This is a genomic window from Sphingomonas natans, assembly GCF_030546695.1.
Taxonomy (GTDB): Bacteria; Pseudomonadota; Alphaproteobacteria; order Sphingomonadales; family Sphingomonadaceae; genus Sphingomonas_I; species Sphingomonas_I natans.
Genome location: NZ_JAUOTP010000001.1, coordinates 453576 through 510259, shown reverse-complemented (window position 1 = coordinate 510259; position 56684 = coordinate 453576). Strand labels below are relative to the sequence as shown.

The window sequence follows — 56684 nt, the reverse complement described above, 5'->3', positions numbered from 1 at the left end:
TGTTGAGGCCGATATCCATCCGCTCCTCGTCATTCTCGACGACGAAGATCAGATTGACGGGCAGCTTGCCCGTCACCGCCTTGATCGACATCAGGGCGTTCAGGAAGGTCATCTCCGGACCCTTGGAGTTGGTCGCGCCGCGCCCGATCAGCACCTTTTTGAAAGGCGCCTGCTCGACGAGCCGGCCCTCGAACGGCGGTGCCTTCCACAGATCCGGCTGCGTCACCGGCATCGTATCGCCTTGCCAGTAAACGATCAGCGTCTTCTTCGCACCCTCGTCGCACTTGCCGTAGATGACCGGATTGCCCTGCGTGCCGTACTTGGTCTTGCCGACGTCGAAGACCTGCGTCTTCTGGCAACCGAGCTGATCGAGGAAGCCCTTCACCATCTCGGCATTTTCCTGAATACCTTCGCCGGTATTCGAGATGCTGGGCTGCTGGATCCACTTCTGCAGATTGACGACATGTTCGTCGATATTCTTGTCGATATAGTCGAAGACCTTGGGAAGATCGGGATTCTTGATCTTCGCCATGTCGGGACCGATCGTCTCGTCACCGCTGGGGCGGATGCCGAGCTTGGGTCCGGCGGTCTCGGCGCTCGCGGTCGTCGTATTGGCGCCGCCGCCGCTCTTGCCGCAGGCGGCGAGCGCGAGGGCGAGCGTGATCGCCGAGACGAGGGGGACGAATTTCTTCATAATCAGGACCCTCCGTCCGCGCCGTTGGCTTTTTCGGTCTTGACCGGGATCGGGCCGTTCAGCCCAGCATAGACATAGAGCGCGGTCGCGACCATTTTCTCGGCGGTCGCCATGCCGAACTGCTTGCCGGCGCCTTCGATGACATACCATTCGTTGGCCGCATGCGCGTTGCCGCCGGTGCCGCCGCGGACCGCCGCGATCGGCAGATCGATGTTCGTCTCCTTGCCGGAGAAGAGGTAAGCCGGCCAATAGGCGCCGCTTCCGCCGGGCGTCAGCGGCTTGGTGAAGATGTCCTGCGCATAGGTCATCGCCCGCGCCTGATCGTTGTTCCGATCGCGGATCGCCCAAGGCACATCGCCGATGAGATTGATCTCGACATCCTTGTAGCCGAGCTGATCGAGATATTTGCGGACCTTCGCGACGAGATCGGGCCCGTCCATGTTCGGCACGTAGCGGAAAGCGTGCTTGGAGATGATCTGGTTGGGCAGGATCGCGCCGGAGCCGCCGGCGAACATGTTGCCGCCCCAGATGCCGTCGAGGTTCATCGACGTACCCGTCCGCTGCATCTTCAGCTGCGTATAGGGATCGTCCGAGATGAAGCGGGCGACGCCCAGATTCTTGGCCGCGCGCTTCAGGTCATAGGTCTCGGCGGTCTTGCGCAGCGCCGCTTCGGTCTCCGGGCTGTTGGGCACGATATTGTCGTAGAAGCCCGGGATCAGGACGGTGTTGCCATCCTCGGATACCAGCTTCGAGAGCATCTGGATGTGGCGCCAGGCCGGCGAATCCACCGAGCGCTTGTTGCCGCCATGGATGTCCGAATAGACCGGGCCGCGACCCCAGCTCTTGCCGCTCGTCTTAAGCTCGAAGAACACGCAGCCCTCCGAACCGCCGCCGCCCCAGACGCCGTCGGCGCCCTTGAACATGTCCATGTGCGTGGTCATGAACTTGTTAAGGCCGATATCCATCCGCTCCTCGTCATGCTCGACGACGAAGATCAGATTTACGGGCAGCTTCCCCGTCACTGCCTTGATCGACATGAGCGCGTTGAGGAAGGTCATCTCCGGGCCCTTGGAGTTGATCGCGCCTCGGCCGATCAGCACCTTCTTGAACGGGGCCTGCTCGACGAGGCGACCCTCGAACGGCGGCGCCTTCCACAGATCCGGCTGCGTCACCGGCATCGTATCGCCTTGCCAATAGACGATCAGCGTCTTCTTCGCCCCCTCGTCGCACTTGCCGTAGACGACCGGATTGCCCTGCGTGCCATATTTGGTCTTGCCGACATCGAAGACCTGCGTCTTCTGGCAGCCGAGCTGATCAAGGAAACCCTTCACCATTTCGGCCGATTCCTGAATACCTTCGCCGGTATTCGAAATCGACGGCTGCTGGATCCACTTCTGCAAGTTCACGACATGCTCGTCGATATGCTTGTCGATATAGTCGAACACCTTGGGGAGGTCGGCATTTTTGATCTTCGACATGTCGGGGCCGACCGTCTCGTCACCGCTCGGGCGGATGCCGAGTTTCGGTCCGGCGCTCTCGGCGCTCGCGGTCGTCGTGTTGGCGCCGTCGCCGCTCTTGCCGCAGGCGGCGAGCGCGAGGGCCAGGGCCGCCGTGCCGGCGATCCTCGAGATCGTCTTCATGCGTGGAGTCGTGGTCATGACAGTCATTCTCCGCTGCCGACACCCGGCTGGGTTGGATTGAATTCGATCGAGCCGCTGGGGGCCGAAGAGCTGCGCGACACCGCCCCGTTGGCGGCGCTGGCCGCGCGGAGGCCCGAGCGCGAGGACCGGAAACGAGCCGCCACCCGGCGATGCGAAAGCAAAGGGGCGGTGCGGCGATTCACGATCAGGCGCGCCGCGATCCGAACGCGGAGCCGGACATCCGGCCACGGAGCGCCGCGAGGCGATATGGTGTTGGCAGCGCGCGCGACATCAGACCCCCCTCGTCAGAGCTTCACGCCTTTCGATATCCCCGTCGCCCTCGAAGGGCGCTTCCCCACGCCGATGGCCATCGCGAACGCGGCCAGGCTTTTTTCCCGTAACCCGATGGTAACGGGAATCAGCTTGCGGTTCCCGGCTTATTTGATCGGCCAGACGTTAACGGGATGGAACTTTCCAACATTGGAGGCATCCCCGCGTCGATTCCCGTCACAAACCTTTTCGATCGTTTCGTAAGGTGAATCGTTGCGGCCGTTTGGCGAAGCTTATCGGCGCGAATGGCCGCAAAACGGCCGCTTAGGGCCTATCGCGGCAGATGCCGCTCGCGCGGCTGCACGATCTCCGTCACGAAATCGATCGCCGCCGCCCAGCTGCGCGTGCCGGGTGCGATTTCCTCGACATGCGCTTCGTCCTCGATAGCGATACGGCGGATCCCGGCGTTGTGGACGCGCGTGACATAGGCCTCCGCCGCGGCCGGCGGTGCGATGCCGTCCAGTTCGCCGTTGATCAGCCGGATCGGGATGGCGGGCTGGGCAAGCCGCGCCGGCGACGTGTCCGTGAACAGATCGCGCCGCCCCGTTCCGCCATCGATGAGGCGGGCGACGGCGTTCGGGCCGCACGTGTCGCCCGGCGGTGCCGATGCGACTTCCAGATCGGGCAGCCCGCCGAGGCTGACCGCGCCTGCGATCCGCAGCGGGGCCGGCGCGCGCAGCGCGCTTCGCGCGGGGATGCCGCGCCGCGCCGCCAGTCAGAGCGCGAGATGCCCGCCCGCCGAATGGCCGAGCACGACGACGCGGTCCGTCCTCAGGCCATAGCGCGCGCCGATGCGGCCCAGCAGATCGGACCCGGCGGCGATATCGAGAAAGGTGCCGGGATAGCCGCCGCCCGGCCGATCGACACCCCGATATTCGACGTTCCACACCGCGATGCCACGCCGGCGCAGATCGTCCGCCGCCCAGTCCATGATATCCGCGGTCGCGACATCGGTCCGCCAGCAGCCGCCATGGATCATCACGACGACGGGGAAGGGGCCTCGCCCGCGCGGCCGCCACAGATCGACATGTTGCAGCCGATCGCGGCCATAAGCGATCGACGCGTCGGCCTTCGGGCGCGGCCGGCCGAGCAGATCGTCCCAGTCCATGATCCGCGCGGCGGCGGCGCTGCCCGCCGCGAGGCCGAGCGCAACGGACAGCATGGCAAATGCGCGGCGGATCATTTCATGATCTTGGCGAGGCCGCGCGACAGCTGCAATGCGCCATTGAGCCGGTTCTCTGCGTTGGGCCAATCGCGCTGGATGACGAGCTTGCTGTCGGGACGCAGCCGCGCCGTGCCCTTCAGCTTGCCGACATAGGCGATCAGCCCCTCCAGATCGGGGAAATGATCCTCGAAGAAGGTGACGAGCGCGCCCTTCGGGCCGACATCGAGCTTGGCGATGCAGGCCTTGCGGCAGTTGAGCTTGGTTTCCATCACCGTCAGCAGATTCTGCGTCGCGTCGGGCAGCGGCCCGAAGCGATCGATCATCTCGGCGGCGAACGCCTCGATCCCACCCTTGTCGTCGAGCTCGTTGAGGCGACGATAGAGCCCCATCCGCAGATCCAGATCGGGGACATATTCGTCGGGGATCATCAGCGGCGCGTCGACGCTGATCTGCGGCGAGAATTCCTTCGAGCGTAGCGCCTCGGCGAGGCCGCCGGCCTTTGCGTCCATGATCGCCTCTTCCAGCATCGACTGGTAGAGTTCGAAGCCGACCTCCTTGATATGCCCCGATTGCTCGTCGCCGAGCAGATTGCCCGCGCCGCGAATGTCGAGATCGTGGCTGGCGAGCTGGAAGCCTGCGCCGAGCGTGTCGAGGTTCGACAGGATGTGGAGCCGCTTGGCGGCGGTCTCGGTGATCTGGCGGTTGGGTGGCGTCGTCAGATAGGCATAAGCGCGCGTCTTCGCCCGACCCACGCGACCGCGGATCTGATAGAGCTGCGCCAGCCCGAAGCGATCCGCGCGGTGGACGATCATCGTGTTGGCGGACGGGATGTCCAGCCCGCTCTCGATGATCGTCGTCGAGACGAGCACCTCGAACTTCTTGTCGTAGAAAGCGGACATCCGCTCCTCGACCTCGCCCGCCGCCATCTGCCCGTGCGCGACGACGTAGCGGACTTCGGGGACTTCCTTGCGCAGGAACTCCTCGATGTCGGGCAGGTCGGCGACGCGCGGGGCGATGAAGAAGCTCTGCCCCCCGCGATAATGTTCGCGCAGCAAAGCCTCGCGGATCACGACCGGATCCCACGGCGCCACATAGGTGCGCACGGCAAGGCGATCGACCGGCGGGGTCTGCAGCACCGACAGTTCGCGCAGGCCCGACATCGCCATCTGCAATGTTCGCGGAATCGGCGTCGCGGTGAGCGTCAGCTGGTGGACGTCGGTCTTGAGCGCCTTCAACCGCTCCTTGTGGACGACGCCGAAGCGCTGCTCCTCATCGACGACGACGAGACCCAGGCGCTTGAATTCGATCCCCTTGGCGAGGACGGCGTGCGTGCCGATGACGATGTCGATCGTGCCGTCGGCGAGCCCCTCTTTCGTGCGCTTCGCCTCAGCGGCGGGAACGAGGCGGGAGAGGCGACCGATGTTGATCGGGAAGCCGCGGAAGCGCTCTTGGAACGAGCTGTAATGCTGGCGGGCGAGCAGGGTCGTCGGGCAGACGATCGTCACCTGGAAGCCGGCCATCGCCGCGACGAAGGCGGCGCGCAGCGCGATCTCTGTCTTGCCGAAGCCGACATCGCCGCAGACGAGCCGGTCCATCGGCTTGCCCGCAGCGAGATCGTCGAGCACATCGCCGATCGCGCGATCCTGATCGTCGGTCTCCTGATACGGAAAGCGATCGACGAAGGCGTTGTAGGCGGCGTCGGGTTGCGCGATGTCGGCGGCGCGCAACGCGCGCAGCGCGGCGGTGGCGATGAGCTCGCCCGCAATCTCGCGGATCCGCTCCTTCATCTTCGATTTGCGGCGCTGCCACGCCTCGCCGCCAAGCCGATCGAGCGACGCGCCTTCCTCGGAGCCGTAGCGCGACAGGACTTCGAGATTCTCGACGGGGACGTAGAGCTTGTCGCCGCCGGCATAGGAAAGCGCGACGCAATCGTGCGGCACCTTCGAAACCGGGATCTGCGTCAGCCCCTCATATTTGCCGATGCCGTGATCGGCATGGACGACGAGGTCGCCGGGCGAAAGCGTCGCCAGTTCGGCGAGAAACGCGTCGGTCGACTTGCGCCTTTTCTGGCGGCGGACGAGCCGGTCGCCCAGCATGTCCTGTTCGGTCAGCAGCGCGACATCGGGCGTCGTGAAACCGTGATCGAGCGGCAGCACCGCGAGCGCGGTCGTGCCGGGCTTGAAGGCGCGGCCGAGCGCATCCTGCCAGTCATCCGCGAACATCGCGGAGTCGAGGCCGTGATCGGCGAGCAGGCCCTTCAGCCGCTCGCGCGCGCCGGCCGAATAGCTGGCAAGCACGACCTTGCGCTTGGTCATGGCGAGCTTGCCGAGATGCTCGACCACCGCATCGTAGACGTTGGCGTTCTGCGCGCGCTCGGGTGCGAAATCGCGCGCGGGATCGACGCCGAAATCGATCACGCGATCGCTCTCGGGCTCATGGAACGGCGTGACGAGGTGGATCGGGCGGTCTGCGACCGTCTCGGTCCATTCGCGCTGCATCAGGTACAGATCGGACGGCGCGAGCGGGCGATAGCTGCCCGGATCCGACTTGAGCGCGCGAACGCGATTCTCGTGATAGTCGAGCACCGCGGCGAACCGCGCCTCGGCCGCGCCGTCCGCGCCATGATCGCGGACGATCAGGTCATCGGGCGAGAGATGGTCGAAGAGGCTGGACAGCTTCTCCTCGAACATCGGCAGCCAATGCTCCATGCCCGAGAGGCGGCGTCCTTCGGAGACGGCCTGGTACAGCGGGTCGCCGGTGGCGTTGGCGCCGAACTTCTCGCGATAGCGCGTGCGGAAGCGCTTGATGCTCTCGGCGTCGAGCAGAGCTTCGGAGGCGGGGAGCAGGGTGAAGCCCTCGATCCGCGCTGTCGTCCTTTGGTCGTCCGCCGAGAACTGGCGCAGGCTCTCGATCTCGTCGCCGAAGAAGTCGAGGCGGAGCGCGCGACTTTCGCCCGACGGAAACAGATCGACGAGCCCGCCGCGCACCGCATATTCGCCGGCTTCGTGCACCGTATCGGTGCGGACATAGCCGTTCGCCTGCAGCAATTCGGCGAGCGCATCGCGATCGATCCGCTCGCCCGGCGCGAGCGTCGCCGCGAGCTGGCGGATGCGGAACGGCGTCAGCGTCCGCTGCGTGATTGCGTTCACTGTGGTGACAAGCAGCTGCGGCGCCGTCACCTTGTGCTGGAGCATGTGGAGCGCGGCCAGCCGCTCCGACGTCGCGCGCAGCGAGGGCGAGGCGCGGTCATAGGCCAGACAGTCCCAGGCCGGGAAGGTGATCGTCTCGACCTCGGGCGCGAAGAAGCGCGCGGCCTCCGCCACCGCGCGCATCCCGATCTCGTCGGGAGCGACGAAGACGGCGCGGCCGCCCTTGCCGTTCTTGACCGCGGCGCGCGCGAGATCGGCCATCAGCCAGGGGAGGAAGCCCGTCGGCGCGCCCGCGAGCGTCAGCGCCTCGCCGGCTTTCAGGATGCGCGATACATCGGCCATGCGCCTACTTCTCGACCTTGACGAAATCGAGCACGCACAGCCGATCGATCATCGGCCCCTGCCAGCGTGTCGGGATCGGCTGCACGCGCATCGCCCAGGCCATGATGTCGACATCCTGTTCCTCGAGAAAATCCTCGAACCAGGCGATCTCGGCCTCGCTCCAATCCTGCCCGCAATGATCGAAGAAGCCGCCGATCATGAGATCGGCCTCCTTCGTGCCGCGATGCCAGGCGCGGAAGCGCAGGCGCTTGAGGCGGGTATCGCGGTCCATCTTGGGTCCAATGCGGTGCGGCCGGCAGCCGCTTTGCGGCGCCGGTTGAGGGGAGTGCGGCCGCGACATCTAAGGGGGTCGGCCCGGGGAAACAATGGTCGCCGGCGTCTCGTTTGTTGCGCTTCGATCGGGGCGCGGGTAGTTATCGCGACGGCTTTCCATCGCCGGGGCACGCTGAATGATACCGTTTCTCGCCGCCGCATTGTCGCTGGCCGCTCTGCCGTCCGTGACGGGCGATTTCGATCATGACGGCAAGCGCGACACGGCCGAGCTGGTGAAGGCGGCCGAAGGCTATCGCGTGATGATCCGGCGGGGCGCGGACGCGGGCAAGCCGCTCTTCCTGATGTCGCTCGCCGATCCGGCCAATTTCTATCTCGGCAAGGCGCAGGGCGGCGAGTTCGCGACCGCATGCGGCAAGGGGCTCGGCACGCGCGGCGTGCGTTGCGATCGGCCGCGCGTCCATCTCAAGGGCAACGAGCTTGCCTTCGGCTATCGCGAGGCATCGGACGGCGTCGCGATCTGGAAGGGCGGCCGTTTCGATCTCGTCTGGCTGACCGACTGACGATACGGGTTTGGGCAGCGCTTGCGGCCGGACATACTTCACCCGCTCTTCACCGAAATCGAGGCCCTGAAAGGCGTCGGACCGGCGCTCGCCAAGCCGCTCGCGCGGCTGGGTCTGGCGCGCGTGCGCGATCTGCTGTTTCACCTGCCGACGGGCTGGATCGATCGCAAGACGGTCGCGGAGTTCGACGAGGCGGATGTCGGCCAGATCGTCACCACCGTCGTCACCCCGACCGAATATCGGCTCGGCGGCTCGGCGCGGGCGCCGGCGCGCGTCGTCGCGACCGATGCGGCCGGCAACGTTGTCGCTTTGGTCTTCTTCCGGAGCGGGTCCGGCTACGCGAAGAAATTGCTGCCGCTCGGCGAGCCGCGTACGATCAGCGGCAAGCTGGAGCGCTACGACCAGTGGCTCCAGATCGTCCATCCCGAGGTGATGGCGCTCGAGGAGGCGAAGGCGCTGCCCGCGCGCGAGGCGGTCTATCCGCTGTCCGAGGGGCTATCGAACAAGCGGCTGGCGAGCCTGATCGAGGCGGCGGCCGAACGGATGCCCGATCTGCCCGAATGGATCGAGCCGAGCCTGCTCGCCACGCGCGGCTGGCCCGCCTGGCGCGAGGCGGTGACGCGGCTCCACGCGGATCCCAGCGACCGGATCGCGCAGGAGCGGCTCGCTTATGACGAGATTTTCGCCAATCAGCTCGCGTTGATGCTCGTGCGGGCAAGTTCGCGCCGCCGCCGGGGGCTGCCGCTCGCAGGAGATGGCCGGCTGCGCGACGCGCTGAAGCTGCTTTACTTGCCGACCGGCGCGCAGACGCGCTCGATCGGCGAGATCGAGGGGGATCTCGCGCAGGCGACGCCGATGCTGCGGCTGCTGCAGGGCGATGTCGGCGCGGGCAAGACGCTCGTCGCGCTGATGGCGATGCTGGTCGCGGTCGAGGCCGGCGCACAGGCGGCGATGCTCGCGCCGACCGAGATCCTTGCGCGCCAGCATTACGAGACGCTGTCGCGCCAGCTCGGCGGCCTGCCCGTCAACGTCGCGGTGCTGACCGGGCGCGACAAGGGCCGCGTCCGCGAGGCGACGATGATGGGGCTCGCCGACGGATCGATCGACATCCTCGTCGGCACGCACGCCATTTTCCAGGAGGCGGTGGCCTATCGGAAGCTCGGCCTCGTCGTGATCGACGAGCAGCATCGCTTCGGCGTCGCGCAGCGGATGCTGCTGACCCAGAAGGCCGAGCGTCCGCCGCATCTGCTGGCGATGACCGCGACGCCGATCCCGCGCACGCTGACGCTCAGCCAATATGGCGAGATGGACGTGAGCCGGCTCGACGAGCGCCCGCCCGGCCGCCAGCCGATCGAGACGCGCGTCATCTCGGAGGACAGGCTGAACGAGGTCGTCGACGGGCTCGGCCGGCATCTCGCCGCGGGCGGGCAGGCTTATTGGGTGTGCCCGCTCGTCGAGGAGAATGAGGCGAGCGACCTCGCCGCCGCCGAAAGTCGCGCGATCGCTTTGAAGGCGCGCTTCGGCGACAAGGTCGGGCTGATCCATGGGCGGATGAAGGGCCCGGAAAAGGATCAGGCGATGGAGGCCTTCGCTTCCGGCCGGATCGGCGTGCTGGTTGCGACGACGGTGATCGAGGTCGGCGTCGACGTGCCCAATTCGACATTGATGATCATCGAGCATGCCGACCGCTTCGGCCTCGCCCAGCTCCACCAGTTGCGCGGGCGGGTCGGGCGGGGCGAGGGGCGCTCGGTCTGCATCCTGCTTCGCGGCGGGATCCTAGGCGAGACGGCGCGCGCACGCCTCGCGCTGCTGCGCGAGAGCAATGACGGCTTCCGCATCGCCGAGGAGGATCTGCGCCTGCGCGGCGCGGGCGAGATCCTCGGCACGCGCCAGTCGGGCGAGGCGGCGTTCCGGCTCGCGAGCCCGGAGCAGGTGCAGGCGCTGATCGAGACCGCGACCGACGACGCCTGCCTGCTCGTCGATCGCGACGGCGGGCTGGAAGGGCCGCGCGGGCAGGCGGCGCGGATCGCGCTCTATCTGTTCGAGCGTGACGCCGCGGTGGGGCTGCTGCGCTCGGGCTGAGCCGGCGGGCGGACATGCTTCGTCACGTTGCGATGTCCGGACGTTGCTGCGGCGTGGCTCCGGAGCCCTTATCTTTCCGAGCGTGTCCGGCGCGGCAGGAATGCTTGCGCGCGTGCCGCTCGGCCTTGGCGCGGGCGACCGAACTGGCGATCTGGCCTCCCATGCCCGCCGTCACGAGCGGGATGCACCGGAGAGAGAGCCCGTCGTTTCGTTCGCGAGCGGCACCGATCCCGGCCGGAGTCCCGCATGATCCTCACTGCCGCCCGCCGCCTGCATTGGCGCCTGCTGCTCGTCGCGAGCGCCTTGTTCGTCGGCATCGCCTTGCTGTTTGCGACGCACCTTACCGAAACGCCGCAGACGATGATCGCCGCTTCGCGCGCGGCGCTGATGGTCGGGCTGCTCGGCCTGCGCATGGTCGCATCGGGCGTCTCGGACGAAGCGTCGACCGATGGGGATTGATGTTCCGCTGGAGCGCGCCCGCGCGCTGCCTTTCCACCGCCCTTCGCCACCGAGCTCGAAATCGATGATCGTCGAACGCATACCCCGGATCCGCCAGATCGTCGCCGATGTCTGGAAGGTGCTGAGCGTCCTGTTCCTGTGGGACGTCGCCGTCACCGCTTTCTATTTCATCATGCCGTTCCACGCGCCGGCGCTGCCGCTGACTCTGTTCGGGACGGTGCTGGCGCTGTTCCTCGGCTTCAAGAGCAACTCGGCCTATCAGCGCTGGTGGGAGGGGCGCATCCTGTGGGGGGCGATGGTCAACAGCTCGCGCAGCCTGGCGCGCGCGACGACTGCGTTCCTCGGCGTCGACGGACCCGCGACGCGCGATCTGCGGCGCACGATCGTGCTGCGTCAGATCGCCTATGTGAACGCCTTGCGCTGCCAGCTGCGCCGGCAGGATCCCGCGCCCGAAATCCTGCGGCGATTGAGCCCGGAGGAAGCGCAGGAAGGACTGGGGCGCACCAACGCCGCCAACGGCCTGCTCGACGGGACCGGACGGCGCATCGCCGAGGCGCAGCGGCAGGGGCACATCGATACCGTCCAGCAGTCGCGGATCGAGAGCGTGCTGATCGATATCGCCAATGCGCAGGGCGGCATGGAGCGGATCAAGAATACGCCGCTGCCCAACGGCTTCCGCTTCTTCCCCGAATTCTTCACCCGGCTCTTCTGCCTGCTGCTGCCGATCGGGCTGGTCGAGGCGTTGGGCATCGCCACGCCGATCGGATCGACCGTCGCGGGGCTGATGTTCCTCGCCGCGCTCAGGATCGGCGACGATCTCGTCGATCCCTTCGCGAATACGGTTCACGATATCCCGCTGGGCGCGATCTGCCGGACGATCGAGATCGATCTGCTGCAGGCGATCGGCGATCCCGCGCCGGAGCCGCTCGCGCCCGTCAACGGGGTGTTGCGCTAGCGTCCCGGTGGAACAGGTGCGTTGCCATCGTCGCGCCGAGCAGGGGGGCGATGAGGTTGACGATGGGGACGAGGAAGAGCGAGGTGATGATGATGCCGATCGCGGCGCGTTCGCCGCGCGTGGCGCGCAGCCATTCGCGGCGCAGCGGGCCGTCGCCATGGCGCGCGGCGACCATCTCGCCGAAATCGCGGCCGATCGCGACGCCGTTGACGAGCACGAACAGCACGATCGTGCCTACGCCCGTGACCAGCAGCAGTAGGTAGAAGGGCAGAGCGATCAGATTGTAGACGAGCAGCCGGCCCGCCGAGCGCAGCCCGAGGACCAGGCCGCCGCCCACGCCCGCGGGCCGTGCGGCCGCTGCAGCGTCGGGATAATGGAGCGCCTCGACGGTCGCGACGATGCGATCGGAATATGCCGCGATCACGCCCAGCGCGACGGCGGGAAAGAGCAGCCAGATGCCGAGCACGGTGATGACCAGCGCGCCGAGCCCGCTCGCCGACAGGCCGAACTCGCAGCTCTGGCCGCTCCACCACAGGCAGGGATCCGCGCCGTCGAGCGCCCAGACCGCGCCGATGCCGAGCCCCAGGAAGATCAGCAACGTCACGAACAGCGAGCGGAACAGGATCGCGAGGATCCGCGGCTGGGTGAGATCGATCAGCGACAGAGGCAGGACGCGGAGCACGATCCCTGGTCAATCGATCGGCCGCGCAGCGGTTCCATCGCGCCTGTTACCAGAGCACGCCATTGTCGGGCAGCAAAGGCGGGGGCGCTTCCTCGCCCAGCGATTGCAGCAGATTGGCCTCGACCGTCCGGGACATGGACGACAGCGGGAGATCGTGGACGCTGTTGCCGAACGGATCGGTCAGATCCTCGCCGATCGCGAAGACCGCGAGGAACATCAGGCTCGCGACCGTCGATCCGATCGGCGTGACGAGGCCCAGCGTTTCCACCAGACCGATCGGCAGCAGCAGGCAGAAGAGCCGCGTGAACAAGGCCGGCACGAAGCGATATTGATTGGGCAAAGGCGTGTTCTTGAGCCGCTCCATCCCGCCCTGCGCATTGGCGACATCGACGAGGATCGCATCAAGGTGGACCTGCTGGATCGTGTCGATCTGCCCTGCGCGGAGCGCATCGGCGACGCGCCGGCCCGTGCCTTCCAGCAGGCTGTTGGCCGGGTTCTGCGTCTGGAGCAGCGCCTCGGCCTCGTCCTTGGGCACGAACGCATAGACCTTCTCGTCGAGCGGCTGGCGGCGGAGCTGGCAGCGCAGCGCGTGAACATAGGCGATCTGCTGGAGGATGATCGCGCGGGCGCGCGGATCGTCGCGGCCGAGGAAGGCGATCGCGTTGCGCGCGAGGCTGCGCGAGGCGTTGATCAGCGCGCCCCACAGCACGCGGCCTTCCCACCAGCGCTGATAGGCCGAATTGCTGCGGAAGCCGAGGAACAAGGCCAGCGCCGAGCCGAAGAGGGTCAGCGGCAGGGACGGGGCCTTGAACGGCGAGATCACGTAGAAGACGGTCACCGCCACGTCCCAGACGATCAGCACGACCAGCGGCTTCCAGACCTCGCGCACGATGGTCTTCACATTGGGGACGCTGGCGACGATCATCGGGGGCGGCTCAGCGCGTCAGCAGCGCGTGGCGCTTCTTGCCGAGGCTGATCTTGACGCTGGCTTCCGCTTCGAGCTGGATCTCGAACTTCTCGTCCTTGATCGGCAGATCGTTGAGGCGGACCGCGCCCTCGGCGATCTTGCGGCGCGCCTCGCCGTTCGAGCCGGCAAGGCCGAGCACGGTCAGCGCCTGGATGAGCGGGATCGAGCCGGTCGGCACGGAGAGCTTGGGCAGATCCTCGCCCGCGCCGCCTTCCTCGAACGTGGCGCGTGCGGTGGCGGCGGCGACCGAGGCCGCGCCGCGCCCGCGGCACATCGCGGTCGCCTCGTCGGCGAGGATCTTCTTCGCCTCGTTGATCTCGGCACCCGGCAGCGCCTCCAGCCGCGCGATCTCGTCGAGCGGCAGATCGGTGAACAGGCGCAGGAAGCGGCCGACGTCGCGATCGTCGGTGTTGCGCCAGAATTGCCAATAATCGAAATGCGGCAGCTGATCCTCGTGCAGCCAGATCGCACCGGCCATCGTCTTGCCCATCTTGCCGCCGTCGGCGGTCGTGATGAGCGGCGTGGTGACGCCGAACACCTCCTGGCCGTCCATGCGCCGGGCCAGCTCGATCCCGTTGACGATATTGCCCCACTGATCCGATCCGCCCATCTGCAGGCGACAGCCCGCGCGGCGCGACAGCTCCAGGAAATCATAAGCCTGGAGGATCATGTAGTTGAACTCGAGGAACGAGAGCGACTGCTCGCGATCGAGGCGCAGCTTGACGCTGTCGAAGCTCAGCATCCGGTTGACCGAGAAATGCTGGCCGACATCGCGCAGGAACGGGATATATTCGAGCGCGTCGAGCCAATCGGCATTGTCGACCATGACCGCATCGGTCGGGCCGTCGCCGAACGTCAGAAAGCGCTCGAAGATGCGCTTGATCGAGGCGAGATTGGCCGCGATGCCGTCCGCGGCGAGCAATTTGCGCGCTTCGTCCTTGAAGCTCGGATCGCCGATCTTGCCGGTGCCGCCGCCCATCAGCACGATCGGCTTGTGGCCGGTCTGCTGCATGCGGCGCAGCAACATGATCTGGACGAGGCTGCCGACGTGCAGCGAGGGCGCGGTCGGATCGAAGCCGATATAGCCGGGCACGATCGCGCCAGACGCGAGCCGATCGAGCGCGGCAGCGTCGGTAACCTGGTGGATGTAGCCGCGCTCGTCGAGCAGGCGGAGCAGATCGGATGTGTATTCAGACATGGCGGCGCGCGCCTAGCATGGGCCGGTAAGGGAGGCCACCAGCGCGATCGCACGTCGCGGAAGTTGACAAAGTTGACACTACGTCACCCCCCAACTGCGTTCCCCGGACGCGATCGACCATTGCCGAGCATATTTCCGGCCACCGCCCCGAGCGGGCCAGTGAGGCAGCTCGGTCCGTGCGCCGGTGCGGCGCGGTGCATGGTCGATAGGGGACGCGGTGGTCATCATGTCCGGCTCCTCGGCGTGGGCGGACAGTCCAGATGTCACACGGAATCCTACATTGCAAATGGTCAGCAGATCGGTGTTTCCGGCTTCTGTTGGGTCAGCAATGGGGCACGGGCAGACCTATTTCGTCACGCTCTGCCACACTCCGCCCCAGCCGTCGGCCGGGGCGGCGCTGCGGAAGCTCGCGACCCGTCCCAGGAAGGTGGTCGCAGGTCCGTCGTCCGGCACGATCCGCAAACATTCGCCGAAGCGCGCCTCGGCCCCGTCCCAGTCGCCCGCGCGATAGGCGGCAAGACCCGCCTCGAACGCATCGCGCAGCTCGATCTGTTCGGGCGGCACCGCGCCGATCTCGCCGATCAGCTCGAACACGCGCATCGCCTCGGTCTTGCCCGCCGGCGCGAGCAGATCGATCTCGCGCACCTCGATCCGGTTGCGGACCTGGATCACCGTCGCCTCGTCGGCGAGGATCAGCGTCCCATAGGCCTTGTTCGCGCCCTCGAGCCGCGAGGCGATATTGACCGTGTCGCCCATGATCGTGAAATTCTTCGACGTCAGCGATCCGATCGACCCCAGCACGACATCGCCCGTCGCCAAGCCGATCCGCGCCGCGATCTTCGGCGCGCCGCGCCGGAGGCCGAGCAGCTCGGGCAGCTCCTTCTGCAGCATCGCGAGCTGCTGGCGCTGGCCGAGCGCGGCGCGGCAGGCGGAGAGCGCCGGCTCGTCGCTGCTGAACGGCGCGCCCCAATAGGCCATCACCGCGTCGCCGATATATTTGTCGATCACGCCCTGGTAGCGCGCGATCGGCTCGCCGGCATAAGCCAGATAGCGGTTGATCAGCCGGACGAGCGCGGTCGGCGTCAGCGTCTCGGCGATCGTGCTGAAATTCTGCAGGTCGGAGAAATAGACCGTCATCTCGCGCTTCTCGCCGGCCTCGAGCTCGGCACGCCCGGCGCCGAGCAGGCGATCGACGACGCGCGGATCCATGTAGCTGGAGAAGGTCGTGCGCATCGCCGCCTTCGTGCGCAGCTCCTCGACCATATCCAGAAAGGCATGCGAGAGCTGGCCGATCTCGTCCGTCTGGGTCGTGGGCAGCGTCACGTCGAGATTGCCGCGGCCGACCTCCTCCGCGCCGGCGATCAGGCTGCGCACGGGGGTCAGCATCCGCCGCGTCAGCAAGAGCGAGATCACCGATCCGGCGACGAATCCGAAGATGGCGAGCCCCAGATTCTCGACGGAGACGATGAAGCTGCGCCGTTCGAGCCCCGCGAGCCGCGCCTCGTCCTTCTTCGCCAGCGCCGCGGCCTCGCCGCTCATCCGTTCGAGAGCGGAGAGGACGCGCTTCTCGCTGTCGATCGCCTCACTCTCGCGTAGGCTGGTTCCGTCGATCGCGACGGGACCGGGCGCGAGGAAGGCGCGGACCGCCGCGCGATAGGTCGCATGTTCGCGCCGCACGGTCTCGCTCTCCAGCTGCAGCCGGCCCAGCGCCACCGCCGCCTCGGTCGAGATTTCGGCGTCTTCATAAGCGCGGATATGCCGGGTCAGCGCCGCGAGCCGCGCATCGATCTCGCGGTTATAGGTCTCGAACCGCGCGAGCTGCTCGCCGTGACGTGCCGTATCGCGCACCTGCGGGCCGCCATAACGGAGCGCGCGCTCGCTCGCGAGTTCCTCCTCGGCCGTCGCCTGCACGATCGAGGCGATCTCCTGCTTGAGCGGTTCGAGCGCCTCGACGAGGACCTTCGCCTCGCGATCGATGCTGGCCGCCTGGAAGAAGGCGTAGATCGCCGCGGCGAGCATCGTCGCGAGCAGGATCACGCTGAGCCCGACGAATTTGCGGGTGATCGTGAATCGGCCGAGCCGCCGCGGACCGCCTCGTGCTGCGAAAGCCTGCGCCACCCCTGTCTGCCCCCAGGGCCCCACACCCCGCCGCAAGGCTAGTGCGAACGGATCGGCTGCGCAACGACGCGGGTCGGTCCGCTCAGGAAAGTTTGCGGTTTCGCGGGAGCTTCTCAGGCCAAGCCGATCGGCCCGCCAAACAAAAAGGGCGGCCGAAGCCGCCCTTTCGGTGTTCGCGATTGTGGGAGCCTCATGCGCCCGCGGGCGTCGGCTCGCCCCAGCCGCCGGGGCGGCGGCTCTTGGGGATCGAGGAGCCGCCGATGGCGAGGCTGCGGGGCGCGCGATCCTTGGGATCCTCGCGGCCGATATCCTCGCCGACGATCGCCTTCTTCGATTCCTCGCCGTTGAGCGTCTCGAACTCGAGCAGGGCCGCGGCGAGGCGATGGAGCTGATCGAGATTGTCGGTCAGCACCTGGCGGGCCTTCATCTCGCCTTCCTCGACGAGGCGGCGGACTTCGCTGTCGATCAGGCGTGCCGTCTCTTCCGACATCGTCTGGTTGCGCGAGACCGAGTGGCCGAGGAACACCTCGTCCTGATTGTCGCGATAGCGCAGCCAGCCGAGCTTCTCGGACATGCCATATTCCATGACCATCGAGCGCGCCATTTCGGTGGCCTGCTGGATGTCGTTGGAGGCGCCGGTGTTGAGCTCGTCGCTGCCGTAGATGAGCTGCTCGGCGATGCGGCCGCCGAAGCAGAGCGCGAGACGCGCCTTCATCTGCTTCATCGTCATCGAATAACGATCACGCTCGGGCAGGTTCCACGTCACGCCCAGCGCGCGGCCGCGCGGGATGATCGTGACCTTGTGGAGCGGATCGCAGCCGGGGACGTGCAGCGAGACGAGCGCGTGGCCGGCCTCGTGATAGGCGGTGGCGCGCTTCTCGTCCTCGGTCATGATCATCGATTTGCGCTCGGCGCCCATCATGACCTTGTCCTTGGCCTCCTCGAACTCGCGCATCGCGACGAGACGCTTGCCCTTGCGCGCGGCGAGCAGAGCCGCTTCGTTGACGAGGTTGGCGAGATCGGCGCCCGAGAAGCCGGGCGTGCCGCGCGCGAGCGTGCGGGCGATGACGTCGGGCGCCAGCGGCACCTTGCTCATGTGCACGGCGAGGATCTTCTCGCGGCCCTCGATATCGGGCTTGGGCACGACGACCTGGCGATCGAAGCGGCCCGGACGCAGCAGCGCCGGATCGAGCACGTCGGGACGGTTCGTAGCGGCGATGATGATGATGCCTTCGTTCGCCTCGAAGCCGTCCATCTCGACGAGCAGCTGGTTGAGCGTCTGCTCGCGCTCGTCATTGCCGTTGCCGAGGCCCGCGCCGCGATGACGGCCGACCGCGTCGATCTCGTCGATGAAGACGATGCACGGCGCGTTCTTCTTCGCCTGCTCGAACATGTCGCGCACGCGGCTCGCGCCGACGCCGACGAACATCTCGACGAAATCGGAGCCCGAGATCGTGAAGAACGGCACCTTGGCTTCACCCGCAATCGCGCGGGCGAGCAGGGTCTTTCCGGTGCCGGGCGATCCGACGAGCAAGGCGCCCTTCGGGATCTTGCCGCCGAGGCGGGCGAATTTGGACGGGTCCTTCAGGAAATCGACGATCTCCTGCAGCTCCTCGCGCGCCTCGTCGATGCCGGCGACGTCGTCGAAGGTGACGCGGCCCTGCTTTTCGGTCAGCATCTTGGCGCGGCTCTTGCCGAAGCCCATCGCGCCCGATCCGGCATTCTTCTGCATCTGGCGCATCACGAAATAGCCGATGCCGAGCAGGATCAGGAACGGGAAGCTCTGATACAGCAGCAGCTGCCAGATCGAGGCCTGCTCTTCCGGATGCGCGCGGAACGTGACGTTCTTGGCGGACAGACGCTGGATCAGGCTCGGATCGTTGGGCGCATAGGTCTTGAAGGCGGCGCCGTTCGAATATTTGCCGGCGATCACGCCGTTGCCGATATCGGCTTCCTTGACCGAGCCGTCCTCGACGCGGGCGAGGAATTCCGAATAGGCGATGCTCTCGCCGGCCGGCTGGCGCGTGCCGCTCTCGAACATCGAGACGAAGAGGACGATCGCCAGCAGGATGCCGAGCCAGATGGCGAGGCTCTTCATCCAGGGGTTCGGTCCTTGCGGTGTCTTGTCTTCGCTCATGCGCGCTTACCAGCCTTTCGAGAACCGCCATTATGTAGGGCACGAGGGGTTAATGGCAATGGAACAAGCGCCGATCGGGCGGAAGTGCGGTGGAGAAGAACGGCGATCAGCCTGATCGATGCGGCGGGGCGGCGGCAAGGCGCCACGGTGGGCCGGGATCGATGCGAATGCCGGCGAGCGTCGAGACCCGTCCCGCGGCGAGCCGATCGAGCAGGCGATCCACCTCATCGCCGCGCAGGACGGCGTCTTTCGCAAGCTGGTTCAATGCCTTGACGAGCAGGCGCCGCCGCAGCTCGCGCGGCAGATCGGCCGCGGCGAGCGTACCGGCCGCGCCATCGAAGCGCTCGGCGAACAGGCGATCGGCGGCGAAGGACAGTGCGTCCTCGGCCTGCGCCATATGGCCCGCGACCGCGGCGAGCCGCTCGGGATCGGGCCATCCACCCGCGAGCCGCGCGCGGACGGCGGCGCGATCGAAGCGCGGATCGCGGTTGGACGGATCGTCGACGGCAGCGAGTCCCGCCGCGGTGACGATCGCGACGAGGTCCCGGCGCCGCCAGCCGAGCAGGGGCCGGATCAGGCGGACGCCGTGATCGAGCAGGCGGGTGGGCCGGATACCGGACAAGCCCGCGACGCCCGCGCCGCGCTCGAGCCGCATCAGCACGGTCTCGGCCTGATCGTCGAGATGATGGCCGGTGGCGAGCGCACCGATCCCTTGCTTGCGTGCCCATTCCGCCATCGCCGCATAGCGCGCGTTGCGGGCGGCGGCCTGGACGCCGGCCGGATCGTCGCGGACGGTGATGCGCAGCGTCTCGTGCGGGACGGTGAGCGAGGCGCAGACCTCGCCGACGAAGCGCGCCTCGGCCGCGGCTTCGGGGCGCAGGCCATGATCGACGGTGACGGCGGCAACCCGGCCGGGGCGGGCGGCCGCGGCGAGCAGGAGCAGAGCGAGGCTGTCCGGACCGCCGGAGACGGCGAAGGCGAGCAATTCCTCCCCGGTACGGGGAGGGGGACCAGCCGCAGGCTGGTGGAGGGGGCTCACCGGCAAGGTCGCGCATCGCCGCACGCCCCCTCCACCATGCTTCGCATGGTCCCCCTCCCCTTGCAGGGGAGGATTGAGGAGGCGCATCACATCACGCTCGAAGCGCGCGACCAGATCGGGTGCAGGCGGCGCGATCATCGCGCCCGGCGCGTCACTTGCAGGCGGCGGCCTTCTTCGCCGCCGGCAGCCTGCTCTTCAGCCCCGGCGCGAGCGTCGCGCCATAGACCTGCTCCAGCTCGCCATAGGCCTTGCACGCATCGGCGGGCTTCTTGAGCTGGGTCAGCGCCTGGCCGAGATAGAAGAGGCTGTCGGGCGCGCGGTCGCCGCGCGGATCCGTCTGGTAATTGGCGTAGAGCGTCTGCGCGGCGCTGGCGGGCGTGCCGCCGTCCAGCTGCGCGCGGCCGAGCAGGTTACGCGCATAGCTGGCGCGCTTGTGCTTGGGATATTTCTTGATCATCGCCTGCAAAGCGACCTGCGCCTCCGGGAATTTCTTCTGCTCCCACAGCTTGTAGCCGGCCATATAGGCGTCTTCGCCGGCATCGCCGCTGGCGGCCGGGGCGGAGGCGGGAGCCTCGGCCGAAGCGGGCTCGGGCGGGGGCGCGGCGACGGGATCGAGCTGGATCGGCGCGGGGCGCGCGCCGCCGCGCGGCGGGCGGGCCGGCGGGGTCTCCAGCGCGGGCGCGGCGCCGGGAACCGGCTCGATCGCCTTCAACCGCGCATCGAAATCGGCCTTGTCGCGGGCATTGGCCTGGCTGAGCACGTCCAGCCGGTGCTGGGTCTCCTCGATCTGCTGCGTGACGCGGGTCAGTTCGCGCTCGAGCCCGTCGACGCGCGCGGCCAGCTCGCGCACCGGCTGATCGGCGGGCGCGCGCGCCGGCGCTGCCACATCCTCCGACGGCGCCGCGATTTCGGGTTCGAAGAAGGCCGGGCTGCCGCCGGGAAAGACCTTGCGCTGGACGGCCTTCATCTCCTTTTCCAGCTTGTCGACGCGCGGCGCGATCTTGTCGGCGCTCTGCGCGATCGCCGGCACGGCGGTCGCGGCGAGCAGGCAGAAGATGGTCAGCGAACGCAGGGACATGAAGCGGGCTCTCTCGGCTCTACTGGTGAAGGCGCTTCACCATAAAGCGGATGAGCGTCAGGTGAAGCGGGAAGCGGTCAGTTCGGACCGGCCTGCGTCGTGACCGGCGTCGGGGCGCCGGCGGGCACGGGCGCCGCGTTTCCCGAAGCGGGTACGGGTGTCGGAATGGCGACGTCGCCGCCCGGTGCTGCGGCAGCCCGGCCGAGTAACGCGGCGGGCTTGAGGCTCACGTCGCGGATGCGCTGCTCGGGCGGGCCGAGCGGCGGGATGACGGTGCTGCCGACCGTCACCTTCAAGGCATTGGGCCGGCCGGTCAGCAGGCGCGGATCGACCGCCTCGGCCGGGACCGTATAGCTCTTGCCCGTATCAAGCAGCCCTTCGAACAATTTGCGGCCGTCAGGCTCGCTCACGCGCAGCCACACGCCCGATTCCGCCGTCAGCACGGTCGCGCCATCAGTGGCTGCCACGGGTGCGGGAGCGGTGGGGGCGGGGCGCGGCGCGACGGGCGCTGGCGCCGTATCGGTCGCCGACGCCGCGACGGCGACCGGATTCTCGGTCCGCATGCCGCGCCAATAGAGGAAGCCCAGGATCAGTACGGCCGCGACGAGCAGGCTCGCCCAGGCGATGCCGCGCGTCGGCGTGCGCGCCGGATCGGCGGCTTCATACACTTCCTGATAAGCGGTGCGCGGCGTGTGTTCGGAAAGTTCGGCGCGGAACTGCTGCGACATCGCCTGCCCGTCGAGCCCGAGCAGGCGCGCATAGGTCTTGACGAAGCCAGAGCTGTAGGTGGCGGCCGGAAGCCCGCTATGATCGTCGCTCTCGATCGCGTTCAGATGACGCGTAGGGATGCGCGTCCGCTCGGCGATCTCGCCGAGCGTCAGGCTTTGCGATTCGCGGGCGGCGCGCAGCTGGCTTCCGACCGTGGCCGATGCATTTTCCGCCAGACCATTGCGGACTTCGTTCATCCGGCTTCCCAGCAAGTTTGTGACGGATTAACGTCGATCACGGAAGAATGATAGCTAACGCTGTTATTGCGCGGTCTCAAGCGATCCTTACATCATGCGCCAGCGCCCATTCGGCGAGCGCGGTCCGCATATTGGCGGGCGGACGCGCGAGTAAAGCGCGCATCGTCTCGCGCAGTTCGGCGACATCGAGCGAGCGGATCATCGCCTTGACCGGGCCGATCGCGGCCGGCGTGATCGACAGCCGATCGAGCCCGACGCCGATCAGCGCCATCGCCTCGAGCGAGCGCCCGCCCATCTCGCCGCAGACGCCGACGGGCACGCCGGCGTCGTCGCAGGCGCGCACGACGCGCGCGATGAAGCGCAGGATCGCGGGCGAGAGCCAGTCGAAGCGCTCCGCCAGCTTGGGGTGCGCGCGATCGGCGGCAAACAGGAATTGCGTCAGATCGTTCGTGCCGATCGAGAGGAAATCGAGCTTGGGCAGCAGGATATCGAGCACCTCGGCAAGCGCCGGCACCTCGAGCATCGCGCCATATCTGATCGTCAGCGGCGGCTGCTTGCCGCGCGCGGCGGCGCGCGCGCGCTGTTTTTCGAACAATTCGCGCGCCTCGTCGAATTCCCATGGCTCGGAGATCATCGGGAACATGACCTGGAGGATGCGCCCCGAGGCGGCCTCGACGAGCGCGGAGGCCTGCGCCTTCATCAGCGCGTCGCGCTCCAGCGCTAGCCGGATCGCGCGCCAGCCCATCGCCGGATTCTCTTCCTCGATCGCGTCGTTCGACATGTAGGGCAGGGTCTTGTCGCCGCCGACATCGACCGTGCGGAAGATAACCGGCTTGTCGCCGGCGGTGTCGAGCACGTCGCGATAGACGCGCTGCTGGCGCTCGCGCTTGGGCAGTTCGGCCGAGACGAGGAACTCGAATTCGGTGCGGAACAGGCCGATGCCGTCGGCGCCCGTCGTGTCGAGCGCGGCGACATCGTCGCGCAGGCCCGCATTGACCATCAGCGTCAGGCGATGGCCGTCAGTGCTGATCGGCGGCAGATCGCGCATCGCCGCATATTCGGCGCGCAACTTCTGCGTCTGCGACAGGCGATTCTCGAACACCTCCTCGATCGCCGAGGTCGGCCGCGCGACGGCATGGCCTTCGCCCGCGTTGAGCAGCACGAAATCGCCCTCGCCGATCACGCGGCGCGCATCGCGCACGCGGCCGAGCACCGGGATCCCCATCGCCCGCGCGACGATCACGACATGCGCGGTCAGCGATCCTTCCTGGAGGATGACGCCCTTCAGCCGCCGCCGATCATATTCGAGCAGCTCGGCCGGCCCCAGGTTGCGCGCGATGAGGATCGAATCCTGCCGCAGTCCGAGCTGCGCCGCGGTGCCGAGCTGGCCCGAGACGATCCGCAGCAGGCGATTGGAGAGATCCTCCAGATCGTGCATCCGATCCGCGAGCAGGGGATCGTCGATCTCGCGCATCCGCATCCGCGTGCGCTGCTGGACGCGCTCGATCGCCGCCTCGGCGGTCAAACCACTGTCGATCGCGGCGTTGATCCGCGTCCGCCAGCCTTCGTCATAGGCGAACATCTTGTAGGTCGCGAGGATGTCCTGATGCTCGCCGGCGACGCCGAAATCGGCCTGGCTCATCATCTTGTCGATCTGGTCGCGCATCTTGTCGAAGGCGGAATAGACGCGGTGACGCTCGACCTCGGTATCCTCGGCGACCGTATGCTCGACGATGACGCGCGGCTGGTGGAAGACGGCGCGGCCCTGGCCCATGCCGTCGACGAGCTTGAGTCCGGTGAGCCGCACCGATGCGGTGTCGCGCGCGCCGCCTGAACCGGGGCCTTGCGTTTCGTCGATCAGCCCGGCGCCCGCGATGAGCTCCGCCAGCACCATCGCCACCGTCTGCAGCGCCTCGATCTCGACCTCGTCATAGCGCCGTTGGTCGACATGCTGGACGGTCAGCACACCCACCGCGCGCTCGGCGCGCACGATCGGCACGCCCGCGAAGCTGTGGAACAGTTCCTCGCCCGTCTCCGGATTGTGGACGAAATCGGGGTGGCTCGTCGCCTCGGCGAGATTGAGCGTCTCGTTCTTCTCGGCGATCGTGCCGGTCAGCCCTTCGCCGAGCTGGAGCTTGGTGACGTGGACCGCCTCCTGCTTGAGGCCGCGCGTCGCATAGAGTTCGAGCACGCCGTCGCGCAGCAGATAGATCGAGCAGACCTCGCTGTGCAGCGCCTCGCCGATGATCTGGGTGACTTGATTGAGCTTGGCCTGCGCGTTCGTACGCGATGCCATGACGTCGTGGAGACGCACCAGGATTTCGCGCGCGGCGGTGGTGGCGGAGACGGCGGGCATGCAGGTGCGGAGCTACCAGCAAAAAGCCCCGTACTTCAACTCACCGGTTGTTAAGCGCCAGCACGACGATCGAGAGGAACAACGCCGCCAGCCCCAGCAGGAAGATCCGATCCGCCCAGACCCCGGCGCGCGTCTCGCGCGGGGCGGCGCGCAGCGCGAGATAGGAGAGGATGCAGCTGAGTGCGAGCAGCACGGCCGACACCCACGCCACTTCGTCGGCGAGCGTCGTCCGGTTGGTGTGGGTGACGTTCAATCCGGCGATGACGATCAGCGAGATGCCGAGCAGGCTGGAGGCCGCGTTGAGGATCTGTCCCTGGAAGTCGCGGCGCGGCATCGCGCGGCCCTGACCTGCGCATCGACCGGGGTCAACCGCGCAAATGCAGCCGCGTGGCCGCCGATTTTTCTGGTTAACAAAAGCTTAATATAACTGACGCGCTGCGCGGTTACCTGCCCCGTTTCGTGCAACAGGGGAGGCGATCATGGCTTTGAAAAAGTGGGTGTTGGGCGTGACGGCTGCGATGGCGGCGTTCGCTCCGAGCGCGGCGAGCGCGGCGGTCCAGATCACCGAATTCATGTATCAGGGCACCTCTTCCGGCGCGCGCGAATATTTCGAGCTCACCAACATCGCCACGACCAGCGTCAGCGTCGCCGGCTGGAGCTATAATGACGACAATCCGAACGCGCCGGTCTCGTTCGGCAATTTCTTCGGAACGCTCGGCGCCAACGAATCGGTGATCCTGACCGAGCTGACCGCAGAAGCGTTCCGCAGCTACTGGTCGCTCGACAACAGCGTCCGCATCTTCTCGATCGGCGGCAGTTCCAACCTCGGCAATGCCGACACGATCAACATCTACAACAGCGCGACGCAGAACGTCTCGACGCTCGTCGACAGCGTCACCTATTCGGGGACGACCGCCGGCATCTCGCGCAACCGTCCCAACGCCACGGGCACGGTCGGCAACGCTTTGTTCGTCAACTCGTCGGTCGGCGACGTCTATGGCTCGGCCTATGCGGCCGGCGCGGGCACGTCCGATCTCGGCAATCCCGGCGAATATGCGTTCGGTGCGACCGCCGCCGCCGTGCCCGAGCCCGCGAGCTGGGCGATGATGATCGGCGGCTTCGGCGTCGTCGGTGCCGGCATGCGCCGCCGCCGCGCCGTCACCACCGCCGCGCGCGCCTGATCCTCCCGACATTATCGAGGTTTTCGACATGACCCGTTTTCGCAACCGCCTGATGCTCGCCGGCGCCGCTCTGGCCGCGCTCGCGACGGCCGCACCCGCCGCCGCCGCGCTCGATCTCTCGACCTATACGGTCAGCCTCCAGCGCGGGCTCGACATCGCCGAGGCGTCCGGCGTCGCCTACAATTATGATCGCAACAGCCTGCTCGTCGTCGGCGACGAGGGCGACGTCGCCAACGAGTTCGCGCTGGACGGCACGAAGCTGTCGACGGGCGCGTTCCAGTCGACCTTTCGCGATGCCGAAGGCATCACCTATATCGGCAACGGCCAATATGTCCTCGCCGACGAGCGCCGCGAGGCGATGGCCAAGATCCAGGCCGTCAGCACGACCACCACGAACGGCGCGACCTCGGTCGTCTATACCGGCACCAATCAGGCGCAGACCTATCTGGTCAATGGCGGCACCAACGTCGGCAATAACGGGCTCGAGGGCGTCGCTTTCGATCCGCTCACCGGCGGCTATTTCGGGGTGAAGCAGGGCGGGGCGCCGGGTGTCGCCGAGCGCGTCTATTTCACGACGATCGCGTTCGGATCGACGACGACGGGCACGACGAGCCTCGCCTTCGATCCGGCCCCGCTCGGCCTCGCGACTTTGTCCGATATCGCGGTGCTCGCCTCGAACCCGAATTTCGCGGGCACCGATTATTATGGCAACCTGCTTCTGCTCAGCGCGGACGCTTCGACCCGGCGCCTGATCGAGGTGACGCGCAGCGGCGCGCTCGTCAGCAGCTTCGATCTGTCGAGCCTGGCGATCCAGGTCATCGAGGGCGTGTCGCTCGATCATTCGGGCAACATCTATCTGGTCGGCGAACTGGGCGGCGTCTCGCCGAGCGGCACGACGTCGGGCCTCGTCGTCCTGTCGCGCGCCTCGAGCGCGGTGCCCGAGCCGGCGAGCTGGGCGATGATGATCGGCGGCTTCGGCCTCGTCGGCGCGGCGATGCGCCGCCGTCAGCCGGCGACGCTGCGCACGATCTGACACGAAGAGATCAGGCGGCGCGTCGCTCCAGCGCGGCGGTCGCCTGATCGATCAGTTCGGCGAGGATGTCGGCGACGGGCTCTTCCTTCGTCACCATGCCCACCGACTGGCCGGCCATCAGGCTGCCATGCTCGATATCGCCGTCGATCACCGCGCGGCGCAGCGCGCCCGCCCAATAATGTTCGATCTGAAGCTGTGCCTCGCCCATCGCGATCGCGCCCTCGTCCAGCGCCTGCGCGACTTCGCGCTGCTTGGCGGTGAACAATTCGCCGCCCGCATTCTTGAGCGCGCGCACCGGGATCACGGGCAGGCGCGGATCGATCTGCACGCTCGCGACCGCGTCACGCGCGGAGGCGCGGATGAACGCCTTCTTGAAGTTCGGATGCGCGATGCACTCGCTCGCGCAGACGAAGCGCGTGCCGAGCTGGACGCCGGCGGCGCCCATTTCGAGATAGCCGGCGATCGCCTCGCCGCGGCCGATCCCGCCGGCGACGAAGACGGGCACCTGCGCGGCGATTTCCGGCAGCATCTCCTGCGCGAGCACGCTGGTCGAGACGGGGCCGATATGCCCGCCCGCTTCCATGCCTTCGATGACGAGCGCGTCCACGCCCGAGCGGATCAGCTTCTTGGCGAAGGCGAGCGTCGGCGGGAAGCAGAGCAGTTTCGCGCCGGACGCCTTGATCCGGTCGATCGCGCCCGCGGGCGGCAGTCCGCCGGCGAGGACGACATGGCCGACATCATGGCTGGCGCAGACGTCGATCAGCGCCGACAGATCGGGGTGCATCGTGATCAGGTTCACGCCGAACGGCTTGGCCGTCAGCGCCTTGGTCGCGGCGATCTCGCGATCGAGCAGCTCCGGCGTCATCGCCCCGCACGCGATCACGCCGAAGCCGCCGGCATTGGACATGGCGGAGACGAGGTGGCGCTCGGACACCCACGACATGGCGCCCGCCATGATCGCATGTCGGGTGCCAAGGAAATCGGCCCCGCGCTGCATGAGCGCGGAGAGCAAATTCGTGTCTGTCATGATGCCCCACTAGCCGCGTCGAGTGCGCGACGCGAGGCCTCGATGCCGGGCGCTGGGGCCCGGCCGCAAATTACTTGGTGGCGATGTCCGTGGCTTCGGCGCGATATTGGGCACGCAGATAGGTGCGCGCGCGCGTGGCGGTCTCGAAGCCTTCGGACAGCATCTCGGACGAGACGAGCGGATAACCCTGCGAGTTGAAGCGCGTCGTCCGGACCGTGACGCGGAAAACGCCCTCTGCGTCTTTCGCAACGAGATAGGGGCGGACGGCAACTCGCGACATTAGGGTCTCCTGGAAAGTACGTGCCCGGTGAAACTGGCGGACCGGGTCTGGAGGAATGGGTCGGCGGGCACCCGAAGGCGCCCGCCGGGTCGATCAGGCAGCCTGGAGATTGACGGCCGAGGTCTTGCCACGGTTGTCCGTCTCGAGCTCGTAGCTCACGCGCTGGTCCTGCTGCAGCGTGCGCATGCCGGCACGCTCGACAGCCGAGATGTGCACGAATGCGTCGTTGCCGCCGGTCTCAGGCGCGATGAAGCCAAAACCCTTGTCGACGTTGAAAAACTTGACGGTGCCGGTGATCATGGAGAATTCCTTTGTCCATGTGACGGGCTCGCGCCGACATGGCGCGTCCCGGCTCGAAGAAGCTAGAAAGGGACAAAGGGGAGGCCGAAAAGCGGTCCGATATCCGTCGCAGGCGACGTAAGCCTCCCCGATATAGGGAGTTTGACGGAAATAGATAGAGTGGCCGGCCGTCAGCGGCGGTGGACGCGCACGGAAAGCCCGCCGTCGCCTTCGATCCGGACGTCCTGGCCGGGCTCGATCGCGAAGGATTCCGTAAGGCCCACGGTGCGCGTGCTCGCCTGATCCTCGCACCGTCCGACTGCGCCGGGGCGCATGACGGTGATGGTCAGCTGCGTGATCGAACGGTCGCCGATGCCCCGGCCGCTGAGGCGGATCAAGAGGGACGAGCGCTCCTGACCGCCGCCACGCCGATCCGCTGCGCAATCGGCCGCGGAACCGTCGGTCTTCTCCTGGCTGAAGCTTGCGCCATTATAGTCGGACACGCGCATCGGCCCGCTCCACAGCGGCGCGCTGCCCAGCCGGACATCGACATCGTAGGTCGCGGCGGAAAAGGCGCGCGGCGGAAGCGGGCGGATGATCGCGCCCGGTCCGCCCGGGAATGTGCGCGGCAGCGGCGAGACGATGACGGACTGCGCGGCAAGCAGGAACAGCAGGATCATGGGGGACCTCCCCAAGGGAATTCGCGCTTTACTGCCCCGGCGTCACCGATCCGTTGACGCGCGTGGTGAACGGCCGCACGCGGCGACCGCCCGCGCTCAGGCCGCCTCGTCCTCGGCGTCCAGCCCATAAGCCGTGTGCAGTACGCGCACCGCGAGTTCGACGAAATCCTCGTCGATGATCACCGAGACCTTGATCTCGCTGGTCGTGATCGCCTGGATATTGATGCCGCGATCGGCGAGCGCCTTGAACATCGCCGCCGCCACGCCCGCATGGCTGCGCATGCCGACGCCGACGACCGAGATCTTGGCGACCTTCGTGTCGTGCTTGACGCCGGCATGGCCGATCGTCGCCTGCTGCGTCTCCAGCACGTCGAGCGCGCGGGTGAGTTCGGCGCGCGGCACGGTGAAAGTCACGTCGGTCGATTTTCCGTCCGACGCGACGTTCTGGACGATCATATCGACGTTGATATTGCCTTCCGCCAGCGGCGTGAAGATCGTCGCCACCGCGCCGGGCCGGTCGGGCACGGAGAGCAAGGTGACCTTCGCCTCGTTCTTGTCGGCGGCGATGCCGGTGATCAGCTGGCGTTCCATCTTGTCCTCTTCGATCTCGTCGTCGCCCACGATCAGCGTGCCGCGATGACCGTCATCATCCTTGGAATCGTCGAACGAGGAAAGCACGCGCACGCGCACCTTCTCCTTCATCGCCAGTCCCACAGAGCGCGTCTGGAGGACCTTGGCGCCGACCGAGGCCAGCTCCAGCATCTCCTCATAGGTGACCTTGCCGAGCTTGCGCGCCTTGGGCACGATGCGCGGGTCGGTCGTATAGACGCCGTCGACGTCGGTGTAGATGTCGCAGCGCTCGGCCTTGATCGCCGCCGCCACCGCGACCGCCGACGTGTCCGATCCGCCCCGGCCCAGCGTGGTGATGCGCCCGTCCTCGCTCATGCCCTGGAAGCCGGGGATCACCGCGACCTCGCCCTTGGCCATCGCCGCGCCGATGATCTCGGCATCGATCGTGCCGATCCGCGCCGAGGCGTAAGCGTCGTTCGTGCGGATCGGCAATTGCCAGCCGAGCCAGGAGCGGGCGGGGACGCCCAAAGCCTGCAGCGCGATCGCGAGCAGGCCGCTCGTGATCTGCTCGCCCGCGGCGACGACGACGTCATATTCCTTGGCGTCGTAGAGCGGGCTGGCCTCGCGGCAGAAGTTGACGAGCCGATCGGTCTCGCCGGCCATCGCCGAGACGACGACCGCGACCTCATGCCCGCGATCGACCTCGCCTTTGACGCGGGCGGCGACGTTGCGAATGCGCTCGATGCCGGCCATCGACGTGCCGCCGAACTTCATCACGATACGTGCCATCAGTCGTCTTCGCCGCTTCAGGAAAGGATGGAAGGCACCGGAGCCGTTAGGGCTTGGGCCTGCGGGAGCGCCCTGATAGTTAGCGACCCCCATGAACGCAACCGACACGATCACCCCGTCCGAAGCCGCCTTTTTCGGCATGCTCGCCAAGGATTGGTGGGATCCCAAGGGCTCGTCGGCGATGCTCCACCGGCTCAATCCGGTGCGGCTCGGCTATGTCCGCCGGCAGATCGACGCTGTGTGGGACTGCGATCCGCGCGCGCGGCGGCCGCTCGAGGGGCGGCGCGTGCTCGATCTCGGCTGCGGCGCGGGGCTGCTGAGCGAACCGCTCGCGCGGCTCGGCGGCCATGTCACGGGGATCGACGCCGCGCCCGAGAATATCGGCGTCGCGCGCGCGCATGCCGAAGGGCAGGGGCTCGGCATCGACTATCGCGCCGGAGGGATCGAGAGCCTGGAGGGCGAGACGTTCGACCTGATCGTCTCGATGGAGGTGATCGAGCATGTCGCCGATCCGGCGGGGTTCGTCGCCGGTATCGCCCGTGCGCTGGCCCCGGGCGGGCTCGTCATCCTCTCGACCCCCAACCGTACGCCGCTGTCGCGGCTCGCGCTGATCACGGTCGGCGAGGGACTGGGGATGGTACCCAAGGGGACGCACGACTGGAACAAGTTCGTGACGCCTGATGAACTGGCCGCTCTGCTCGACGAAGTCCGGCTGGAGACGATCGACCGGACCGGACTCGGCTTCGATCCGATGCGCGGCTTCGCGCTGTCGGCGGAGATGGCGCTCGACTATTTTCTGACGGCGCGGCATGCCAGAGCGATAGAAGCTCCAAGGAATCAAGTGGATGCGTAAAGGACTTAAGATCGCGATGTTGGCCGGTTCGGCGTTTGCGAGCGTCGCCGCCGCGCCCGTTGCCAAGCCCGAGCTCGGCACGTGGGGCGTCGATCTCACCGCGCGCGACACGAATGTGAAGCCCGGCGACGATTTCGCCAGATTCGCCAATGGCGCGTGGCTCGCCAGGACCGAGATCGCGCCCGATCGCACGCGCGCGGGCGCGTTCATCACGCTCCAGGACCGTTCCGAAGCCGACGTCCGCGGACTCGTCGAGGCGATCCCGACGAATCCGGCGGCGACGCCAGCCGAACGCAAGATCGCCGATCTCTATGCAAGCTGGATGGACGAGGGCGCCATCGACGCGGCGGGCGCCAAGCCGCTCGCGCCGTATCTAGCCGAGATCGATGCGGTAAAGGACCGCGCGGGACTGATCCGCCTGTTCGCCTCGCCCGATTATGCCGCGCCGGGCGCCGCGGTCGGCATCCGCCCCGATGTCGACGATCCGACCCATTATGCCGTGTCGGTGCGGCAGGGCTCGCTCGGCCTTCCCGGGCGCGATTATTATCTCGAGAAGGGCGCGAAATATGAAACGATCCGCGCGGCCTATCGCACCTATCTGACGCAGATCGCGACGCTCGCCGGCCTGCCCGATCCTGCCGGCCGCGCCAATCGGATGATCGCGCTGGAGACGCGCATCGCCGCCGATCAGTGGGCGCCCGCGCAGCGCCGCGACGTGACCAAGACGACCAACCGGATGACCGTCGCCGAACTGACCGCGCTCGCGCCGCAGTTCGATTGGCCCGTCTGGCTCCGGGCGCAGGGCCTCGGGAGCCCGAAGCGCCTCATCGTCGGCGAGAAGAGCGCGATCGCCGCCGCGGGCCAGCGGCTCGACGATGTACCGCTCGCGCAGTGGAAGGATTATCTCGCGCTGCGCTTCGTCAGCGATCATGCGCAATATCTGGCGAAGCCGTTCGACGAGGCGAAATTCGCGTTCTTCGGCAAGGCCCTCGCCGATCAGCCGCGCCAGCGCGATCGCTGGAAGCGCGGCGTCGCGCTGGTCAACGCGGCGTTGGGCGAGGAGGTCGGCCGGCTCTACGTCGCCAGAACCTTCCCGCCCGAGTCCGAGCGGCAGATGGGCGAGCTGATCGGCGATCTGCGCGCGGCTTATGGCGAGCTCATCGCGAACGCATCGTGGATGGACGCGCCGACGCGCAAGGAAGCGCTCACCAAGCTCGCCAGCTTCGATCCGCGCATCGGCCATCCGGCGACCTACATCGATTATTCGGCGCTCAGGATCGAGCGCGGCGACCTGCTCGGCAATGCCGTCCGCTCGGATCGCTTCGATTGGGCGCTGCAGCTCGCGCGCTTTCCCAAGCCGGTCGATCGCGCGCTGTGGAACATGACCCCGCAGACGGTGAACGCTTATTATTCGCCGCCGATGAACCAGATCACGTTCCCCGCGGCGATCCTGCGCCCGCCTTTCTTCGATCCCGCTGCCGATCCTGCGGTCAATTACGGCGCGATCGCGGCGGTGATCGGCCATGAGATGGGTCACGGCTTCGATGATCAGGGCCGGCAATATGATGCGACCGGCAAGCTGCGCGACTGGTGGACCAAGGAGTCGGCCGCATCCTATACGGGCCGCGCGGATCGTCTGGCGGCGCAATATGATGGCTATGAACCGCTGCCGGGTCTGCACGTCAACGGCCGACTCACTTTGGGCGAAAATCTGGGCGATCTCGGCGGCATCCAGGCGGGCTACACGGCCTATCAGCGCTACCTGGCCCGGCACGGCCGCGCGGCGACCGTCGATGGCCTTACCGGCGACCAGCGCTTCTTCCTCTCCTACGCGCAGATCTGGCGCGCCAAATCGCGCGATGGATTCCTGCGCCAGCAGATACTGACCGATCCGCACAGTCCGGAATCGATCAGGATCAACGGCATCGTCCGCAATTTCGATCCCTGGTATCGCGCGTTCGACGTGAAGCCGGGCGATCGTCTTTACCTGCCGACTGCGGAGCGCGTCCGCGTATGGTGATTTTTGCAACTTGACATGCAATCTTTGCATCTTGCGCCGCAAAAAAGGTGTTGCAGGCTTTCCTTCGCAGATGCACAAAGAGGGTGCCTTTCAGGCATCCTCTCCCAACTTCGATGGGCCGGTCCTCTGACCGGCCTTTTTTTTGCCCGCGCGACCTCGGGCTGCCGCTGCGTGGTGGCGGATCGGCCGCGCTCGCGCTATCTGCCGGGCCATGAGCCGGCACACGCGAACGAACGACTGGGGTTTTCCCCGCTGGCGCGGCTACGGCAGCGAGCGCGGCGCGACGAAGGTCCGAATCTGCGATCGCCACGGCTGCGATCTGCCCGGCGATTGCCCCGCGCCGAAATCGCCGAATAGCCCGGAGCGCTGGTATTTCTGCGCCGAACATGCGGGCGAATATAATCGCGGCTGGAATTATTTCGAAGGCCTCTCCGCCGAAGAAGCCGCCGAGCGCGAGGCGGGCGAGAAGCGCACCGCCGACGGCTATCAGCAGGCGAGCCATTATGGCTGGGCGGGGCCCGGCGACGGATCGCGCTCGCGCGACGAGATGCGCGCGCTCGACGCGCTGGGGCTCGATCCCGATGTCGAGTTCGACGCGATCAAGATCGCCTGGCGCCGCCTCGCCAAGGCGAATCACCCCGATACGCACCCGAATGACGATCAGGCGGCCGACCGCTTCCGCGAGATCCAGGCCGCCTATGATGTGCTGCGCGTCGCCGAGGAGCGCCGGGCGGCGTGATCCGGGCGTGAGGCGATCGGTGCCGAGCGCGTGGGCGGCGACGGTGATCGTCTGCGCCAAGTGCGAGAAGAAGCTCGGCGGCGGCTTCGGCGCGGGCGGCAAGCAGCGCCTGTCGAAGCTGCTCGCCAAGCGCGCGGGCGGCGGCAAGGGCCGCAAGGCCGGGATCGGCGTGATCTCCAGCAAATGCCTGAAACTGTGCCCGAAGCGCGCGATCACCGTGATCGACGGCGCGCGGCCGGCCGAGTGGCTGATCGTCCCCGGCGGCATGCCGATCGAGGAGGTCGAGACGCAATTGGGGCTGCGCGTTCGGGCTCCGGGCGGCTGACGGGCAATCCGTCATCCTGAACTCGTTTCAGGATCCATGACCCGATCTCGATGTCGGGCCCGGCCTCGCGTGCAGGCAATGGATGCTGAAACAAGTTCAGCATGACGGGAGGGGAGCCTTCGCGATAAACAGCCGCGCATGAAGATCCTGCTCACCGGCTCGTCAGGCTGGCTCGGCCGCCATCTCGCCCCGCTGCTGATCGCGCGCGGCGATGTCGTGACCGGCCTCGACATCGCGCCCGGGGTCCACACGCAGACCATCGGCTCGGTCGCGGATCGCGCGCTCGTCGATCGCCTGTTCGACGCGCATCTGTTCGACGCGGTCGTCCACGCGGGCGCGCTCCACAAGCCCGACATCGCGCGCTACCCGACGCAGGCGTTCGTCGACGTCAACGTGACCGGCACGCTCGCCCTGCTCGAAGCCGCGGTCCGCACCGGCGCCAGCCGCTTCGTCTTCACGTCGACCACCTCGCTGATGATCTCGACCGCGATCCGCGCGGGGCGGGGCGATGCCGCCGCCTGGCTCGACGAGAGCCTGAGCCCGCTGGTGCCGCGCAACATCTACGGCGTCACCAAGCTCGCCGCCGAGCAGCTCTGCCGCCTGTTCCACGACGAACGCGGCCTGCCCGTGCTGGTCCTGCGCACCGGCCGCTTCTTTCCCGAGGATGACGACACGCACCAGATCCTGTCCGGCGAGAATATGAAGGCCAACGAACTGCTCCACCGCCGCCTGACCGTGGAGGATGCCGCCGCCGCGCATGTCGTCGCGCTCGATCGCGCGCCCGATATCGGCTTCGGCACCTACATCCTCTCCGCGCCGACCCCGTTCGCGCGCGCCGACGCGGCCGAACTCAAGCGCGACGCGCCCGCGGTGATCGCCCGCGTCTATCCTGATGCGGCCGCCCTCTATGCGCAGGTGGGCTGGACGCTCCCGGCGGCGATCGATCGCGTCTATGATGCGGGGCTCGCCGAACGCGAGCTCGGCTTCCGCTGCGCGACCGATTTCGGCGCGATGCTCGCGGCGCTCCGCTCGGGCGCGGCGCTGCCGGTCGCGCATGACTCCAGCTATGTGTCGCCCGCGAGTTTGTCCACATCCGCTCATCCTGAGGAGGGACTGAGCCCTTCGACGCCGCCTGCGGGGTCGCTCAGGATAAACTCCGCCGAAGGCCCGTCTCGAAGGACTTAGGACTGTCCTTCGAGACGCCACTTCGCCGAGCTCAGTGGCTCCTCAGGATGAGCGGGAGCGAGAAGGTTTCGCCACCGCTGGCCTAAACCTCCAAGCGCGCTTATGTGCGCGCGCATGTCGACTGCAGCCCCCCGCACGCTCTACGAAAAGATCTGGGACGCGCATGTCGTCTCGCGCCGCGACGACGGCACGTGCCTCATCTATATCGATCGCCACCTCGTCCACGAAGTGACGAGCCCGCAGGCGTTCGAGGGGCTGCGCGTCGCGAACCGCAAGGTGCGCCGCACCGATCTCACGCTCGCCGTGCCCGATCACAATCTGCCGACGACCGCGCGCGTGGACGCGGCGGGCCGCGAGCTGCCGATCGCCGACATCGAGTCCGCGCAGCAGCTCTCCACCTTGCGCGCCAACGTCGCCGAATTCGGCGTGCCCTATATCGATGCGCTCGCCGCCGAGCAGGGCATCGTCCACGTCGTCGGCCCCGAGCAGGGCTTCTCGCTGCCGGGCACGACCCTGGTGTGCGGCGACAGCCATACCGCCGCGCATGGCGGCCTCGGCGCGCTCGCGTTCGGCATCGGCACGTCGGAGGTCGAGCATGTCCTCGCCACGCAGACGCTCCAGCTCAAGCAATCGAAGACGATGGAGATCCGCGTCGATGGGTCTTTGGGCTTCGGCGTGAGCCCGAAGGACGTGATCCTCGCGATCGTCGGCAAGCTCGGAGCCGCGGGCGGCACGGGTTATGTCGTCGAATATACGGGCTCGGTGATCCGCGCGATGTCTGTCGAAGGAAGGCTGACCGTCTCGAACATGGCGATCGAGCATGGCGCGCGCTCGGGCCTGATCGCGCCCGACGAGACGACCTTCGCCTATCTGCAGGGCCGGCCGATGGCGCCCGCGGGCGACGATTGGGCGCGCGCCTTGGAGTGGTGGCGGACGCTGCCGACCGACGCGCAGGCGCGCTACGACGAGGTCGTGCTGCTGGATGCGACCGACATCGCTCCGAACCTGACCTGGGGGACGAGCCCCGAGGATGTCGTCGCGATCACCGGCATCGTCCCCGATCCGGCAAGCTTCGCCGATCCTTCGAAGCAGGAGGCCGCGCGCAAGAGCCTCGCTTATATGGGCCTGACCCCGGGCACGCGGATGCAGGATGTCGGCGTCGAGAATATCTTCATCGGCAGCTGCACGAACAGCCGGATCGAGGATCTGCGCGCCGCCGCCGCGGTCGCCAAGGGCCGCAAGGTCGCGGGCAATGTCCGCCAGGCGCTCGTCGTGCCGGGCTCGGGCCTCGTCAAGCGCCAGGCCGAGGCCGAGGGGCTCGATCGCATCTTCATCGAGGCGGGCTTCCAGTGGCGCGAGGCGGGCTGCTCGATGTGCCTGGCGATGAACCCCGACAAGGTGCCGCCCGGCGAGCGCTGCGCCTCGACCTCGAACCGCAATTTCGTCGGTCGACAGGGGCCGGGCGCGCGCACGCATCTGCTCTCGCCGGCGATGGCGGCGGCGGCGGCGGTGACGGGGCGGCTGACCGACGTGCGGGATCTGGTCTCATCGGCCGACTGATCGGCCTGCTCGCGGCGCTGGGGCTGGCCATCGCGCCGGCCGGCGCCGCGCCGCCAGTATCGGCGCCGCTCAAGCTGTGGCGGCTCGGCTGCGGGACGGTGACGATCCCCGATCTCGATTTCCTGTCGGACAGCTTCGCCTTCTCCGGCCAGTCGAAGACGGTCACGGTCAGCTGCTACCTGATCCGCCACGGCGACACGTTCATGCTCTGGGATACGGGCCTGCCGCTGAGCCGGCTCGGCGCGGGCCAGCGCAGCGTCGGCGGCGGTCTCGCCCGGCTCGAGCGGAGCCTGCCCGATCAATTGCGCGAGATCGGCGTCGCGCCCGCGAGCATCAAGATCGTCGGCTTGAGCCATTATCACGCCGATCATGCCGGGCAGCTCGCCAGCTTCCCGGGCGCGACGGCCCTGCTCGGCGCGCAGGACATGGCCGTCGTCAAAGGCGAGGGGACGGCGTTCAATCTCGACAGCAGCCAGTTTCCGGCGGCGACGAAGTTCGATCCCGTCCAAGGCGATCGGGATGTCTTCGGCGACGGCACGGTCGTCATGCTCGCGACGCCGGGCCACACGCCCGGTCATCACAGCCTGCTCGTCCGCCTCGCCTCCGGGCCGGTGCTGCTGACGGGCGATCTCTGGCATTTCGCCGGGCAGCGCCCGATCCGCGGCGTGCCCAAGATCAACACGAGCCGCGCCGAGACGCTCGCCTCGATCGATCGGATCGAACAGGTCGCGGCCAATCTCCATGCGAAGATCGTGCTGGGCCACGAGCCGGCTGACATCCTTTTGCTCCCGGCCTTTCCGAAGTCCGCCGAGTAAAGCCGACCTCTCCACCCGTTCGTGCTGAGCCTGTCGAAGCACCGTCCTTCTTGTCCGCAGGAAAGTACGGCACTTCGACAAGCTCAGTGCAAACGGAAAAGAGCGTGCGCGCTAGCGCGTGATCCCGAAGCCGATCCGCGCGCGCGTCTGCTTGCGGTTATAATCGAGCAGGCTCTCGCCATAGCCCGCAAAGCCCTGCGCGATCAGGTAGAGCTGCGGTCCGGACGCCCACATCTGCGTGAGCGGATAGGACAGGACCCCGTCCACCGCGCCCTTGCCGCTGCCGAAATTGAGCCGGCTCGTCAGGCTCAGCCGCAGCCCCTCATCCTCGCCGAACGCGACATACAGCCCGCTATGCCCGCGATAGCGCTCGATATCTGGATTGCCGTCCTGCGGGCCGACATAGGCCCACAGGCGCGGGCCGAGCGTCAGGCTGTAACGGCCGAGCGGCAGCGTCGCCTCGGGCTGGATGTAGAGCGTGTTGAGCGTGCGTGAGCTCGCGCCGGAGCGGCCATTGGATTCGTGCCGCGCGCCGAACCGCCCACCAATCGCGATGCCGTCGCCGACGGTGCGGGGCGGGACGAGGTAGAAGAGTTCGGGCATGTAATTGACGTCGCGGAACGGCGAGCTGATCTGCGCCAGATCCCAGAACATGCGCTGCGTGTACGCGAAGTTGATCCCGTCCAGCCAATTGCCGCGTCGGCCGAGCAATTGGTATTTCAGGCTGATCTGGATCCGCGCGGCGGTGTCCGTGCCCGGGCCATAGACGAAGTAGATCGGCTCATAGGCCGAGAGGTTGGCCAGGAACGGATTGTCCTTGGGCGATCCGGCCGAGGGCGGGGCGGGCAGGGGCGCGATCGTCGCCGGCTCCGCCGTCGCGACCTGCACGGCATCGGGAGACGGCGCGCCTTCGGGGATGTTCAGCGCGATGATCGGCGCATCGGCGAGTGCGAGCGAGAGCATGCCGGGCCCGGTGCCGATCGGCAGGTCGCCCTCGTAGCGCAGCGGGGCGAAACCCGCAGGCGCGATGTCCCGATGCGGCGACTGGCCCGGCGCGAGACGGAGCGTCACCGTATCGCTGCGGCCGTTCGCGCTTTTCAGGCTGGCGGCGATCGTATCGGAGGGCTCGTAGGCGGCCGCCATGCCCGTTGGGTTGATCGCGACGATCTCGACGACCACGCGCCCGGCGGCGGCATCCACCTTCGTGCCCGAGACGATCAGGCGGATCGGCGCGGCGACGGCGGGGGCCGCGAGGAGCGGAACGGCGAGGAAGGCGAAAAAGGAAAGGCGCATGCCCACCGGACGCGCGCCTTTCGATGGAGTTCCACAGATCACCTTGGCGCACCGTGCTCCGGCGCAGGCCGGAGCGGTGGCCGGACGGCATTTCCCTTCATAGCCAGCGCTCCGGCCTTCGCCGGAGCACCGGTAGGAGAGTTTAAGCGAAAAGCTTCGCCCAGCCGCGCTTCGGGCGATCCTTCCAGTGGCCGCGATGATAGGCGTCGCTCGCCAGCAGCGGCATCACCGAACCGGCCTCGGCGAACACCATCTGCTCGATGCCGGTGTTGACCTTGCCCCACGACGCCGCCTCCTGCAGCGTCGAGGACGAGCAGGCGCCGTCGCGCACGTCGGCGACGGTGATCTGGATCGCGTATTTGTGCACCTCGACATCGTCATGGCCGAGGATCTCGGCGCAGACGACCGTGTCCTGGATGAAGTTCTTCGGCACGCCGCCGCCGATCATCAGCAGGCCCGTCGTGCCAGCCTTGATCTTGATGTCGGTCAGCTCGCGGAAATCGGCGATCGCGTCGAGCACCATGTATGGCTTGCCCGCCTTCACCGCGTCGACCTGATGCTTGACCAGACCGAAGCCCGCCGACGAGTCGACGAACGCCGGGCAGAAGATCGGCACGTCATGCTCGTAGGCGAGCTTGACGAGGCTGTTGTCCTTCTTGCCATTCTCGACGAGATATTTGCCCATCTCGCGGATGAACGCGCGCGAGCTGTAAGCCTTGGGCTCCAGCGTCTCGGCGATCTCGAAGATCGTGTGATCGACGTGCTGGAGCTGCTCCTCGTCGATATAGGTGTCGTAGATGCGATCGATCAGCAGCGAGCGCAGCGTATCGTCGTCGGGCACGTCGAGCGCCTGATAATGTTTGTGGCCGAGGCCCTCGAAGAAATCCATGTCGACGATCGTCGCGCCGGTCGCGACCACGACATCGACCATGTTGTTGCGGATCAGCTCCGCATAGAGATCCATGCAGCCGCCCGCCGAGGTCGAGCCCGCGATGACCAGCACGACCGTGCAGTCCTTGTCGGCCAGCATGTCGTTGTAGATCTTGGTCGCGCGGCCGAGGTCGCGGCTCGTGAAGCTCATGTCGGCCATCGCGTCCACGATCGGGCGCGCGTCGAAGCTGGTGATGTCGATATGCTTGACCTGCTTCGAGAGCAGCTCGGCCTTGCGCGTGTCGTTGGTCTGGTCGGTCATATTCAACTCCATTCCCCTCCCGCTCGCGGGAGGGGTTGGGGGTGGGCAGCGACGGTGGCGTCGCGCGGGACGTGGAAGTGGGATGCCCACCCCCGCCCCCTCCCGCAAGCGGGAGGGGAGAAGGCAGTCACCCTACGGTTCCAGTTGTTACAGCGTGAAGACGTTCGAGAAGCGCTTCGGCTCCGCCTCGACCTCGGCATACAGGCTCGCCATCGGCTCGTCGGCCATGATGATCGTCTCGCCGGCGGTGAAGCCGTTGAAGCCGGTCCGCATCGCGCAGCCATAGGCGCCGAGCATGCCGATCTCGATATAGTCGCCGGGCTGCGTATCGGCCGGCAGCAGGAACGGGCCCGCCATATGATCGATATCGTCGCAGGTCGGCCCGTAGAAGCTGAACGGCAGGTCCTTGGCGTCGCTCTCGGGCTCGCGCACGAGGTTGACCGGGAAGCGCCAGCCGACATGCGCCGCATCGAACAAAGCGCCATAGGCGCCATCGTTGATGTAGAGCTGGTCGCCGCGACGCCGTTCGACGCGGACGAGCAGGCTCGCATATTCGGCGCACAACGCGCGGCCCGGCTCGGCCCACAATTCGGCCGAATAGCTGACGGGCAGCTCCTCGAACGCCGCGTGGATCGCGTCGAAATAGGCTTCCAGCGGCGCCGGGGTCATGCCCGGATAGACCGACGGAAAGCCGCCGCCGACATCGATCACGTCGACCGTGACCGCCGCCTCGACGATCGCCGCGCGGACGCGGCCGAGCGCCTGGATATAGGCCTGCGGGCTCATCGTCTGGCTGCCGACGTGGAAGCAGATGCCGAGCGCGTCGGCGGCCTGGCGGGCGGCGAACAGCAGTTCCTTGGTCTCGTCGGGCGCCGCGCCGAACTTCGCCGCGAGGCTCAGTTTGGCATGTTCGGACGAAACGCGCAGCCGGACGCAGAGCGTGAGATCGGTCGCGTCGCCGGTGGCGCGCATGATCTTCTCCAGCTCCTCGATCGTATCGAGGCTGAAGGTGCGCACGCCGTGGACCGCATAGGCCTCGCGGATCGCTTCCTCGGCCTTGACCGGGTGCATGAAGCAGAGCGTCGCCGCGGGCGCGACCGATGCGACGAGGCGGACCTCGGCGATCGAAGCGACATCGAAATGCGTGATGCCGCTGTCCCACAGGATCTTGATCAGATCCGGCGAGGGATTGGCCTTCACCGCATAGAGCGAGGTCCCCTTGAACTTCTCGACGAAGAACCGGGCGGCCCTGCGGGCGGCGTGTGGACGCACGATCGTCACCGGTTCAACCGGGCGTCGGGCGGCGATGTCGGCAACCGTGAGGTCGTCGGACAGGTGGGCAGCTAGCCCCAGCGCGCGAGGATGCTTGTGCAATTCAAGGGACCTCCAAATGCCTGACGGCAAGTCGTTGCGGAAAAAAGCTGCCTTGCGGCTGGAAGTCCCATGGGGCAGCGAGGCGCGGTACATAAGGACGACACCCCCCCCTGTAAAGTTTCAATTTCAGGTCGGTTTCTGGCGCGGTTTCGCACCCGGACGGATCGTGCCCCAGGAGCGACGAATGAGCGGAAAAGTGCCGAGTTTCCAGGGTGTTGTCGCAGCTGCGGCGCGCGTGAAAAACGTCGTCTCGGAAACGCCCTTGCTGCCGTTCGAAGTTCGCGGCCGCCGCCACTGGCTGAAGGCCGAGTCGCTGCAGCAAGGCGGGGCGTTCAAATATCGCGGCGCCTATAACCGGCTCGTCCAGATGACGCCCGCGCAGCATGGCGCCGGCGTCGTCGCCTTCTCCTCGGGCAATCACGCACAAGGCGTCGCGCGCGCGGCGAAACTGCTCGGCATGCGCGCGCTGATCGTGATGCCGTCGAACGCGCCCGCGGTGAAGGTGGAGGGCACGCGCGCACTCGGCGCGGAAATCTACTCCTATGATCGCTATCGCCAGAGCCGCGAGGTCATCGCCGCCGAGCTGGCGGCCGAGCGCCAAGCCGTGCTCGTGCCTTCGTTCGACGATGTCGACGTGATCGAAGGGCAGGGGACGATCGGGCTGGAGATTGCGCGCCAGCTTGGCCGCGTGCCCGGCCGCGTCGTCATGCCGTGCGGCGGCGGCGGGCTGTCGGCGGGGATCGCGCTCGCTCTGCCCGACAGCGAGATTATCTTCGCCGAGCCCGAGGGCTGGGACGATATGGGACGCGGCCTCGCCGCCGGCGCGATCGTCGAGGTGCCCGCCGACGCGCCCGCCACCGCCTGCGACGCGCTGCAAACGCGGCGCGTGGCGGACCTGACCTTCGACGCGCTCCAGGCGGCGGGTGCGCGCGGCGTCGCGATCAGCGAGGCGGAGCATCGCGCGGCGATGCGCTTCGCGTTCGGGCTCGGGCTGGTGGTGGAGCCGGGCGGGAGCGTCGCGCTGGCGGCGCTGCTCGCGGGCAAGCTGCCCGACGACGATGTCGAGACGGTGATCGTCTGCTCGGGCAGCAATGTCGATCCGGCGGCGTTTGCGGCGGTGCTGGCGGAGGGTTGACCCGCGAGCGCCACCGCCCCCCAATCCGTTGGGTTCGAGCTTGTCGAGAACGCGCAGGGATCGAGCGAAGCCGAGAGCCCGTGCCAGGTGAGCCGCATCTCGACTTTGCTCGATGCTAGCCGCGTTCTCCACTACGCTCGAACCAAACGGGATTGGGTAGGGGCAAGCAGAATGACCGACAGCAAAGGCCAAATCCGCGTCGGCATCGGCGGCTGGACCTACGAACCGTGGCGCGACAATTTCTTCCCCAAGGGCCATCCGCAGAAGCTCGAGCTGGAATATGCGTCCGCCCACGTCACCGCGATCGAGATCAACGGCACCTTCTATTCGCGCCAGAAGCCCAAGACCTGGGCCGATTGGGCCAGGCGCACCCCCGACGACTTCGTCTTCGCGCTCAAGGCCTCGCGCTATGCGGTGACGCGCAAACAGCTGGCCGAGGCGGGCGAGGCGATCGCCAATTTTCTCGAGCAGGGCCTCGTCGAGCTGGGCCCGAAGCTCGGTCCGATCCTGTGGCAGTTCGCGGGCACGCGGAAGTTCGATCGCGAGGATATCGCGCGCTTCCTCAATCTGCTCCCCGAAAGTCATGGCGGCCTCAAGCTGCGCCACGCGATCGAGCCGCGCCACGAGACGTTCCGCGACGCCGCCTTCGTCACGCTCTGCCGCGATCGCAATGCGGCGATCGTCATCGCCGACGACGAGACCTATCCGCAGATCGCCGACATCACCGCCGATTTCACCTATGCCCGCCTCCAGCGCCAGCGCGAGGACGAGCCGACCGGTTACTCCCCTGCCGAACTCGATCAGTGGGCGGAGGTCGCGAAAAGCTGGGCAGGGGGGCATAGCCCACGCGGCCTCGATTATGTCGGCGGCCCGCACCCCGCCGCGCAGCGCGACGCCTTCGTGTTCATGATCAACGGCGCCAAGGTCCGCGCGCCGGCGGCGGCGATGGCGCTGCTGGAGCGGCTGTAGCGCCACCTCGAAACCCGTCATGCTGAACTCGTTTCAGCATCCATTACCCGCGCCATCCGCCGTCGCGCGGCTTGAGAATGCTGGCCTTGGATCCTGAAACAAGTTCAGGATGACGGAGGATCAGCGGTTGCGCATCCCGGCCGGCCAGCCCACTTGCCGGTCATGTTTCGTACCGCTTTTCCGATGCTTGCCGTCCTCGCCAGCGCCATGCCAGCCGCCGCCAAGCCGCCCCGTTTCTCCCCCTCCACCGGCCAGAGCGCGCTCTATGCCTGCGCCGACGGGCGCACGATCGAGGTGCTCTATTCGGGCGGCGACGCGGCGGTGCTGACGATCGCGGGCGCGACCGTGCAGCTTGCGCGTGCCGCTGCGGCGGATGGCGAACGCTATGTCGGCGGCGGCTGGCAATGGTGGGGCACCGGCCGGCGCGACGGCGCGCTCAGCCGGATCGCGGCAGGCGAAGAGGTCGCCGCTACGCCGGGCACCGACTGTCGCGCGCGCTAGACGAGCGCAAGCTCGGCGATTTCGGATCGGACCTTGGCCCGCGGCGCGCTGCGCTTCTCCGGGCGTGGCGGCGGTGCCTCGTGGCCCCGGCCGTCGAGACGTTCGCGCACCAGCGCCAGCCACGCGGCATCATCGCTCTCGGCCTCGATCCCGAGCCAGAACAGGCTCGGGTTGCTATCGCTCTCCATCGGCCATCTCCCCGGCCCCGGCCATTTTCTGGCTCGCGCCCAGCGTAACGCGAATCGCGCTTCCGCGCCAGCCGACGCAAAGGGGCCGAATCTGGCCTTTCCCGTGCGGCGATGTTATTGTGCCGATCCGGACATATAATATGGGGAGGTCGGCGATGTCTCGCGTCGCGCATCTGCTGTTCGGTATCGTGGCCTATGGCGTCTTTCTGGGCGTGTTCCTCTATCTGATCGGCTTCGTCGGCGATCTCGCTGTCCTGCCGCGCACCGTCGATCACCCTGCCAGCGCGCTTGCGCCGGTCGCCGCGATCGCCGTGGATGCGCTGCTGATCCTTGTCTTCGGGCTCCAGCACAGTATCATGGCGCGCGCAGGCTTCAAGGCGGCGTGGACGCGCATCGTGCCCGAGGCGATCGAGCGCAGCCTTTTCGTCCTGTTCGCGAGCGCCGCGCTCGTTCTGCTCTTCCTGTTCTGGCAGCCGCTGAGGGGCGATGTGTGGGACGTGCGCGGCACGTTGGGCGCGCCGCTGCTCTGGGTCGTGTTCGGCGCGGGCTGGGGGATCGTGCTGCTCAGCACCTTCCTGATCAACCATTTCGAGCTGTTCGGGCTCAGCCAGGTGTGGAACCAGCTCCGCCAGCGGCCCGCCGCCGCGCCGGTCCTGCGCCAGCCCTTGCTGTACAAGCTGGTCCGCCACCCGCTCTACAGCGGCTTCTTCATCGCTTTCTGGGCGACGCCGCACATGAGCTACGGCCATGCGCTGCTGGCGGTCGGCATGTCGGTCTATATGCTGATCGCGATCGTCTATGAGGAACGCGATCTCGTCCGGATGTTCGGGCAGGATTATGAGGAGTATCGCGGCCGCGTCGGCAAGCTCGCGCCGCGCCTGCGCCGGGCGCGCTGACTGCTCAGTCGCGCAGCCGCAGCGCGACCTCGTTCATGAAGCGCACGTCGTCGCCCGCCGCCAGCAAGGGCGCCTCGGCACCGACCGCGCCGAGCAGGTCGGCGAGATCGTCCATCTCGGCCTTGGCATAGGGGCCAAGCACATAGTTCGTGACGCGGTCCTTGTGTCCCGGATGGCCGATGCCGATCCGCACGCGCCGGAAATCGGGACCGAGATGCTGGTCGATCGAGCGCAGGCCATTATGGCCCGCGGCCCCGCCGCCGGTCTTCACCTTGACGCGGAAGGGCTCCAGATCGAGCTCGTCGTGGAAGGCGGTCAGCGCCGCCGGCTCGAGCTTGTAGAAGCGCATCGCCTCGGCGACCGAGCGCCCGCTCTCGTTCATGAAGGTGGCGGGCTTCAGCAGCAGAATGCGCTGCGGGCCGATCCGGCCGAGCGAGGCCCAGCCCTGGAACTGCTTCTTCCACGGCTCGAAACCGTGCATCTCGGCGATCGTATCGACCGCCATGAAGCCGACATTGTGGCGATGCAGCGCATATTGCGCGCCCGGATTGCCGAGGCCGACCCAGAGCTGCACGTCCTCCCTCTCCCCTTCAGGGGAGAGGGCTGGGGAGAGGGGGCAAGCGCACAGCCTGCCGGTCGCTCCGACTCCCCCTCTCCCCGACCCTCTCCCCTTCAGGGGAGAGGGAGATAAAGCTTACGCCTCGGCTTCGCCTTCCGCGGCAGCCGCATCCTCGGCTTCGCCTTCGCTCGACTTGAGCGCGGACGGAGCGACGATCGTCGCGATCGTCACGTCGCCGTCGTCGGCAGCCTTGGCGCCGTTGGGCAGCGTGATGCTCGACAGGTGGATGCTGTCGCCGACTTCGAGGCCCTTCAGCGAGAAGCTGATCTCGCTCGGAATGTCCGATGCATCGACGACTAAGCCCAGATCATGGACGATGACGTTGAGCACGCCGCCGCGCTTGATGCCGGGGCTCTCTTCCTCGTCGGTGAACACGACGGGCACGTCGACATGCACGGTGGTGTGCTCGCCGATGCGCAGGAAATCGACATGCAGCGGCCGATCGGTGACCGGATGGAACTGGACGTCCTTGGGCAGCGTGCGGATCGCCTCGCCGACACCGTCGATCATCACGACCGTGTTCATGAAGTGGCCGGTCGAAAGCGCCTTGATCAGGGCCTTCGATTCGAGGTGGATCGACAGCGGCTGCTGCTTGTTACCGTAGATCACGGCGGGGACGCGGCCTTCACGACGCATGGCACGGGAGGCTCCCTTGCCTGCCCGTTCGCGCGTCTCGGCCGACAGGGTGAGCTGATCGCTCATAGGTCTGTCTCCAGTTCGCTAGGTTAAAAACGCCCCGCCGCCTCCAGGGATGTCCGGCGAGGAGGCGCGCGCTTAGCGGAACGGAGGCCGGAACGCAATAATCCGTCCGTTCGCACTGAGCTTGTCGAAGGGCCGTCCTTCTTGAGTGAAGGAACGGCAGTGCTTCGACAGGCTCAGCACGATCGGGCAGGGGTTGGCTTACGGCTTGAAGCGCACGCCCGCGCTCAGGAACACGCGCTGGCGCGCGGTGTGGTCGGCATAGTTCGAGTAGCGATAGCCGGCGCCGACATAGACATTGTCGTTGAGCGAATATTCGCTGCCGAGGCCGACCTGATAGCCGCTCGTGTGGACGACGTTGTAGAAGGCGCCCGCGGTGCCGCTGTTGTTCGGGCCGGTGAAGGCCGCGCGCTGCTTGTCGCTGACATAGCCGCCAATGCCATAGACGAGGATCTGCGGCTGGACGAGATAGCCCGCGCGGATGCCCGCGCCGATCTCGCCGAACGACTTCTGCGCATAGGTGCCGCCGAGCGGGTTCGTGACGTTCTCGGCGCGCGAACGCCAGTAGCTGACCTCGGGGCCGACGACGATCTTCTCGCCGATCTGGCCGTCGAAGCCGATCGCGCCGCCGAAGGCGAACTTATCGTCATGCTGGCCCTGGCTCATGAAGCGATCGCCGCCTGCCTGCACTTCGGCGCGGAAGCCGCGGAACGCGGTGCCGTTCGCGCTGATGTCGGTCGAGGTGCCGGCGGGGGCGGCATCCTGCGCCTGGGCAGCGGCGGCAAAGCCGAGAGCGGCGACGCAGGAAACGAGGAATACAGAGTTTCGCATGTTCAATCCTTATCGATGTCGATTGTGACGACACCGCCCCTAAACGACTATTGGACCGAACGTTCCTCGATTTATCGCAACGACGAACCGTGTGACAATCGTGCATCACTTTGGCGTTTCGCGCGATATGACAAGTCTTCGGGTCGTTAAACTGAGGTTCAGATTGCCTATTGGATACGGGAGACCTTGAGGCCTTTGCGCGCGAGGAAGACTTGCACGCTATCCGTCCCCGCGAGATGGCCTGCGCCGACCGCGACGAACTGGACGCCCGGGCGCTTCAGGCGTTCCGCCAGCGCCTCCGCCCACACGGCATCGCGCTTGGCGATGAGCAGCCCGCGCAGCTCGGGCGTGAAATCCGGCTCGTCGGCGAAGCTCTTCTCGATCGCCGTCACGTCGCCCGCCATCCACGCCTTGATCATCCGATCGAAATCGGCGCGCGCAGTCTTGGGATCGTCGAGCGTCGCCTCGAGGAAGGCGCGCTGCGAGCTTTCGGGCAAAGCATCGAAATAACCGAGCTGCTGCGCGGCAGTCTCGAGTCCCTCGACGGGCTTGTCGACCGCGCGGAACAGGGCGGAGACCTGCGGCTCGACCCCCTCGGCGCCCGCCTTCAGCCCGATCTGGTCGAGCGCCGCGCCCGTCAGCACGACCGCCGCCGCCCAGGTCTTCAGTCCGTCGAGGAACGGGGCGGGGAGCCCGCTCTTCGCCACCAGGGCCGCGAGCATCGCGCGCTTGTCGGCCGAGACGCGATCGGCGAGCGGCGGCAGGCCCTTGGCGCTCCCGAGCGAGGTGATCACCGCCGCGACCTGCCCCGGATCGGTGTCGAGCACCGCCTCCAGCGTCAGCGACTGCGCCTGTCCCATCGCCGCGTCGATGGTCTTGTCGCGCCACTTGAGCCCCGGCGGCAAAACGTGGATCGTGCCGAATAGATAGATGGTCGTATCCGCGTCGGCGAGCTTCCACAAAGCGGGCCGGGCGGAGGCGGGTGTCGCCGCCAGCAACGCGGCGGCGATCAGGACGGCGGGAATGGTGCGCATCCCGTCCGCTTGCCCGCTACCCCCGGGCGGCGCAAGGTTGACCCCTGCGGCCCTCCGCGCCAAACGCGCTGACCTCGTCCCGCCCGCACACAAAAGAGAGAAACCCTTGGCGTCGCCTCGGCCCTTGAGCTTCCAGCGCCTGATCCTGACGCTCCATGAGTATTGGAGCGAGCAGGGCTGCGTGATCCTCCAGCCCTATGACATGGAGATGGGCGCCGGCACCTTCCATCCGGCGACGAGCCTGCGCGCGCTCGGGCCCCGCCCATGGAAGGCCGCCTACGTCCAGCCCTGCCGCCGGCCCACCGACGGCCGCTACGGCGAGAATCCCAACCGCACCGGCCATTATTACCAATATCAGGTGATCCTGAAGCCGAGCCCGCCGAACCTGCAGGAGCTGTATCTCGGCTCCTTGGAGCGGATCGGGATCGACATGCTCAACCACGACATCCGCTTCGTCGAAGACGATTGGGAGAGCCCGACGCTCGGCGCCTGGGGGCTCGGCTGGGAAGTCTGGTGCGACGGAATGGAGGTGACGCAATTCACCTATTTCCAGCAGGTTGGCGGCTATGATTGCAAGCCGGTCTCGGGCGAGCTGACCTATGGGCTGGAGCGGCTCGCCATGTATATCCAGGGCGTCGACAGCATGTTCGATCTCGCCTTCAACGATGACGGCGTCACCTATGGCGACGTCTTCCTCGAGAATGAGCGCCAGTTCAGCGCCTATAATTTCGAGGCGGCGAATACTGAGACGCTCTTCAAGCAGTTCACCCAGGCGGCCGACGAGTGCCGCGCGCTTCTGGATCGCGAAACGCCTCTGCCGCTCCCGGCCTACGATCAGGCGATCAAGGCGAGCCACGTCTTCAACACGCTGCAGGCGCGCGGCGTGATCTCGGTCGCCGAGCGCCAGGCCTATATCGGCCGCGTCCGTGATCTGACGAAGGGCGCCTGCGAGGCATGGATGGCGCATAACGGGTGGGATTCGTGATGATGTTCCGCACATTCCTCCCCGACACGGGGAGGGGGACCATGCGTAGCATGGTGGAGGGGGCCCTCCACCCGCGTTCCGCCCAGCCGCACTCCCCCTCCACCGCCTTCGGCGGTCCCCCTCCCCGTGCCGGGGAGGACCGGCCATGACCCACTTCCTCCTCGAACTCCGCTCGGAGGAGATCCCCGCGCGCATGCAGGAGAAGGCGCAGGCCGATCTCGCGCGCCTGTTCACGGCCGAACTCGACAAGGCCGGCCTCGCCGCGTCGGCAATCGAGACCTTCGCCACGCCGCGCCGCCTCGCTCTGATCGCGCGCGATCTGCCCAGCTTCACCGCCGCCGTCTCCGAAGAGACCAAGGGCCCGCGCACCGCCGCGCCCGAACAGGCGCTCGACGGCTTCCTCCGCAAGACCGGCCTCGCCCGCGAGGCCTTGGTCGAGCGCGACGGCGTGTGGTTCGCGGTCGTCGACAGGCCCGGCCGCGCCACGGCCGAGGTCCTGGCCGAGGCGATCCCCGCGATCGTCCGCGCCTTCCCCTGGCCCAAGTCGATGCGCTGGGGCACCGCCTCGGCCTCGTCGTCGAGCCTGCGCTGGGTCCGCCCGCTGCAGGGCATCGTCGCTCTGCTCGGCGAGGACATCGTGCCGTTCGCGATCGAGGGGCTGCACAGCGGTGCGGCGACGCTCGGCCACCGCTTCCACCATCCCGGGCAGATCACGATCGGCTCGGCGGACGATTATGCCGAGAAGCTCCGGCTGTGCCACGTGCTCGTCGATCCCGCCGAGCGCCGCCGGATCATCGAAGAAGGCGCCGCCGCGCTCGCCGCCGCCAACGGGCTCAGCGTGATCCCCGATCCGGGCCTTGTCGCCGAAAATGCCGGGCTGACCGAATGGCCGGTGCCGTTGCTCGGCTTCTTCGATCCCGGCTTTCTTGAGGTTCCGCGCGAAGTCATCCAGCTAACCCTCAGAACCAACCAGAAATATTTCGTGCTGAACGATGCGCACGGGCGCCTCGCCCCGGCCTTCGTCTGCACCGCGAACATCGATGCCGCGGACGGCGGCGCGAGCATCATCGCCGGCAACGGCAAGGTGCTGGCGGCACGGCTTTCGGACGCGCGCTTCTTCTGGGAGCAGGATCTGAAGATCCCGCTGGAGACCCAGCGCGAGAAGCTCTTCAGCATCGTCTTCCACGAAAAACTCGGCAGCGTCGCCGACAAGGTTGATCGCGTCGCCAAACTCGCCGGCTGGCTGGTGGAAGAGGGGATCGTGGGCGCGTCTCCCCTCCCTGCACGCAGGGAGGGGCCGGGGGTGGGTCTCTCGAATGAGAGCGATACGCCCGACGCAAGCCAACCCACCCCCAACTCCTCCCTTCCAGGGAGCGGGGAACTCGCCACCCTCGCCGAACAGGCCGCGCGCCTGTGCAAGGCCGATCTCGTCACCGGCATGGTCGGCGAATTTCCCGAGCTGCAGGGCATCATGGGCGGCTATTACGCCCGTGCCGAGGGGCTGCCAGAGGAAGTCGCCGACGCGATCCGCGATCACTACAAGCCCGTCGGCCAGGGCGACGACGTCCCCACCGCGCCGGTGACGGTGGCGGTGAGCCTAGCGGACAAGCTGGATAGCATTTGTTCGTTTTTCGCGATCGAGGAGCTGCCAACTGGCTCAAAAGATCCGTTCGCGCTTCGTAGGTCCGCCCTGGGTGTCGCCGCTCTAATTCAGGGGAATGAACTGCGAGGCAGCGTCGGCGAGATTATTCGCCAAGGTTGGCTTGGGCAGCGTGTTGGCGCTGAACTCACCGAATGGGAAATTTCACGGCGTGGCGTTGCGGTGGTCGTAACCGATTTTCTCATCGACCGTCTCAAGGTCCAGCAGCGCGAAGCTGGTGTCCGCCACGACCTCATCGACGCCGTCTTCGCGCTCGGCGGCGAGGACGATCTCGTCCGTTTGCTCGCCCGCGTGAAGGCGCTGCAGGCGTTCGTCGAGACCGAGGATGGGCGCAACCTGATCGCCGGCTACAAGCGCGCGGCCAATATCCTGCGCAAGGAAGGCTGGGGGGAGAAGGCCGAAACCGACGGCGGTCTGTTGGACAATTTTTCGCTGTCCTACACGCCCGAAAAGGCGGAGGCTGACCTGCTGGCCGCGCTCTCGACCGCCGAGGGCCGCGCCGCGTCCGCCGTTGCCGCCGAGGAGTTCGCCGCCGCCATGTCCGCTCTCGCCACGCTCCGCGCGCCGATCGATGCCTTCTTCGAAACCGTCATCGTCAACGATCCCGATCCCGCCAAGCGCGCCGCGCGGCTCGGCCTGCTCGCGCGTATCCGCGACGCCTGCCACACGGTCGCCGATTTCTCGCGGATCGAGGGCTGACGTGCGCGGACTCGCGCGCGCACGCGTAGAGGTGCGACTTTCGTGTGACCTTCCGTTTCTCCGACAAGTCCGGCCGGCTTGATCCAGACCCCCGAAACCGATAGTTTCGCTGCACCGCACAATGCAAAAATGCGAGCGTATGGAGGCTAAGATGGCGAGCGTGATGCCGATGACCGACCAGGAAACCCGCTACGTCTATCGCTTCGGCGGCGGCGTCTCCGATGGCGGCAATGGCGATCGCAACCTGCTCGGCGGCAAGGGCGCCAATCTCGATGGCATGGCCGGAATCGGCCTGCCAGTGCCTCCCGGCTTCACCATCTCCACCGCGATGTGCACGCGTTATTATGACGAGGGCGGCGCATTCCCGCAGAGCCTGCTCGCCGAGGTCGCCAGCGGCATCGCGCATATCGAGGGCATCACCGGCAAGGTCTTCGGCGACGAGGCCGATCCTTTGCTCGTCTCGGTCCGCTCGGGCGCGCGCATCTCGATGCCGGGCATGATGGATACGGTCCTCAATCTCGGCCTGAACGACAAGACCGTCGAGGGGCTCGCCGCCACCTCCGGCGACGCGCGCTTCGCGTGGGACAGCTATCGCCGCTTCATCCAGATGTATTCGGATGTCGTGCTCGAACTCGATCATGGCGCGTTCGAGGAAGCGCTGGAGATCGCCAAGGAGGATCGCGGCTTCACGCTCGATACCGAGCTGTCCGCCGATGATCTGCGCGGGCTGGTCAAATCCTACAAGGCGCTGGTCGAGGAGGAATGGGGCAAGCCCTTCCCGCAGGACGTGCACGATCAGCTGTGGGGCGCAGTCGGCGCGGTGTTCGGATCGTGGCAGGCGGATCGCGCCAAGGTCTATCGCCGGCTCAACGACATTCCCGGCAATTGGGGCACCGCGGTCAACGTCCAGGCGATGGTCTTCGGCAATATGGGCGAGACCTCGGCCACGGGCGTCGCCTTCACGCGCGATCCCTCCACCGGCGAGCGCGCTTATTATGGCGAGTTTCTGATCAATGCGCAGGGCGAGGATGTCGTCGCCGGCATCCGCACGCCGCAATATCTGACGCTCGCCGCGCGCGAACGGGCAGGGGCCAAGGCCGCTTCGATGGAAGAGGCGATGCCCGAGACCTTCGCCGAGCTCGCCCGCGTGTTCGATCTGCTCGAGACGCATTATCGCGACATGCAGGATATCGAATTCACGGTGCAGCAGGGCAAGCTCTGGATGCTCCAGACGCGTTCGGGCAAGCGCACCGCCAAGGCCGCGCTCAAGATCGCGGTCGATATGGCGAATGAAGGCCTGATCACGCGGCAGGAGGCGATATTGCGCGTCGATCCCGCCGCGCTCGATCAGCTGCTCCACCCGACGCTCGATCCCAAGGCGGTGCGCGATGTGATTGCCAAGGGGCTGCCCGCATCGCCCGGCGCCGCATCTGGCCAGGTCGTGTTCGATGCCGACACCGCCGAGAAGCGCAAGGCCGCGGGCGACGACGTGATCCTCGTCCGCGTCGAGACCAGCCCCGAGGACATTCACGGCATGCACGCCGCCAAGGGCATCCTGACCGCACGCGGCGGCATGACCAGCCACGCCGCGGTCGTCGCGCGCGGCATGGGGCGTCCCTGCGTCTCGGGCGTCGGCACGCTCGCGATCGATGCGAAGAACAAGATCTTCCGCGTCGGCACGCGCGAAGTGCGCGAGGGCGATATCGTGACGCTCGACGGATCGACCGGCGAGGTCATGATCGGCGCGGTCGATACCGTCCAGCCCGAGCTCGCCGGCGATTTCGGCGTGCTGATGGAATGGGCCGATCAGGTCCGCCGCCTCAAGGTCCGCACCAATGCCGAGACCCCGCTCGATTGCCGCACCGCGCGCCAGTTCGGCGCCGAGGGCATTGGCCTGTGCCGCACCGAGCATATGTTCTTCGATGCGAGCCGGATCACCGCCGTCCGCCAGATGATCCTCGCCGAGGACGAGGCCGGCCGCCGCCTTGCGCTCGACAAGCTGCTCCCCGAGCAGCGCGCCGATTTCACCGAGATCTTCGCAATCATGGCGGGGCTCCCCGTCACGATCCGCTTGCTCGATCCGCCGCTCCACGAATTCCTCCCCCACGAGGAATCCGAATTCGCCGAGGTCGCCGCCGCCACCGGCATCGATGTCGACAAGCTCAAGCGCCGCGCCGCCGAGCTGCACGAATTCAATCCGATGCTCGGCCATCGCGGCTGTCGGCTCGGCGTGACCTATCCTGAAATCTACGAGATGCAGGCGCGCGCGATCTTCGAGGCGGCGGTCGCCGTCGCCAACAAGACCGGCGAGGCGGTCATCCCCGAGGTGATGGTGCCCTTGGTCGCGACCAAGCGCGAGCTGGACCTGATGAAGGCGGTGATCGATGCCGCCGCGACCGCCGTCTTCGCCGAGACCGGCACGACGCTTGAGTATCTCGTCGGCACGATGATCGAGCTGCCCCGCGCCGCGCTGCGCGCGGGCGACATCGCCGAGTCCGCCGAGTTTTTCTCGTTCGGAACCAATGACTTGACGCAGACGGCTCTCGGCGTTTCGAGAGACGATGCGGCGCGCTTCCTCGGCACCTATGTCGAGCAGGGGATCTACGCGAAGGATCCGTTCGTCAGTCTCGATGTCGAAGGCGTCGGCGAACTGATTGAAATCGCAGCGGAACGTGGGCGCAAGACGCGTGCCGCGCTCAAGCTCGGCATTTGCGGCGAACATGGCGGCGATCCCGCCTCGATCGCCTTCTGCGAGAAGACCGGCCTCGATTACGTCTCCGCCTCGCCCTATCGCGTCCCCATCGCCCGCCTCGCCGCGGCGCAGGCCGCATTGGGCAAGTAGGATCGCGCGTCCCGCCGATCCGTTCAGTCCTCCGACAGGCCCCCGGGCGTCTGTCGGACACAGAACGAGGAGCGTGGCGTGAACAGGATCGCAATCGGACTGCTGGGCATGGCGCTCTCGCTGAGCGCGACCCCGGCCTTCGCCCAGGAAGCACCGGGCACGATCGCGCTCTCGGCCGAAGACCGCGCCGCCGTGCTCGATGCCGCCGCCAACCGGCCCGAGAGCGAGCTGCCGATCAACGGCCTCGATCGCCAGATCCACGGCGAGGTGGGCATGGAGATCGGCTCGCGCGGCGGGCGGGCGCTGTACGGCTCCACGATCGTCCCGCTCGGCGACAATGCCACTGCCGCTTTCTCCTTCATGACGGGGCAGCAGGGGCGCTGGCGCTGATGGACCGCCGCGCGATCGCCGTCCTCGCCCTGCTCGGCGCCACCGCCGCCGCCGCCCAGACCCCGCCCGCCGAACCCTCCGGGCAGATCACCGTCGACGGCAGGCCGCAGCGCCCGCGTTTCGGTCGCCTGTTCGTCAGCCCGATGGGCGAGCCCTTTCGCGGCGGCGAGGCGCCCGAGAAGGACTGGTTCGCCGGCGTCGACGCCAATCATGACGGGCAGCTGACCCGCACCGAATTCATGGCCGATGCGATGCGCTTTTTCGCGACGCTCGATCTGAATCACGATCGGACGATCGGCCCGACCGAGATCGACAATTACGAGCAAATCGTCCTGCCCGAGATCGGCGCGGGCGGCGACGGTCCCGGCGAGGGTCCGCCGCGCGAAGGCGGCCGTCCGCCCGGTGGCGGCGGTCGGCATGGTGGCGGAATGGGTCGCGGCGGCGGCGGCATGGGCGGCGGTCGCGGCGAGGGTGGTGGTATGGGTGGCGGCGGACCGCCCGATGGCGGCATGAGCGGTGGTCCGCCCGCCGGCGGCGGGGCCAAGGCCGGCTACCAGTATCGCGCATCCGGCGCGGGACGCTTCGGTTACATCGCGACGCCCGAGCCGGTCACCGCGGCCGATACCGATCTCAACCGCAGCGTGACCGACAAGGAGTTCGTCGATGCGGCGGGGCGGCGCTTCGCCTTGCTGGATACGAATGGCGACGGCGTGATCACGCCCAAGGAATTACCCAAGCTCGCCGCGCCTCACTTCCGGCGACGCGGCGGCCAGGACGGGCCGCCACCCCCGCCGCCCGAAGCCTGATCGGGTCGGCGGCGCTTCCGGCTCAGCTATAAAGCCGGCGATGCTCGTCGAGCTTGCCGTCGGCGAGCAGGCGCGCCTGCTTCCGCCATTCCTCCTGGCCGATATAGCCGCGGTCGGCGCCGAGCCGGTCCTCCAGCTCGATCTCTTCGGCCGACGTCATCTCGGCGATCTGGCTGTAGCGGTAGATGCCTTCCTCGTTCAGATCCTGCTCGCCCTCGGGCCCGAGCCCGCGGATCAGGCTGAGATCGTCGCGGCGCAGATCGAGGTCGCCCGGCGTCGCGAGCGACGCGGCGACCGGCACCGCCGCAGTCGCGACGACGGGCCGTGCGCGTTCCAGTTCGACGATCCGCGCCTGGCATGTCTCCAGCTCAGCCGCATGCTCGCGCTCCTCCTCGACACGGGCATCGCGCTCCGCCTCGAAGGCGCGGCGCCACTTCTTGGTGGAGCGCGAGAGCAGCCCCAGCAGCCAGCCGAGGACGAAGACGAGGAACAGGATCACCCACTGGTTGGTGGTGAAGGTGGGCATGTAGCGGGCAGCCTCTCTTTTCGGTTTCGCAACGGCAACGATCACGCCGTCGCGCCGTTCCGTCAACCGTTTGAGGGCCGTCCGGCTCAGTTCTTCAACATATTATCGCTGATAGAGCAGGCTGCCGGCCCGAGAATGACGACGAACAGCACGGGCAGGATGAACAGGATCAGCGGCACGGTCATGATCGCGGGCAGCCGCGCGGCCTTTTCCTCGGCCTTCATCATCCGTTCGTGGCGGAATTCGGCCGAGAGGACTCGCAGCGCCGAGGCGAGCGGGGTGCCATATTTCTCGGTCTGGATCATCGTCGTGACGACGCCGCGGATCGAATCGAGCGCGACGCGGCTGGCCAGATTCTCGAACGCCTGGCGACGCTCGGTCAGGAAACCGAGCTCGATCGCGGTCAGCCCGAATTCATCGCCGAGTTCCGGATAGCTTTTGCCGAGCTCGCGAGCGACGCGGGAGAAGGCCGCATCGACCGTCAGGCCCGCCTCGGCGCAGATGACGAGCAGGTCGAGCG

53 protein-coding genes (2 of these 53 cut by a window edge) are annotated in these 56684 nt (G+C 67.4%); 23 read left to right on the top strand and 30 right to left on the bottom strand.

Translation table 11 applies throughout. The features are described 5' to 3' along the window. A protein-coding gene (locus Q4F19_RS02410) for a M20/M25/M40 family metallo-hydrolase (RefSeq protein WP_303539539.1) crosses the window boundary here: on the bottom strand, nt 1-694 show its 5' portion. It extends 944 nt beyond the left edge of the window; the window shows 694 of its 1638 coding nt (coding positions 1-694); it begins with the start codon at nt 692-694; the stop codon falls past the left edge of the window. A 2-nt stretch (nt 695-696) separates the two neighbouring features. Further along, nucleotides 697-2352 (bottom strand): M20/M25/M40 family metallo-hydrolase, encoded by a 1656-nt coding sequence (locus Q4F19_RS02405; RefSeq protein ID WP_303539538.1) that lies wholly within the window; start codon nt 2350-2352, stop codon nt 697-699. A 39-nt stretch (nt 2353-2391) separates the two neighbouring features. Between Q4F19_RS02405 and Q4F19_RS02400 the strand changes: the two genes are divergently transcribed. Further along, nucleotides 2392-2868, top strand: a complete 477-nt coding sequence (locus Q4F19_RS02400; protein WP_303539537.1) for a hypothetical protein — start codon at nt 2392-2394, stop codon at nt 2866-2868. A gap of 511 nt (nt 2869-3379) precedes the next feature. Here the strand turns inward: Q4F19_RS02400 and Q4F19_RS02395 are convergent. From Q4F19_RS02395 to Q4F19_RS02385, 3 genes are read right to left on the bottom strand one after another with little or no spacing between them, the layout of a single operon-like run. Further along, entirely contained in the window at nt 3380-3847 is a 468-nt protein-coding gene (locus Q4F19_RS02395; protein ID WP_303539536.1) for an alpha/beta hydrolase, read from the bottom strand. After that, entirely contained in the window at nt 3844-7320 is a 3477-nt protein-coding gene (gene mfd, locus Q4F19_RS02390; protein ID WP_303539535.1) for a transcription-repair coupling factor, read from the bottom strand. Before mfd ends, Q4F19_RS02395 begins: the two co-directional genes overlap by 4 nt. A gap of 4 nt (nt 7321-7324) precedes the next feature. Beyond that, nucleotides 7325-7591 carry an FAD assembly factor SdhE gene (locus tag Q4F19_RS02385; protein WP_303539534.1) on the bottom strand — a complete coding sequence of 89 codons (267 nt, stop codon included), beginning with the start codon at nt 7589-7591 and terminating at the stop codon, nt 7325-7327. Between the two features lie 178 nt (nt 7592-7769). Here Q4F19_RS02385 and Q4F19_RS02380 point away from each other — a divergent pair, with 178 nt between their 5' ends. The 4 genes from Q4F19_RS02380 to Q4F19_RS02365 all read left to right on the top strand — a co-directional run bounded on the left by Q4F19_RS02380 (nt 7770) and on the right by Q4F19_RS02365 (nt 11649). Beyond that, nucleotides 7770-8153 (top strand): hypothetical protein, encoded by a 384-nt coding sequence (locus Q4F19_RS02380; RefSeq protein WP_303539533.1) that lies wholly within the window; start codon nt 7770-7772, stop codon nt 8151-8153. 21 nt (nt 8154-8174) lie between these two features. Then, nucleotides 8175-10235, top strand: a complete 2061-nt coding sequence (gene recG / locus Q4F19_RS02375; protein WP_303539532.1) for an ATP-dependent DNA helicase RecG — start codon at nt 8175-8177, stop codon at nt 10233-10235. A 246-nt stretch (nt 10236-10481) separates the two neighbouring features. Next, nucleotides 10482-10694: a hypothetical protein gene (locus Q4F19_RS02370; RefSeq protein ID WP_303539531.1), complete on the top strand. Its 213-nt coding sequence runs from the start codon at nt 10482-10484 to the stop codon at nt 10692-10694. A 64-nt stretch (nt 10695-10758) separates the two neighbouring features. After that, nucleotides 10759-11649, top strand: a complete 891-nt coding sequence (locus Q4F19_RS02365) for a bestrophin family protein (RefSeq protein ID WP_303539530.1) — start codon at nt 10759-10761, stop codon at nt 11647-11649. On the opposite strand, the gene Q4F19_RS02360 is transcribed toward Q4F19_RS02365, so the two are convergent. From Q4F19_RS02360 to Q4F19_RS02315, 10 genes are all read right to left on the bottom strand, one after another. Beyond that, the gene (locus Q4F19_RS02360) at nt 11630-12331 is read right to left on the bottom strand and encodes an EI24 domain-containing protein (RefSeq protein ID WP_303539529.1); all 702 of its coding nucleotides are present in this window, start codon (nt 12329-12331) and stop codon (nt 11630-11632) included. The two genes, Q4F19_RS02365 and Q4F19_RS02360, sit on opposite strands and share 20 nt — an antisense overlap. Before the next feature lie 46 nt (nt 12332-12377). Next, entirely contained in the window at nt 12378-13256 is an 879-nt protein-coding gene (locus Q4F19_RS02355) for a bestrophin family protein (protein ID WP_303539528.1), read from the bottom strand. Between the two features lie 10 nt (nt 13257-13266). Further along, on the bottom strand, nt 13267-14496 hold the full coding sequence (gene tyrS / locus Q4F19_RS02350) for a tyrosine--tRNA ligase (RefSeq protein WP_303539527.1): 1230 nt from the start codon (nt 14494-14496) through the stop codon (nt 13267-13269). 345 nt (nt 14497-14841) lie between these two features. After that, nucleotides 14842-16614: an adenylate/guanylate cyclase domain-containing protein gene (locus Q4F19_RS02345; RefSeq protein ID WP_303539526.1), complete on the bottom strand. Its 1773-nt coding sequence runs from the start codon at nt 16612-16614 to the stop codon at nt 14842-14844. 190 nt (nt 16615-16804) lie between these two features. Next, nucleotides 16805-18751 carry an ATP-dependent zinc metalloprotease FtsH gene (gene ftsH / locus Q4F19_RS02340; RefSeq protein WP_303539525.1) on the bottom strand — a complete coding sequence of 649 codons (1947 nt, stop codon included), beginning with the start codon at nt 18749-18751 and terminating at the stop codon, nt 16805-16807. 106 nt (nt 18752-18857) lie between these two features. Then, on the bottom strand, nt 18858-19928 hold the full coding sequence (gene tilS, locus Q4F19_RS02335; protein ID WP_303539524.1) for a tRNA lysidine(34) synthetase TilS: 1071 nt from the start codon (nt 19926-19928) through the stop codon (nt 18858-18860). Between the two features lie 13 nt (nt 19929-19941). Then, nucleotides 19942-20868, bottom strand: coding sequence for a tetratricopeptide repeat protein (locus Q4F19_RS02330; RefSeq protein ID WP_303539523.1), 927 nt, complete (start codon nt 20866-20868; stop codon nt 19942-19944). 77 nt (nt 20869-20945) lie between these two features. Further along, nucleotides 20946-21833, bottom strand: a complete 888-nt coding sequence (locus Q4F19_RS02325; protein WP_303539522.1) for a RodZ domain-containing protein — start codon at nt 21831-21833, stop codon at nt 20946-20948. A 76-nt stretch (nt 21834-21909) separates the two neighbouring features. Then, on the bottom strand, nt 21910-24189 hold the full coding sequence (gene ptsP, locus Q4F19_RS02320) for a phosphoenolpyruvate--protein phosphotransferase (RefSeq protein WP_303539521.1): 2280 nt from the start codon (nt 24187-24189) through the stop codon (nt 21910-21912). 40 nt (nt 24190-24229) lie between these two features. Next, a complete protein-coding gene (locus Q4F19_RS02315; protein ID WP_303539520.1) occupies nt 24230-24523 on the bottom strand; it encodes a hypothetical protein in 294 nt (97 codons plus the stop codon). A gap of 145 nt (nt 24524-24668) precedes the next feature. On the opposite strand from Q4F19_RS02315, the gene Q4F19_RS02310 reads away from it, so the two are divergent. After that, a complete protein-coding gene (locus Q4F19_RS02310; protein WP_303539519.1) occupies nt 24669-25370 on the top strand; it encodes a PEPxxWA-CTERM sorting domain-containing protein in 702 nt (233 codons plus the stop codon). A gap of 28 nt (nt 25371-25398) precedes the next feature. Next, nucleotides 25399-26403: an SdiA-regulated domain-containing protein gene (locus Q4F19_RS02305; RefSeq protein ID WP_303539518.1), complete on the top strand. Its 1005-nt coding sequence runs from the start codon at nt 25399-25401 to the stop codon at nt 26401-26403. Nucleotides 26404-26413: 10 nt separating this feature from the next. Here Q4F19_RS02305 and Q4F19_RS02300 read toward each other — a convergent pair whose 3' ends face one another. The 5 genes from Q4F19_RS02300 to Q4F19_RS02280 form a co-directional block, all read right to left on the bottom strand. Next, nucleotides 26414-27430 (bottom strand): NAD(P)H-dependent flavin oxidoreductase, encoded by a 1017-nt coding sequence (locus Q4F19_RS02300; protein ID WP_303539517.1) that lies wholly within the window; start codon nt 27428-27430, stop codon nt 26414-26416. A 70-nt stretch (nt 27431-27500) separates the two neighbouring features. After that, the gene (locus Q4F19_RS02295) at nt 27501-27710 is read right to left on the bottom strand and encodes a hypothetical protein (protein WP_303539516.1); all 210 of its coding nucleotides are present in this window, start codon (nt 27708-27710) and stop codon (nt 27501-27503) included. A gap of 93 nt (nt 27711-27803) precedes the next feature. Continuing rightward, entirely contained in the window at nt 27804-28010 is a 207-nt protein-coding gene (locus Q4F19_RS02290; RefSeq protein ID WP_303539515.1) for a cold-shock protein, read from the bottom strand. Between the two features lie 170 nt (nt 28011-28180). Further along, nucleotides 28181-28669: a hypothetical protein gene (locus Q4F19_RS02285; RefSeq protein WP_303539514.1), complete on the bottom strand. Its 489-nt coding sequence runs from the start codon at nt 28667-28669 to the stop codon at nt 28181-28183. A gap of 96 nt (nt 28670-28765) precedes the next feature. Further along, nucleotides 28766-30028, bottom strand: coding sequence for an aspartate kinase (locus tag Q4F19_RS02280; RefSeq protein WP_303539513.1), 1263 nt, complete (start codon nt 30026-30028; stop codon nt 28766-28768). Between the two features lie 91 nt (nt 30029-30119). Between Q4F19_RS02280 and ubiG the strand changes: the two genes are divergently transcribed. From ubiG to Q4F19_RS02245, 7 genes are all read left to right on the top strand, one after another. After that, nucleotides 30120-30881: a bifunctional 2-polyprenyl-6-hydroxyphenol methylase/3-demethylubiquinol 3-O-methyltransferase UbiG gene (gene ubiG / locus Q4F19_RS02275; RefSeq protein ID WP_303539512.1), complete on the top strand. Its 762-nt coding sequence runs from the start codon at nt 30120-30122 to the stop codon at nt 30879-30881. Continuing rightward, nucleotides 30874-32901 carry a M13 family metallopeptidase gene (locus Q4F19_RS02270; RefSeq protein ID WP_303539511.1) on the top strand — a complete coding sequence of 676 codons (2028 nt, stop codon included), beginning with the start codon at nt 30874-30876 and terminating at the stop codon, nt 32899-32901. The genes ubiG and Q4F19_RS02270 overlap by 8 nt, the downstream gene beginning before the upstream one ends. A gap of 211 nt (nt 32902-33112) precedes the next feature. Next, nucleotides 33113-33640, top strand: coding sequence for a J domain-containing protein (locus Q4F19_RS02265; RefSeq protein ID WP_303539510.1), 528 nt, complete (start codon nt 33113-33115; stop codon nt 33638-33640). Nucleotides 33641-33647: 7 nt separating this feature from the next. Next, nucleotides 33648-33965 carry a (2Fe-2S) ferredoxin domain-containing protein gene (locus tag Q4F19_RS02260; RefSeq protein WP_303539509.1) on the top strand — a complete coding sequence of 106 codons (318 nt, stop codon included), beginning with the start codon at nt 33648-33650 and terminating at the stop codon, nt 33963-33965. Between the two features lie 138 nt (nt 33966-34103). Further along, nucleotides 34104-35150, top strand: coding sequence for an NAD-dependent epimerase/dehydratase family protein (locus Q4F19_RS02255; RefSeq protein ID WP_303539508.1), 1047 nt, complete (start codon nt 34104-34106; stop codon nt 35148-35150). Nucleotides 35151-35264: 114 nt separating this feature from the next. Beyond that, nucleotides 35265-36710: a 3-isopropylmalate dehydratase large subunit gene (leuC, locus tag Q4F19_RS02250; RefSeq protein WP_303539507.1), complete on the top strand. Its 1446-nt coding sequence runs from the start codon at nt 35265-35267 to the stop codon at nt 36708-36710. A 98-nt stretch (nt 36711-36808) separates the two neighbouring features. Next, nucleotides 36809-37525, top strand: a complete 717-nt coding sequence (locus tag Q4F19_RS02245; protein ID WP_303539506.1) for an N-acyl homoserine lactonase family protein — start codon at nt 36809-36811, stop codon at nt 37523-37525. 111 nt (nt 37526-37636) lie between these two features. Here Q4F19_RS02245 and Q4F19_RS02240 read toward each other — a convergent pair whose 3' ends face one another. The 3 genes from Q4F19_RS02240 to Q4F19_RS02230 all read right to left on the bottom strand — a co-directional run bounded on the left by Q4F19_RS02240 (nt 37637) and on the right by Q4F19_RS02230 (nt 41384). Further along, nucleotides 37637-38818, bottom strand: coding sequence for a phospholipase A (locus Q4F19_RS02240; protein WP_303539505.1), 1182 nt, complete (start codon nt 38816-38818; stop codon nt 37637-37639). 142 nt (nt 38819-38960) lie between these two features. After that, nucleotides 38961-40010, bottom strand: a complete 1050-nt coding sequence (locus tag Q4F19_RS02235) for a 1,9-bis(guanidino)-5-aza-nonane synthase (RefSeq protein WP_303539504.1) — start codon at nt 40008-40010, stop codon at nt 38961-38963. Nucleotides 40011-40157: 147 nt separating this feature from the next. Continuing rightward, a complete protein-coding gene (locus Q4F19_RS02230; protein ID WP_303539503.1) occupies nt 40158-41384 on the bottom strand; it encodes a type III PLP-dependent enzyme in 1227 nt (408 codons plus the stop codon). Nucleotides 41385-41568: 184 nt separating this feature from the next. Between Q4F19_RS02230 and Q4F19_RS02225 the strand changes: the two genes are divergently transcribed. The 3 genes from Q4F19_RS02225 to Q4F19_RS02215 all read left to right on the top strand — a co-directional run bounded on the left by Q4F19_RS02225 (nt 41569) and on the right by Q4F19_RS02215 (nt 43989). After that, entirely contained in the window at nt 41569-42519 is a 951-nt protein-coding gene (locus tag Q4F19_RS02225) for a threonine ammonia-lyase (protein WP_303539502.1), read from the top strand. Between the two features lie 171 nt (nt 42520-42690). After that, complete coding sequence (locus Q4F19_RS02220; protein WP_303539501.1) at nt 42691-43488, top strand: DUF72 domain-containing protein; 798 nt, start codon at nt 42691-42693, stop codon at nt 43486-43488. 162 nt (nt 43489-43650) lie between these two features. Next, complete coding sequence (locus Q4F19_RS02215) at nt 43651-43989, top strand: MliC family protein (protein ID WP_303539500.1); 339 nt, start codon at nt 43651-43653, stop codon at nt 43987-43989. Here the strand turns inward: Q4F19_RS02215 and Q4F19_RS02210 are convergent. After that, the gene (locus Q4F19_RS02210) at nt 43986-44177 is read right to left on the bottom strand and encodes a hypothetical protein (RefSeq protein WP_303539499.1); all 192 of its coding nucleotides are present in this window, start codon (nt 44175-44177) and stop codon (nt 43986-43988) included. The genes Q4F19_RS02215 and Q4F19_RS02210 overlap by 4 nt on opposite strands. Nucleotides 44178-44332: 155 nt before the next feature. On the opposite strand from Q4F19_RS02210, the gene mddA reads away from it, so the two are divergent. Then, on the top strand, nt 44333-45073 hold the full coding sequence (gene mddA / locus Q4F19_RS02205; protein WP_303539498.1) for a methanethiol S-methyltransferase: 741 nt from the start codon (nt 44333-44335) through the stop codon (nt 45071-45073). Nucleotides 45074-45077: 4 nt separating this feature from the next. On the opposite strand, the gene pth is transcribed toward mddA, so the two are convergent. The 4 genes from pth to Q4F19_RS02185 form a co-directional block, all read right to left on the bottom strand. After that, on the bottom strand, nt 45078-45647 hold the full coding sequence (gene pth, locus Q4F19_RS02200; RefSeq protein ID WP_303539497.1) for an aminoacyl-tRNA hydrolase: 570 nt from the start codon (nt 45645-45647) through the stop codon (nt 45078-45080). 120 nt (nt 45648-45767) lie between these two features. Continuing rightward, a complete protein-coding gene (locus Q4F19_RS02195; protein ID WP_303539496.1) occupies nt 45768-46394 on the bottom strand; it encodes a 50S ribosomal protein L25/general stress protein Ctc in 627 nt (208 codons plus the stop codon). Nucleotides 46395-46592: 198 nt separating this feature from the next. Then, on the bottom strand, nt 46593-47222 hold the full coding sequence (locus Q4F19_RS02190; protein WP_303539495.1) for an outer membrane protein: 630 nt from the start codon (nt 47220-47222) through the stop codon (nt 46593-46595). Nucleotides 47223-47389: 167 nt separating this feature from the next. After that, nucleotides 47390-48256 carry a TraB/GumN family protein gene (locus Q4F19_RS02185; RefSeq protein ID WP_303539494.1) on the bottom strand — a complete coding sequence of 289 codons (867 nt, stop codon included), beginning with the start codon at nt 48254-48256 and terminating at the stop codon, nt 47390-47392. Nucleotides 48257-48362: 106 nt separating this feature from the next. On the opposite strand from Q4F19_RS02185, the gene Q4F19_RS02180 reads away from it, so the two are divergent. The 5 genes from Q4F19_RS02180 (at nt 48363) to Q4F19_RS02160 (ending at nt 55638) form a co-directional block, all read left to right on the top strand. Beyond that, nucleotides 48363-49241, top strand: coding sequence for a glycine--tRNA ligase subunit alpha (locus Q4F19_RS02180; protein ID WP_303539493.1), 879 nt, complete (start codon nt 48363-48365; stop codon nt 49239-49241). A gap of 145 nt (nt 49242-49386) precedes the next feature. Continuing rightward, entirely contained in the window at nt 49387-51600 is a 2214-nt protein-coding gene (gene glyS, locus Q4F19_RS02175) for a glycine--tRNA ligase subunit beta (protein ID WP_303539492.1), read from the top strand. A 151-nt stretch (nt 51601-51751) separates the two neighbouring features. Continuing rightward, nucleotides 51752-54442 (top strand): pyruvate, phosphate dikinase, encoded by a 2691-nt coding sequence (gene ppdK / locus Q4F19_RS02170; protein ID WP_303539491.1) that lies wholly within the window; start codon nt 51752-51754, stop codon nt 54440-54442. Between the two features lie 78 nt (nt 54443-54520). Beyond that, a complete protein-coding gene (locus Q4F19_RS02165) occupies nt 54521-54832 on the top strand; it encodes a hypothetical protein (RefSeq protein WP_303539490.1) in 312 nt (103 codons plus the stop codon). Further along, nucleotides 54832-55638: an EF-hand domain-containing protein gene (locus Q4F19_RS02160; RefSeq protein ID WP_303539489.1), complete on the top strand. Its 807-nt coding sequence runs from the start codon at nt 54832-54834 to the stop codon at nt 55636-55638. The genes Q4F19_RS02165 and Q4F19_RS02160 overlap by 1 nt, the downstream gene beginning before the upstream one ends. 22 nt (nt 55639-55660) lie before the next feature. Here Q4F19_RS02160 and Q4F19_RS02155 read toward each other — a convergent pair whose 3' ends face one another. Together Q4F19_RS02155 and Q4F19_RS02150 are read right to left on the bottom strand one after the other, a co-directional pair. Continuing rightward, nucleotides 55661-56164: a hypothetical protein gene (locus Q4F19_RS02155; protein ID WP_303539488.1), complete on the bottom strand. Its 504-nt coding sequence runs from the start codon at nt 56162-56164 to the stop codon at nt 55661-55663. Between the two features lie 86 nt (nt 56165-56250). Then, nucleotides 56251-56684 carry the 3' end of a type II secretion system F family protein gene (locus Q4F19_RS02150; RefSeq protein ID WP_303539487.1) on the bottom strand. It continues 550 nt past the right edge of the window, so 434 of the gene's 984 nt are visible here — the last part of the coding sequence; its start codon lies off the right edge, out of view; it ends in the stop codon at nt 56251-56253.

Coding starts and splice junctions, on each gene's coding strand:
- Q4F19_RS02405 (WP_303539538.1), bottom strand. CDS start 2,352: ATGACCACGACTCCACGCATGAAGACGATCTCGAGGATCGCCGGCACG.
- Q4F19_RS02395 (WP_303539536.1), bottom strand. CDS start 3,847: ATGATCCGCCGCGCATTTGCCATGCTGTCCGTTGCGCTCGGCCTCGCG.
- mfd (WP_303539535.1), bottom strand. CDS start 7,320: ATGGCCGATGTATCGCGCATCCTGAAAGCCGGCGAGGCGCTGACGCTC.
- Q4F19_RS02385 (WP_303539534.1), bottom strand. CDS start 7,591: ATGGACCGCGATACCCGCCTCAAGCGCCTGCGCTTCCGCGCCTGGCAT.
- Q4F19_RS02380 (WP_303539533.1), top strand. CDS start 7,770: ATGATACCGTTTCTCGCCGCCGCATTGTCGCTGGCCGCTCTGCCGTCC.
- Q4F19_RS02370 (WP_303539531.1), top strand. CDS start 10,482: ATGATCCTCACTGCCGCCCGCCGCCTGCATTGGCGCCTGCTGCTCGTC.
- Q4F19_RS02365 (WP_303539530.1), top strand. CDS start 10,759: ATGATCGTCGAACGCATACCCCGGATCCGCCAGATCGTCGCCGATGTC.
- Q4F19_RS02355 (WP_303539528.1), bottom strand. CDS start 13,256: ATGATCGTCGCCAGCGTCCCCAATGTGAAGACCATCGTGCGCGAGGTC.
- tyrS (WP_303539527.1), bottom strand. CDS start 14,496: ATGTCTGAATACACATCCGATCTGCTCCGCCTGCTCGACGAGCGCGGC.
- ftsH (WP_303539525.1), bottom strand. CDS start 18,751: ATGAGCGAAGACAAGACACCGCAAGGACCGAACCCCTGGATGAAGAGC.
- tilS (WP_303539524.1), bottom strand. CDS start 19,928: ATGATCGCGCCGCCTGCACCCGATCTGGTCGCGCGCTTCGAGCGTGAT.
- Q4F19_RS02330 (WP_303539523.1), bottom strand. CDS start 20,868: ATGTCCCTGCGTTCGCTGACCATCTTCTGCCTGCTCGCCGCGACCGCC.
- Q4F19_RS02325 (WP_303539522.1), bottom strand. CDS start 21,833: ATGAACGAAGTCCGCAATGGTCTGGCGGAAAATGCATCGGCCACGGTC.
- ptsP (WP_303539521.1), bottom strand. CDS start 24,189: ATGCCCGCCGTCTCCGCCACCACCGCCGCGCGCGAAATCCTGGTGCGT.
- Q4F19_RS02315 (WP_303539520.1), bottom strand. CDS start 24,523: ATGCCGCGCCGCGACTTCCAGGGACAGATCCTCAACGCGGCCTCCAGC.
- Q4F19_RS02310 (WP_303539519.1), top strand. CDS start 24,669: ATGGCTTTGAAAAAGTGGGTGTTGGGCGTGACGGCTGCGATGGCGGCG.
- Q4F19_RS02305 (WP_303539518.1), top strand. CDS start 25,399: ATGACCCGTTTTCGCAACCGCCTGATGCTCGCCGGCGCCGCTCTGGCC.
- Q4F19_RS02300 (WP_303539517.1), bottom strand. CDS start 27,430: ATGACAGACACGAATTTGCTCTCCGCGCTCATGCAGCGCGGGGCCGAT.
- Q4F19_RS02295 (WP_303539516.1), bottom strand. CDS start 27,710: ATGTCGCGAGTTGCCGTCCGCCCCTATCTCGTTGCGAAAGACGCAGAG.
- Q4F19_RS02290 (WP_303539515.1), bottom strand. CDS start 28,010: ATGATCACCGGCACCGTCAAGTTTTTCAACGTCGACAAGGGTTTTGGC.
- Q4F19_RS02285 (WP_303539514.1), bottom strand. CDS start 28,669: ATGATCCTGCTGTTCCTGCTTGCCGCGCAGTCCGTCATCGTCTCGCCG.
- Q4F19_RS02280 (WP_303539513.1), bottom strand. CDS start 30,028: ATGGCACGTATCGTGATGAAGTTCGGCGGCACGTCGATGGCCGGCATC.
- ubiG (WP_303539512.1), top strand. CDS start 30,120: ATGAACGCAACCGACACGATCACCCCGTCCGAAGCCGCCTTTTTCGGC.
- Q4F19_RS02270 (WP_303539511.1), top strand. CDS start 30,874: ATGCGTAAAGGACTTAAGATCGCGATGTTGGCCGGTTCGGCGTTTGCG.
- Q4F19_RS02265 (WP_303539510.1), top strand. CDS start 33,113: ATGAGCCGGCACACGCGAACGAACGACTGGGGTTTTCCCCGCTGGCGC.
- Q4F19_RS02255 (WP_303539508.1), top strand. CDS start 34,104: ATGAAGATCCTGCTCACCGGCTCGTCAGGCTGGCTCGGCCGCCATCTC.
- leuC (WP_303539507.1), top strand. CDS start 35,265: ATGTCGACTGCAGCCCCCCGCACGCTCTACGAAAAGATCTGGGACGCG.
- Q4F19_RS02240 (WP_303539505.1), bottom strand. CDS start 38,818: ATGCGCCTTTCCTTTTTCGCCTTCCTCGCCGTTCCGCTCCTCGCGGCC.
- Q4F19_RS02235 (WP_303539504.1), bottom strand. CDS start 40,010: ATGACCGACCAGACCAACGACACGCGCAAGGCCGAGCTGCTCTCGAAG.
- Q4F19_RS02225 (WP_303539502.1), top strand. CDS start 41,569: ATGAGCGGAAAAGTGCCGAGTTTCCAGGGTGTTGTCGCAGCTGCGGCG.
- Q4F19_RS02220 (WP_303539501.1), top strand. CDS start 42,691: ATGACCGACAGCAAAGGCCAAATCCGCGTCGGCATCGGCGGCTGGACC.
- Q4F19_RS02215 (WP_303539500.1), top strand. CDS start 43,651: ATGTTTCGTACCGCTTTTCCGATGCTTGCCGTCCTCGCCAGCGCCATG.
- Q4F19_RS02210 (WP_303539499.1), bottom strand. CDS start 44,177: ATGGAGAGCGATAGCAACCCGAGCCTGTTCTGGCTCGGGATCGAGGCC.
- mddA (WP_303539498.1), top strand. CDS start 44,333: ATGTCTCGCGTCGCGCATCTGCTGTTCGGTATCGTGGCCTATGGCGTC.
- Q4F19_RS02195 (WP_303539496.1), bottom strand. CDS start 46,394: ATGAGCGATCAGCTCACCCTGTCGGCCGAGACGCGCGAACGGGCAGGC.
- Q4F19_RS02190 (WP_303539495.1), bottom strand. CDS start 47,222: ATGCGAAACTCTGTATTCCTCGTTTCCTGCGTCGCCGCTCTCGGCTTT.
- Q4F19_RS02185 (WP_303539494.1), bottom strand. CDS start 48,256: ATGCGCACCATTCCCGCCGTCCTGATCGCCGCCGCGTTGCTGGCGGCG.
- glyS (WP_303539492.1), top strand. CDS start 49,387: ATGACCCACTTCCTCCTCGAACTCCGCTCGGAGGAGATCCCCGCGCGC.
- ppdK (WP_303539491.1), top strand. CDS start 51,752: ATGGCGAGCGTGATGCCGATGACCGACCAGGAAACCCGCTACGTCTAT.
- Q4F19_RS02160 (WP_303539489.1), top strand. CDS start 54,832: ATGGACCGCCGCGCGATCGCCGTCCTCGCCCTGCTCGGCGCCACCGCC.
- Q4F19_RS02155 (WP_303539488.1), bottom strand. CDS start 56,164: ATGCCCACCTTCACCACCAACCAGTGGGTGATCCTGTTCCTCGTCTTC.